The organism is Candidatus Binataceae bacterium, from assembly GCA_035294265.1.
Lineage (GTDB): Bacteria > Desulfobacterota > Binatia > Binatales > Binataceae > DATGLK01.
Genome location: DATGLK010000004.1, coordinates 1 through 57,671, shown reverse-complemented (window position 1 = coordinate 57,671; position 57,671 = coordinate 1). Strand labels below are relative to the sequence as shown.

Here is a 57,671-nt window from a genome sequence, read left to right as displayed (position 1 = left end):
GGCGTAGGTACCCCACTCTTGGCTTCCACCGCCTTCTCCAGCGCATGCATGTCGATCTTATCGGTCAGCCCACGACGGCTGGCTTCGTTCAGCGTGTGCTGCCACAAGCCGGGATACCTGGCGTACAGGTCGTCGTGTACCTCAACGTAGAGCTGATCTCCGCGCCACCCGAATTTGACCGGCTGATAGACAAACTCCCCGGGCGTGCCCACCGGGGTCATCTTGAACAGGGCTTCGATATCCTCGGGGTACAGCCGCACGCAACCGTGACTGACTTCCATCCCCACCCCCCACGGCACGTTAGTGCCGTGCAAAGCATATTCGGGCAGGGTCAGTTCGAGCCGATATAGGCCCAGCGGATTATCCGGGTCGCCGCCTGGAATCACGTGTTCGGCTTCGCCGTCGCGCTCTAGATGCTCCTCGTAAATATCCTCAGGGACCACCCAAGTCGGGTTCTTGGTCTTGCCGCGAACCTTGAAAGTGCCGATTGGGGTACGCCAGTCCATCCGGCCCAGACCCACGGGAAAGGTGTAAACCACGCGCTGGCTGGCGGCAACGCCATGAATCTTCTGAGCGCGGGGAAAGTAGTAGACCCGCATCTCCGGGATATTCATGACAATTCCGTCGGGCTTGGCGTCGGGCAAAATATGTTCAGTGGGAAGAACGATCTGCTTGCCCACCGGTGGCGACCACCAATCCATATGATTGTTGGCGTCGGAGACCTCTTTGCCCGAAAGATCATAGAACCGACCGATATCGAGCAGGGTGTCACCCTTCTTGATGCGGTAGGTCATCAGATCGCCGATGATATTGTCGGGATGTTCGGGCAGCGGATAGGCCACCAAGGCGCGATGGGCGAAGTCGTCCTCGCTCCAGGCCCAGGCCATAGATGCTATCAGCCCAAAAACCACTGCCGCCGCGATCGCACCTCGCCAAAGCCGAAACCGCGAACCGCAACCGCCGCGCTCCGTGCCACGATTGTGCGCGCCCTTCATCGGTTACATCATAATTGATGGCCTAGCGGTCGGCAATTGGCCTGAGTTGCGCGTACTTCAAGACCAGCAGCTTGGTGCCGGCCCGCTCGAACTGAATCCAGGCCTTGGCGCCCTCGCCTCGTCCCTCGCGCTTGCGCACCACGCCGGCACCGAAAGTCGGATGAGCCACTCGCCGGCCGACGTCGAAGTCGCCTTCCTCCCCCGCCGGCGGTAGCTGGCTATCGGAATAATCGACGTGGATCTCGCCACGGGTGGGGACACGCAGTGGCTCATTACGCCCCACTGGCGCGAAGCGACGAATCAGGGTGGGATCGATTTCGCGCAAAAAACGCGAGGGGTGAGCCTCTTGCCGAGTGCCGTAAATTTCGCGCGACAAGGTGTTGGTCAGATAGAGCAGGCGGCGCGCGCGCGTCATCCCCACATACAGCAGGCGACGCTCCTCCTCGACTTCACCGGATCCCTGCGAACGGCTGTGGGGAAACAGTCCCTCCTCCATTCCGGTGATAAACACCACCGGATACTCCAGCCCCTTGCAGGTATGCAGGGTCATCAGGGCCGCGCTGCCGCCAGCCTGCGCGACCTGGTCGCTATCGCTGGCCAGTGCCACTCGCTCCAGGAAATCGGCCAGCCCGCCGGGTCCGTGTTCCTGATCGAAGCCGGCCGCCGCCGAGAGCAATTCTGTAACGCTCTCGCGCCGATCGGCGCCATCGGGCAGGGTATCGAGATAGGCGAAAAAGCCGCTGCGGGCCACGACCTCGTCGAGCAGCTCGCGCACTTTCATCTGCGGCGCGGTTTGGATCAGCGCCGACAGCCATTGATGGAGCGCGCTTACCTGGCGCGCGATGCGTAGCGCGATAGCGGATTCGGCCTCTGCCCGCCCCATCGCGGCAAACAGGCTGATGCCCTCGCGGGCGGCCGCCGCACCCAGCACTTCCAGCGTGCGCGCGCCCACTCCACGCGGCGGCACCGAGGTCAGCCGCTCCAGACTGAGCGCGTCGGCGGGGTTGGCGATCAGGCGCAGGTAGGCGAGCAGATCCTTAACCTCGCGCCGTTCGTAAAAGCGCGCTCCGCCGACCACGTAATAGGGCACCCGCCGCCGCACCAGCGCCTCTTCGATTACCCGTGCCTGAGCGTTGGTGCGGTAGAAAACCACCATTTCGGCGGGGCGAAAGTTCTCTTGTGCCAGGCGACCGATCTCGCGCGCGACGAAGTCCGCTTCGTCGCGCTCGGTGACCCCGGTATAGTGAACCACCTGTTCGCCGGTTTCATTCTCGGTCCACAGCCGCTTTTCCTTGCGCTCCGAATTATTGGCAATAACCGAGTGGGCGGCAGCCAGGATGGTCTTGGTGGAGCGATAATTTTGCTCCAGCTTGAAGACCAAGGCGCTAGGAAAGTCGCGCTCGAACTCCAGGATGTTGCGGATGTCGGCACCACGCCAGCGATAGATCGACTGGTCCTCGTCGCCGACCACGCACAGGTTGCCACTGCCGCGTGCCAACGCCTGCAGCAGCAGGTACTGGACCCGGTTGGTGTCCTGGTATTCATCGACCAGCAGGTAGTTGAAGCGCGCCTGCCAGCGCGCCAGCACCTCCGGGTGGGTAGCAAACAACTGATGGACCAAAAGGAGAAGATCGCCAAAGTCCAAAGCGTTGAGCGACTTCAAGCGGCCCTGGTAAAGACGATAGATCTCGGCGGTCAGGGCGCCTTCGGCGCTGGGATCGCGCGCCGCCAACTCGGCCGGACCGAGCCCCTCGTTCTTGGCCTGATCGATACGCGCGCGCAGCGCACCTACACCCAGCCCACCTCCGCCGCCGGCGCTCTCCAGCGCCCAATGGATAGTGGTCGCGGCATCGCCCTCGTCAAAGACGGTGAAGTTGCGGCCGTAACCCAAGGTCTCGATTTCCTGGCGCAGGATACGCGCGCAGGCGGAATGGAAGGTGCTAATCCACAGCTCGCCGGCCGAGGGACCCAGCAGTGCACGCAAGCGCTCCTTCATCTCGGCCGCGGCCTTGTTGGTAAAAGTCACCGCGAGCAACTGCCGGGGCGCCAGCTTGCGCTTCTCAAGCAGGTAGGCGATACGATACGTGATGACGCGCGTTTTGCCCGAGCCGGCACCCGCCAAGATCAATATGGGGCCGTCCCCGGCCGTCACCGCCGCACGCTGGGCCGGGTTGAGATCGTCAAGCCTGTTGGTCATTTATTTCCTGAAATACCGATCGAAGGTGAAGGTCTAAGAAAATAGCTGCTTTCGCACGTCAGGCAAAGCGGGCGCGCGCAGCATTGAAAAAGTCGATGGCCAGCTATCAGCCGCGAGATAAATTTTACCGCCAAGCGCGGGCCCAAGGCTTGCCCTCGCGCGCGGCGTTCAAGCTGAAAGAGATCCTGGAGCGCTATCCGATCCTAACGCCCAACGCACGGATCGTCGATCTGGGCTGCGCACCGGGCGGATGGCTGCAAATCCTGGCGCAAGCCGCGCCCTCGGGGCGGATCGTCGGAGTCGATCTGGTAGCTTGCCGAGCCCCGGCGCCGTCGATCGAAGTGATCGTGGGCGATGCCTGCGAGCAATCGGTCCAGCAGCGCATCATCGAAGCCCTGGGCGGTGCACCCGATCTGGTCACCAGCGACATGGCACCCAAGCTCAGCGGCATCCGGCTACGCGACGAAGCCCGCTCGCTGCAGTTGCTGGAGGTGGCGGCGCGCTTTGCCGCGGCCATCGTGCGCCCGCAGGGCACGCTTATCGCCAAGGTCTTCATGAGCGCGGACTTGAATAAGACCGTGGCCACGATGCGCCCGGCTTGGCGCAGCCTGGAATTGCTCCATACCCACGCATCCCGCCCCGGCTCGCGCGAACTCTATTTGCTCGCACGCGGCTACCTGGGCGCCCGCGCTCCAGCCTGACGGCCGTGCGCGGCATGCACCGGCACCACTCCGCCCGCTTCCTGCTGCGCCAATCGCTCCAGGATACGGCGCGCGGCGATCGGTCCGGCGTCGGCGCGGATGCTGACCATCGCGCGCGTCGGATCGCGCTCGATCGCGCGCTGCTGTTCCTGCAGGAGATGCCAATCCTGGTCGAAAGTTTTCTTAATCTCCTCGAATACGCGCTCGGTCAGGTCCTCATCCTTGGGCGCGTAGCTTTGCGCCTGCCCCCAGAAATAATGGCTGCTGCGCTCGGTCTCGGGCGTAATCGCGTTGAGGTTGTACATGCTCAGACCGTTGGCGCGATTACCCTGACGCGCACCCTGTCCGGTGGGTGCCGCGCCCACGTCCAGGCGCACGAAGGCAGGCGGCTCGAATTCGATTATCTGCCAGCGATCAACGTTGGAGGTAAAGCCCGCCGTGCGCACAAAAGTGGGCGGCGCCGGCTGATCGATGGTCCAGCGGATAACTCGCACCCGCTCGGCTTCATGTTCCACCGTGGTCTCGGCGTGCAGGGTGTTGGCCTGAGTGCCGATAGTCGCCCCATGAACGTAGGTCAGATGGGTCAGGTCGAGCAGGTTATCGACGATAAGCTGCCAGTTGCATTCCACCGGTAACCGCGCGCTGCGCGCGCCCCACTGGGAATCGTCCAGCCAGTGAAAGTCCGCAATCTTGTTAGGATCGGCCAGCGCCGGGTCGCCCATCCAGATCCACAGCCAACGATAGCGCTCCACCACCGGATAGCTCTTCACCCGTGCGGTCGGCGGAATGTGCTCCTGCGCGGGAATCAGTGCGCATCGCCCGCTGCGATCGAATTCTAGCCCGTGATAGCCGCATTGCAGATGTTCCCCGACCACCCGCCCCAGGTGCAGCGGAGCATGGCGATGGCAGCAACGATCTTCGAGCGCCGCGGCGATTCCCGCGGCAGTCCGAAAAATGACCACCGGTTCATTGAGGATTATGCGGCCCAGGGGAGTCTGGCTGACCTCTTGGCTGGCAGCCGCCACGTACCAGTAATTCCGCAGAAACATGCTATCTCCCATCGCCGCGCATTTTATTCCAGCTCGCCCTCGCCGCCGTCATCCTCGCCACCGAGGTCGCCGCCGCGCTCCAGCTCATCGACCGCCTCGTCAAATTCCGGCCCGCCCAACTCGTCGCCCATTTCGCGCCCCATCTTGCGCATCAGTCGAGCAACGCTCTTGGGATCGTTTTCGTCAACATCACCCAGCGCGGAAGGATCGCTCAGGGCGTCCAGCCGGGCTTCTTCGCTGCGCGGCGTGGCAAACCGCGACATCAAGCGACGCAGCTTGCGACTGCCGCAATGCTGGCAGATTTCGTCAACGGCTTCGCTTATGCGCAGGGTCAGGATGCTGGAACGCTTGCGACATTGAGCGCATTCGTATTCGTAAATTGGCATGGTAAATCGGCCCTCCGCAGAAACGAAAGCTCGCTGTTACCCGTAACGGTCAGTTCTCGGCCTAAAGATTTTCCTGACTGAGCGAACCGATGGCAAGGGTGCGGCTTTCATGGCAAGCGGGCACCGCGCGCGGGCCGCCCCGGCCTGAAGAGCAGACTGGTAGCGCGTGTGACCACGCCCAGCGGGGTTAGCCGAACCAGCATGGTGCCCAGACGATTAAACGGCCCGTTGACGTACAGGCGCCGGCCGCGCGTGGCCGCGCGCAAAGCCTGTTCGGCCACCACGCGCGCATCCATATATAAGAAGGTGGGAAGCCAGCGCCGTTCGGTGCCGGCCACGGCTTGAAACTCGGTGCGGGTCAACCCCGGACAGAGCGCCATCACTTGTACACCGCTGGCCGCCACCTCCTGGGCCACGGCCAGGGAGAAATTAAGCACGAAGGCCTTGGTCGCGGCATAAGTAGCCATATACGGCACGGGTTGAAAGGCGGCGGTGGAAGCAACGTTGATAATCGTCCCGCGCCCGGCCGCGACCATCGCGGGCAGAAACAGCCTGCTGGTTGCCACCAGCGCACACACGTTAAGTTCGATCTGCTCCAGCTCGCGCTCCAGCGGGAGGGCCATCAGCTCGCCTTGCGTGCCAAAACCAGCGTTGTTAACAAGCAGGTCCAGCGTCGCGTTCTCGGTCGATACCTGGGTGTGCAGCCACGCCGGCGCATCGCGATGCGACAGGTCCAAGGCGTGCACGGCCGCGCTCGGGGCTCCCAGGCGCAGCGCTTCCTGGGCGATCGCTTGCAACCGTTGCGCGCGACGCGCCACCAAAATCAGATCATAATGCTGGCGCGCCAGGGCATAGGCGAATTGCTCGCCGATCCCGCTGGAAGCGCCGGTAATTAGCGCTCTCGCCATTGATCCGAAACAATAGCGCCGCCCAAAGTGTGCGTCCTTTAGATTTTGTCGCCCTTGTAACTGGTCAGATCGATCAGCTCCAGCGTGTTGCCGTCGGGATCGAAGAAGTAAAAGCGCGGCCCGTTGACATTTTCTCCACGCCGATCCTCTTCGGAAAGGATCTCCACTCCGGCGGCGCGCAACTCTTCCATCGCGCCGGCGTAGTCGTCATGAGCGATCATGAAGGCGTGATGGACTGCCCGCACGCCGGCGGTGGAAATCGGCTGATCGACCTTGACCAGAATGACGCAATCCCCCGCGGCATCCAGAAAAGCCATGCCACTTTTGGGTGGGGCAGAGAGAAACTTCAAGCCCAGGCGCTGGGTGTAAAATTCCCGGCTGCGCTCCAAATCGGTCACCGGGATGGAAATGTGAGCGAGCCCTCTGGTTCTAATCATCGCCTTAGCCTCGCTTATGCTTGAGTGTTCAGCAGCTTGTACTCTACCACGGGCAGCGCCCCCTTTGGCCAGGGACGCGCACCGGCTGGCAGATGGGCGCCGAATCAGGCCATTCGTGCACTGCCGCTATCGATCTGTGCTTGACAGCGTGTGGCCGATGGATTTAACAAAACCGTATGGAAGCCAAACTGCAAAGCTTTGCCGAAGCCTGCCATCGTATCCTAGCCGAGCAACCCGGTATCGAGGGACGCGAAAAAGTCCGAACCTTGTTGGAGCAGGCGCTCAAGGACGACGCCTTCGTGGCGCCCTATCTTGGGGACGACATGCCCCCGCGCAAGCTGCTCTATGAAGACCCCGAGCTTGGCTTCTGCATCTTGGCCCATCGTTTTAGCGGCGGCGGCAACGGTGCGCCACCGCACGATCACGGCCCGTCGTGGGCAATCTACGGCCAGGCCCGCGGCCAGACCCTGATGAGCGATTGGACTCTGATCGAGCCAGCCTCCGAGGATAAGCCGGGCACGGTGCGACTGGCCAAGAGCTATACACTGACGGCGGGGATGGCGCACGTTTATAACGAGGGTGACCTGCACTCGCCACGCTTCGAGGCGCCCAGTTGGCTCATCCGCATCGAGGGCCGGGACATGAGCAAGGTCCATCGCCTCAGCTACCGCGCTGTCTGATGCCCTGAGCGATAATCCAAGGCCCCTAAGCAAGCGCTCCTGCACCTGCGCACCGGCCATCCGCGTTGTGGGCCGTGGTACCTTGGCGGTAGGCTCGACCTGCGAGCGCCAGCGGGCCTCAGCCGCCGCCAAAGGCGGACTGCACCAGGCGGCCGTTTTGCAACACGATGAACGATTCAACCGACTGTCCAGCCGACGTGATCGTGGTGATGGGCGCCCCCGAGGCCAGCCCGGTGGAGGCCAGCGGATAGACCGTGACATTGACGGTTGCACCGCCGGTTGAGCCGATGATCTGGTACACGAACAGCGCCACCGGGGTGGTTGAATAAACTGGCGGCAAAAAAGGCGCCACCAGTTCCGAAGTGCCGGCGGCTAGCGGAGGACCGCTGAAGGTGCCCGCCAGAGTGAGCGCTCCGGTGCTCGCATTCACTCCGTAGGCGTAAATGTTGCTCGTAGCCTGGTCCACGCCCCAGGAAAACGGGCTTTCCGGCGGCAGCGGCGGCAGCATCTGCGCGCCCGCCGCCACGCTGCCTGAACTGGCGCCAAGCGTGCCGTTGGAGCCAATCGGGTACTCGGTAATCGACCCCGAACTGGTGGACCACAAAATCGGGAGCAAAGTCAGCGAGGGCTGCCCGGTAGAGGTATTAATCGTAATGCTGAAGGGCAGCAGGGGCAACGTGGAGGCCAGGGTGGTAGTCTGCAGCGGTGACCCCACCGAGCCGGTAGCGCCGACTGGATAAACCGCGAACGCCCCGGCGGTGTTGAAAAGATCCAGGGTACTGCCAATCTCCGGCACGAACGCCGCCACTGGTTCCCAGAGGCTGGAGCTGGTCAACGGCGGTAAGGACACGGTGGAAACCGCTGTCAACGTGCCATTGGCGCTAGTGCTGAAGGTGTACAGCGACTGAGTGTTGGAAATTCCGGGGCTCGAGACGCCATACGCGAACGCCGTGGTACTGGCCAATACTAGCGACGGGGCGCTGAGAGTCTGAATCGGGGTGCCGCCGATAAACCCGCTCGAACTGACCGAATAAACATTGCAAGTACCCACCGGCAGCGCCGTGCCAAAGGCCCAGACCGCGCTGGGCACGGTGGCGCCGGCCGGAATGAACGGCTCAAAACTCACGCCGGCGAGCGAAACCGTAGTTGAGCTACCCAGCGTGCCGCCGCTGTTAATCGGAAATTGCGTGACCGTAATCGTAGGGCTCAAAAGACTGCTGATTGCCGCCCACAGCACGCCGCTTCCATAGATCTGCAACCTGGCGTTGGTCTGCCCGCTGGCCACGATGCCCAGCGAGGTGAGCATTCCGGTGCCGCTATTCACCGAGTAACCCCAAATGTCGCCGCCGCTGTCCACTCCGTAGCAAAGCGCTCCGCTTTGAGTACAAGTCAGGCTTTGCAGCCCGCTGCCGGTAACGACCGCGCCGGACTGAGCGGTAGCTCCGGTTGAGCTGTTTGTAGAGTATTCGACGATCTGCGGCGAAGGAGCGGAGGAACCGGTCTGGAAAGCGTACAGCCCCGCTACGCTGGGTGCGAACGGGGTCGCGGGCGTAGGCGTCGCGGTCGGAGTCGGAGTCGGAGTGGCGCTGGGACTTGGGCTCGGCGTCGGCGTGGGCGACGGCGTCGGCGTGGGCGTCGGCGTTGGCGACGGCGTGGGCGTGGGCGCGGTAGTGACCGTCGCGGTTGGGGTCGCGGCGCCCGTGGGAGTCGGGCTGGGCGGCCGTAAGGTGGGTGTGACCGTCGGCACAAACGTGACCGTCGCGGTTGGAGTCGGCGTGGCGATCGCCACGCAGGTCGGGCAGGGATCGCACGCATTCAACAGCATCGCCGCGCCCAAACCGAGCACCGCCGCGGTGACCGCGGCTCGCAATCCGTGCCGGCGGCTACTCGCGGCGTCCCAACCGCGTGCGCGGCGGCGCGCAGGAACCCGGATCGCTCTGACTATCTTCGGTAACCGCTTCAAGGCTTCGCCTACTCGACCCAGTTGAACTGCTTGTAAAGGATGATCTGGCCGTACTGATGAGCCGTGCCGTAGCCGGCCTGCGCGTCGATCCCGGCGTGCCAGGGCCGGTAATAAAGCCCCAGGTCGGGCCCGCCCTGGCCGGCCACCGAACTGACGAAACCACCGCCGTAGATCGCGCCGCCGCCCCCGGCCATCAGCAGGTAATCCTCGGTCGAGGCCAGCACGGTGCGCAAATCGATCGAGCTGCTGGTCACCCCGTTTTGATAGTCGTGGACCGCGCTCACCAGAAGATTGAGTGGATGGCGGCTATGCGCAATCAGCCAGGTTGAAAGGTCGCCCTCGATATCGGCCGCGTTACTGTCACCTGCGTCGCCCCCGCCCAACAGGTAAAGGTGAGTGTTGTTCCACACCGTCAGGTCAACGCCGCCTTGGAAGCGGCCGAAGTTGAAGCGCGCCGAATGGCCGGTGCTGGGCGCGAGCGGATCAGCGAAACCCTGCCCCATGAAGAGCTGATAGCCTGTGGTCCGGACCACCGCCCCGATGTAACGGGTGATGCTCTGCTCGAATTGAAAGCCCTCCTGGGTGACCGCGTATTGGTCACTAACAAAGCCGCCGCCAAAGATAGTCAGGCTGAGGGTACCGGGCTCCTGAAGGTTGAAGAAATTGGGGAAGTATGTGGAAAAGATCGCGGCTGGGGGCACTTGGGCATAGGCAACCGATGCCCCCCATGCAAAGATAACGACCATCATCAGGAGCCGGCCCATCTGACCGCCTATTCTCTGTGGTTGAAAAGCTCTCATGGCGTTGGCTCCCTGAACTAACGGTTCACCGGGACCGTACAGGCGGGACAAACCGGACAGGCTGGCGGCGGGGCGCCACCGATACTCGGTGCCGCGCCGGGATAGCCGCCGGGACCCACCCCGACGCCTCCCATCCCGGCAATGCCTAGCGGTCCGGCCGGCAACGGTGGTCGCGTACCACACACCACCGTCTCGTAGCCCGCTTCGACCTGCACCGTGGCGGCCGGCGCCGCCCGCGCCGCAACCTGCACCAGACCAACGTCAACCGCAACGTCGCTGGACGGGCTGTTGCCGCAAACCGGCGACTGCAGAGCGAAAGCGACGCTGAATTGAGTCCCGCGCACGCCTGCGATCGCGTTGGGGGTTTGTACTTGGAATGTCGGCGCCGCGCTGCGCAGGGCGGCGGTAACCAGCGAATCCACCCGCCCACCAAGCAGGCCAATGGTGGTGCTTTGCCGGCCACCGGGACCTATTACCTGCTCGTCGATGACCAGAACGCTCTGCTCGCTCAGCTCCAACCGACTGTTATCCGCCAACACGATCGCCAAGTGGGCACCAGCATCGGTGGTCAAACGATCGCGCAACGCCACCGGCATTCCAGTAACCACCGCAAGTGTGCTGCTCCCCCGACTCAAATGGGCACTGCCCGAAACATCGGCAATTTGTCCAACCGGAGTTTGAGCGAGGCTAGGACTAACCGGCAAGAAAAGCATCAACGAAACAAGCAGGCAGAGGGCGAATTCAGCTTTGTTTTGCATTCGCTTGCTAACCACTGCCTTACAGTGTTTAGCAAATAACTCACTATATATCCAGATTATTATCCTTCACAATGAATCAAATTTTTTGTTATTGAACCACACAGCCCTTAATAAAAGCTACCTGGGACAGCGCTCGCCAACGGACAGCGGGACGTTGCCTAGCAACCTGCCATCGCGCGCACGCCTAGTTATCGAACCGATCAGTAGGCGCCATTTAAGCGCATCGCGCCGATTTCAGAGGTTGGGCTGGCGTGGGAACTTGAGAAACGGTAACGGGGTGCCGCGATAGGTAATGGTGCTGGCCCATCGGCCAGGCGGCGGCAGGAAGCCCTGGGCTCCGAAGTACGTCACATAATCGTCCTGATCGACTCCGTCGCCGCTGACCCCGAGAGCGCCCACCAAGGCGCCATTTTTGAATAGCGGCACCGAACCGGGAAATACTGTCAGCCCCTCCCCGCTGGGCAGGCAGGCGGTTGGATTCTGCGCATAGAACTGCTGCTGAATCTGGTAGAGCGGGCCCGGGGCGGTGCCGTCGATTCCGGGCGGATAAAAGGGCTGGGCCAAAAAGTCGGTGGTGCGAGTGGTAATCGCCAGCCCCGGGGGCGCGCCGAGGGTTTGCTCCAGTTGCTGCGCCAAGAGTTGGGCAGGGTCGCTGAAGGCCGTCACGGTCAGGTCCTTTTGCACCACGATATCGAGGCTGAACATCGTGGCGTCATTGGTCCGGAACAGGCCCAGGATATTGCCCTGCAGGTCGGTGACGCCTACCTGCATCCGGACCGGCAGATCGATTGGCAGCCGCAGCGCGCTGCGCGTGGTCCTTTCGATCTCGAGGGCCTGTGTGAGGATGGTGGTTACGTCACCGGCGGTAAGTCCACCGGCCATCGGGCTGCTCACGATCGGAAAACGGAGTTCGCCCGGAACTCCTGCCAGCGTAGCCTGCGGGAAGCTGAGCGGTGGCGCGGCCTGCACCGGGTAGGCCGGCGCGATCGTCCCAGGCAACGCGCCAAAAGCAATCGGGCTCAAGGCACTAGGTGTGCGTTCGCCAATCCAGTCTAGGCGGATTCCGTCGAGCAGCACGTTGCTGGCGACGATCGAGGCCGGTGCCGCATAACCGGCGTCCGCCCCAGCCAGCGCCACCACCTCGTCCTCCTCGCCGCCGGTGGCATCCGCGCCGATGCCGCCAGCCAGCGCTCCGCTGACATAGACCGGAATTCCACCCAGCGCCCCTGTCAGGCCATTGCCGTTAGGCTGCACCTTGCTGCAGGGAAGCGAGGAATATTGCAGGCCAAACAACGGCCCAGGGGGCGAGTTGACCACCCCGGGTGGGAAATGGGGCTGGGTTATTTCGAGTGCGGTGCGAGTCGAAAAGGCGTTCTGGTCGCTGGATAGAAAAGCTGCCGTGCGGGCCTTCTCGATCGCGATTTGGATCGTCGAGCTTTGCCCGCCGTTGATCAGCGCGTTGATCGGGTCGCCGTCGGGACTGACCGCGGGCGCGTTGGCCATGGCAAAAACACCCAGCACGCTGCCTTCCCGATCGACCACCGCGATGACCTCGGGCTGGCCGTCGCGGACCGCCTGCGTCACCGCCCCGGCGATTAGGTTGCGCACATCTCCAGCGGTGAGCAAAGCGGTAGGCAGCGGGGTAATCACAGCGGCGCTGGGTGGCGTGCCGTTGCCAGCGGCGCTTCCACCACCGGCGCCGCATCCGCTTGGTCCCAACAGCAGCGCGGCGCAGATCATCAAGTCGACCGGCAGCCGAAGTTTTCTCACCTCAGCCTCCGCCCAGGGGCAACTGGCGACAATAACACCATGATGCCACAGGCTAACCAAAATCGAAGCCTGTAACAAAATACACCATATATAAAGTCATTTGACAGCAGCTCCCGAATCGGGCAGGCTTCACTCCTAACGCTCGTGGCCCAGTCAGACAAACTGCCCCCCGCCGAGGTGTGGCGCAGGCTTGCGGCGATTGAGCCCTACTGCCACTTCACCCCCCCGCAGGCCGACAATTTTCTGAGCGCCTACCAGCAGAGCGACGCGATCAAGATCGTCGCCTTCACTGCTCATCAGCTCATCTGCCGCAAGGGCGAGTACGAACTCGATTTATGTTTCGTGCTGTCGGGCACGGTTGAGCTCCACGACGAGGTCGCGGGTAAAGGCCGCACGCGGGTCGCCACCCTGCGCGCGGGAAGCATGTACGGCGAACTGGGCGCGCTGAGTGGACTGCCGCGTTCCACCGATATCGTAGCCGGCCCCTCGGGCGCCGAGATTCTTTATGTCGCCAGCCACGCGCTGAAGTTCATCGAGGCTAATCCCGAGGCGCGCAAGCTGCTGATGGAGCGCTACCGTGAGCGCGCGGTGCGGGTCCTGGCAGCCGAGGTCGAGTTGTTCGAGGGCGTAAGTGGCGAATTCATCGAGCGCCTGATCCCTCATTGCGAACTCCAGCGCTACGACCTACGCGGTATCACCATCGTTCGCCAGGGCGACGAAGGTGATGCCTTCTATGTCGTGCGCAGCGGCTTCGTCCAGGTGGTCCGCCAGCGCGAGGATGGCAGCACGCGGGTGCTCGCCTATCTGCGGGCCGGCGAATACTTCGGCGAGATGGCGCTGTTGGGCGAGGGGCGGCGCTACGCCAGCGTATTGACCGCCGGCAAGTGCGAATTGCTCAGGATCGGGCGCGCCGACTTCCTCGACCTGTGCCGCCAATTTCCCGACGTGGAGCGCCGCCTGTTCAGCCTAATCGAACGGCGCCGGCGCGAAGAGCAGCAGATTACCCCCGAGCTATCGGCGATGCTGGCCACTAGCGGCCAGCTCGGGATGATCCAGGCCGACGCGCTGCTGGTGATGGATCTGGAGCGCTGCATCAAGTGCGACGCCTGCGTCACGGCCTGCCGAACCCTGCATGGCGAAAGCCGCCTCATCCGCACCGGGATCACCCTGGGCAAGTACTTGGTGCCCGCCGCCTGCCGCCATTGCGACGACCCGCGGTGCATGAGTGCCTGTCCCACCGGCGCGGTCAAACGACGGCCGGGCGGTGAAATCTTCTTCCAATACGACCAGTGTATCGGCTGCGCCAACTGCGCCATCGCCTGCCCTTACGACAATATCGCGATGATCGAGACCCCCAGGTTCGACGCCGCGCAGGCGCGCAAGCAGCGTGCGACCGGTAACCGTCGGATCTTTCGTCCGCTGGCCCGCCACGACGCCGAGTCATGGTGGGCGCGGGTAGCCGCGGCCTGGCGCGAGCGTCGCTACGAGAACCTCGCGCCCGCCTTGTGGCGCCGGATCCTCCACCGCAACCGGAGCGCGGCCGACAAGCCGGCGCAGCCGAGTTCCGCGCGCACGCACGTTCCGCTCTCCTATCCGATCAAGTGCGACCTGTGCGACGGTCTGCCCTTTATGGGCTGCGTTCACAGCTGTCCGACCGGGGCTGCGATGCGCATCGATCCCGCCGCCCTGTTTGCTCAAACCGGCGCGCTTTCCATCGGCTCGCGGGTCAGCAAGGCCCACGGCGACAACGGTTGAGCGCTTCAACTTAAGAGCGTCCGGGGAGCAATGAACGCTACGGTCACGGCCAGGCTGGAGGTAAGTCGCCGTGCCGCGCGCCTGCGCGAGTTACTTTCAATTCGCCTGCTGCCGCTCATCGTGCTCTGCTCGATAGTGGTCGTGGTGGCGCATCACCTGACCGAGCCGTTTGCCCTCCACCTCAGCGCTTACCATTCGGGCTTCATCACCTTAGCCGCGTTCGTCTTTGCCGGATGGTACAGCGTGCGCAAACGTTTTACCTGGCTCGGCCTGCATATGTTGGTTCTCGCCCAGCGTGTCACTCCCGCACCGCTGTTCCGTCTGGTGCGGTTCTGGGACCGGCTGGAAACCCGGCGCGCGATTCACGTCGCGGCCGGCATCCTGGCCTTGTTGCCACTGTGGTGGCACACCCAGACCCACTTGATGGGCCCGCTGGAGACGGTTCTAGCCTTCGCGGTAGTCACGTTGCTGGCAAGCGGCCTGTTTGGCGCGCTGCTGCAGGATTTTCTTCCGACCGCGATGACCCATCGGGCCGCCCGCGAGGTTCGGCTGGGCGATGTGGAGAGCGCGATCAACCTGCTCTTCGCCCAGGCCGAGGAGAAAATTCTGGGCCACAGTGAAGCTCTGATCGGCGCCTATCTCGGCCACGTCAAACCCATCCTGGTCGGCACTTGGCCCCGGCGCGCCTTGTTGGCCGCCTCGCTTCGGGGCCGCGACGCGGGCGTAAGCTGTGCAGCCGAACTTGCGCGCTATCGTGGCCAACTTACGCAGGATGGTGAGTTGTGGGATGAGCTGAGCGCTCTCGCCGCGCACAAGGTCAACCTCGAGCAGAACGCCTTCAACCTTGAGTTTGGCACCCGCTGGCTGGGCTTTCATCTCGCGATCGCGGCACTGACCGGCGTTTTGGTCGTGTTTCACGTCCTGGCAGTGTTCTATTTCGCTGGCCTATGAAACTGCGCGCTAAGCTGGGTGCCGCCGGTGCGCTCGCTGCCCTGAGCCTGTTCGCGCTTCTGGCGGTCCATCGCAGCTATTCTCCCGGCTCTGTGCTCCCGGGCCATCAGTCCTTTGCCGCTCAATGCGCCGCGTGTCATCAGCCCTGGCGCGCGGCGGACAACGGCGGATGTGCGGCTTGCCATGGCGCGATGCCCAACAACCCGCACGCGGGCAGCGCGCTTGACGACAAGGATGGCGGGCTGATCGCCGGCTTTCATCTGGCGGGAATGAATGACCAACTTGCCTGCCTTTCATGCCACGTCGATCACCGCGGAGCCCTCGACCTGCCGCGCGCCGCCGGTTTCGCCTGCACCTGGTGTCATCAGCATCCCTCGCTGGCCGAGGTGCAGCGTCACGCCTTCCGGAGCCGGCGCGATCTGATTCGCCCTTACGGTTCGATTCACGCCTTCAAGATCGGATACTCCCATCGACAGCATCTGCAACTGCTGCTCAAGCGCGGCGCCGCGCCGGCCTGCCAGAGCTGTCACGTCGTGCAACGTGCTTCAGCGCCCGCGGCGCCGGCACGTTTTGTTCTGGCCTGGAGTAGCTGTGCGGGCTCCGGTTGCCATCTGAATCCGCAGGATCGCTATCTCAATCTTCCCGCCAGCGTGGGGAGCGCGCCCCGCTTCCTGGCATACTGGCGGATGATCAGGCTGAAGCACCTCGACGCCCGCTTCGACCACTCCGCCGACCATTTGCGCTCGGCCTGCGAGCGATGCCACATGGCGATTGCCACCAGCACCCGTGTGGGAGACCTTCCGTCGCGCCAGACGCTCAATTGCTTCAGTTGCCATGCGCATCAGCCCTTGCCCGAAAGATCCGCGCCGATGCGCCGCGTCGCGCTGGGGCGCGACGTGGTATTGGCCGCGACCGCCGGCCCCGCGCCCATCCGGGCGCAGGCCAGGACGGTTGAATGCACCCAATGCCATGCGTTTCATCGCTACGGTTCGGCGCCGTCTTACGATTTCAACCGCCCTGCGCCATTGCGCTCGCCCCGGATGCGCGGCACGGGATTGCAATTGGTCCTCTACCTGCCGGTCTTGTCACGTTCCGGGGGCTCGATGAGCGGCTTCCAGTTTCAACCCACCACGCTGAAGCCCTGGTGGCTGGGACTGCTGGGGCTGCTCGCTTCATCGCTGTTGGCGCTGGTTTACTTGCGCGCCATCCCGCATCTGGTCAGCGGGGATTCGGGCGAGGAAGGCGGCATCGCGCCACGCATCCAACAGGTTCCCAAGCTGGACGATACCTACCAGAGTACGGTGCCAGGGCTTTACGTGGTCGGCGAAACGGCCGGCACCGCGTCGATCAATCTGGCGATGCGCTCTGGCCGCCAAGCGGTAGAGTTCATTGCCAACCAGCTCAAATTCAACCCGCGAACGCCGGCGCCCGAGATCTATGACGTGGCGATTATCGGCTGCGGTCCCGCCGGGATCAGCGCCACTTGTACCGCCAAAGCCAGCGGGCTGAGTTATCTGGCGCTGGAGAAGGAAACCGCGGCCGGCACGATTCGCAACTATCCGCGGGGTAAATTCGTCCAAAGCACCGCCATCGAGGTCGCCGAATACGGCTCGTTCTTCATGGAAGGGGACACCTCCAAGGAGGTGCTACTCAAGGAATGGGAGCGGATCCTGGCCGAGACCGGCATCACCATCAACGAACGCGAAGAGGTCAGCGCAATCCGCGCGCGCGAGGGCTATTTCGAGATCCTCACCTCCGCCTCCCGTAGCTACCAGGCGCGCTACGCCGTGTTGGCCATCGGCCTGCGCGGCTCGCCGCGCCGCTTGAAGCTTGCGGGCGAGACCCCCGATCGCGTCTTCTACAGTTTGATTGAGCCTTCCGAATTCCAAAACCGCAGGCTCCTGGTGGTCGGCGGCGGCAATGCCGGCACCGAGGTCGCCCAGGCGCTGGCCGATCCTCAGCTTCACAACATCGTCAGCTACTCGTTCCGCACTCCCGCGCTGGGCCCGCCGGTCACGCCGGAGAATGCCGAGAAGATAAGCCAACTGCAGCGCCAGGGCCTGATAACCATCTATCCTGCCAGCGCGCTTACCGGGCTGGCGCCCGGCAAGGTGGTGCTCGAACCCTTTGGCGCCGCGCGCAGCGGCGAACTCAGCGCCGGCGCCAACGCGATAGTCATCACCGAGCCCACCGAGTTGGACAACGACTGCGTGTTCGCGATGCTGGGCGCCGAACTGCCCACCCGGTTCATGGAATCGATCGGCATCCAAATGGAGCGCAAGGGGCGGTGAACGGCAATCGCCCGTCCCCGAGGAGCGGTCGGCTCACAGCACCGGAATGTTGTCCTGCCAATGCTTGAACTTGCGATCGAGATGGACGCTGAAGGGCTGCTCGCTGGGCCGATAGCAGGGGCGCTTGATCACGTGACAGTTCTCGCAATTGCTCTGGCGCACCGCCATCTTGCGCAGGTCGAGCATGCCGGCCGCCACCGCCGCCGCCATCTTGGCCGGGTCGTTGCCAATCTCGCCGTGCACGTTCTTTTTCACCCAGTCCGAAGCCGCACCATGACAGGCCTCGCAGGAGACCCCCTCGGTCGGATCAGGCGCGCTGTCGCTGCCGGCACCGGTAGTATGGCAGGTTAGACACATCGCACCGTCCGCCTGTCCGTCCGCCAAGCCAACCTTTCTGGCGGCTTGTTTGCCCCAATCGCTTTCCAATGCATCAAAGGCTTTGCGATGGGGATCCTGCTTCCAGATCTCCATCGGATTACTCTTCTGACCGTTAGGGCCGATGATGGTCAGGGCCTCTTTGCGGCCGTGGCAGTCTTCGCATTGAGAGGAGCCGACATATTGATGGTCGGCGGCGTGAGCCGCTGTCGCAAGCGCGACACACCCAACCAGCCCGATTATCGTCAAGCAGAGAAACTTCATGCCCAAAGCCCCTTTTCCTAGCCATCGGCAGATGTTTCTACTAGACTTCGCTACATATTGCAAAATTTATCTGGCAGGGTGCTCATCGCGTTATTCTTGATCTAACATGACCTGAGAAGTAGATCTCGCGCATTCGGTTGTGGCGACAGGATCGGAAAAGCCTCTTTCGCGGCATGCGCGACTCGCGCTGGTGGTTCTTACCGCGCTATTTACCGGGGCTTATGCGAATGCGGCCGCAATGGATGCCACGATCCCTGCCGCCAGCTCCCGCCCCGCACCTTCCGCCGCGCCCTCTCCCAGCGCAGTCGACCCCGAGACGCAAAAGATGCGTCGGCAGGCCGCGGAATGGAACGTCCCGGCGCCGGCGCTCAAGCCCCTGGGTTTCGCGGCCCCTGGCCTGCGGTCGTTTCAGCCTCCGGCGTGGGCGGCAAGCAGCGGCCTAATCCCATTCGAAGATCGGTGGCGGATAGGGTTCCCGGATTGGAACCGCTATGTGAACGGTACGCCGGGCGAATATCCCTACCGGCTGGGCCGTTGGTGGGACCCGTACGATCAGAACGTGATCAAGGGTGACTATCCGATTTGGGGCCAGCACACTTTTTTCGATTTCACCGCGGTCAGCGACACGATCGCGCAGTTCGATCGCACGCCCACCGCCAGCGGGGTCAGCGCGCAGCCGACGCCCGGTTTTCAGAATTTTTTTGGCGGCGGAAATGAGCGCTCGCTGCAACAGAATTTCATCACCTCCTTCGACCTCTTCCATGGTGATGCGGGCTTCAAGCCGCTGGACTGGGAGCTGCGCTTCACTCCGGTGTTCAATGTCAACTATCTCGACGTCTCCGAGCGCGGGGTGGTCAACGTCAACCCGGCCGACGGCACCACCCGCCTGGACGGCCATGTCGGGATCCAGGAGCTGTTCTTTCAGTACAAGCTGTTGGACCTGAGCCCCAACTACGATTTCGTCTCCGCGCGCGCCGGGATTCAGCCCCTGGTCAGTGATTTCCGCGGCTTCATTTACGTTGACCAGGAACCCGGCGTGCGCCTGTTCGGCAATTACGACGACAACAAGATCAACTACAACCTGGCTTTCTTCGAGCAGCTCGACAAGGACACCAACAGCGGCCTCAACACGGTCTTCAGGACCCGCGGCCAACAGGTGGTGGTGGCCAACCTGACCCGTCAGGACTTCTTTTTTTCCGGCTACGACGCGCAATTGGACTTCGACTACAACCACGACGCCGGCGGCTTCCATTATGACAACAACGGTTTCCTGGTGCGTCCGGCTCTGGTCGGCAGCGTCGTCGCGCATACTATCAACGCGGCTTATTTCGGCCTCACCGGCCAGGGCCATATCGGCCCTATCGAGATAAGTCACGCCTTTTATGAAACCGTCGGCAGCGACAGCTTCAACCAGATCGCCGGCCACGCGGTCAACATCAACGCCCAAATGGCGGCGCTCGAACTGGCCTATCCGCGCGATTGGCTGACCTACAAGGTATCGTTCTTCTACGCCTCCGGAGACGGCAACCTCAATAGTCATACCGCCACCGGCTTCGACGCCATCCTCGACAGTCCCGACTTCGCCGGCGCCCCCTTCAGCTATTGGAGCCGCGAGGGGATAGGCTTGCCGCCCACCGGGGTTGCGCTCAAAAGCCCCTTCAGCCTGCTGCCCAACCTGCGCAGCTCCGAACTTCAGGGCCAGGCCAACTTCGTCAATCCGGGCCTGCTGCTCTATAACCTCGGCCTGGAAGCGCGGCTGACCCCCGAGCTGACCGCGGTGGTCAATCTCAACTACGTCCAGTTCGCCGCGGTCGGCGTGCTTGAACAGTTGCTCCACCAGAACAACCTCAGCCGCGACATGGGGTTCGACACCAGCGTGGGCTTGATCTATCGGCCGCTGCTCATCGACAACGTGATTTTCGAGGTCGGCGGCGCGCTCTTCACCCCGGACCGCGGCTTCAGCCAGATCTACACCAGCCAGGAACTGTACTCGGTCTTTACCGCCATGACGGTGACCTACTAGAGCGGGCGGCGATGGCAGGCCCGCGGGCAAAGTTTGCGACGGTGATCCTTGCTTGCGCCCTGGCGATGGCCGTGGGCGTAGGCCGGGCGCTCGCCCGCCGCGCGGCGGCGCCGGACCCGGCGGTTGATCCGGGCGCGATGCTGTGGGAGCGGCCCGCGCCCGACCGCGGAGCTTACCAAAAGCCGCTCATTCCCCCCGACATCTCCCAACAGACTCAGGCCGCCGCCGATCGCAAGAGCAAGGGCTGTATCGCCTCGGGATGCCATCGGGGGATCGAGGACATGCATCCGCAGGGACTGCCGATCGGATGCACCGATTGCCACGGCGGCAACCCCGAGGCCAGCCTCAAGCAGGCAGCCCACGTCCAGCCCCTGTACGCCCGCGACTGGCCCGCCGACGGGCGGATGCCGGTGCGTTCGTACGCGATGCTCAATGACGAATCGCCCCAATTCGTTCGCTTCGTCAATCCCGGCGACCTGCGCGCCGCGCGGATGGCGTGCGGCAGCGCCGGCTGCCACGTCGATGAGGTGGAAGACGTACGCAAGAGCATGATGGCGACCGGAGCGATGCTGTGGGAGGCGGCGCTCTACAACAACGGCGAGTATCCCTCCAAGATCGCGCGCTTTGGCGAAGCTTATACCGAAGATGGACGCCCGGCGCGGGTCCGTACCCTGCCGCCGCCCAGTGCGGCCGATAAGCTGGCGCACGGCGTGCTCGATTTTCTCGATCCGCTGCCGCGTTTCGAAATCTCCCAGCCGGGCAATATTTTGCGCGTCTTTGAGCGCGGCAACGATCGGCTGAGCAGCCGTGGCCTAGGCACCGAGGTGCGCACCGATCCGGTATTTCTAAGCCTGCAGAAGACTCGCCTGCTCGATCCCACGCTGTGGATGCTGGGCACCAACGACCATCCCGGCGACTTCCGCAGCAGCGGATGCAGCGCCTGCCATGTGATTTACGCCAACGATCGCGATCCCAGCCATTCGGCCAAATATGCTCGCTACGGCAACCTCGGCCGGAGCTTTTCCGCTGACCAGGCGATTGACCATCACGTCTCGGGTTTCCCTATCCGCCATCAATTCACTGACGCGATCCCCTCCTCGCAATGCGTGGTCTGCCACGTCCATCCCGGCACCAACGTGGTCAACAGCTATTACGGGACGATCTGGTGGGACAACGAAAGCGACGGCGAATTTTTCTATCCGCCCCACGACGCGCACAAGAGCGCCGACCAGACCGCAATCGATCTGATGGCCAATCCCGAGGCCGCCGCGGTACGCGGGCGCTGGTCGGACCCGGCCTTCCTGGCCGACTCGGCGAAGCTCAATCCCCAGTTGAAGCACGTCCAGATTGCCGATTTCCACGGCCATGGATGGATTTTTCGCTACGTCTGGAAGCTTGATGAAGGCGGGCGGCTGCTCGACGCAAATAATCGCGTGATTCCCTCCAGCGCGCCCGATAAATGGCGCCGCGCGGTCAAGCTCGACGACCTTCACCAGGAAGCCGGCATGCAATGCGCCGATTGTCACTTCGAGCTCGACGCCCACGGCAATGGCAAGCTCTACGGCGAGGTCCGCAACGCCATCGCGATCCGCTGCGAGGATTGCCACGGCAGCTTTAATCGGCGCGCCACGCTGACCGCCAGCGGCAACGCCGGGTGGGAGCACGGGCGGCCGATCAACATGCGCACTTATCCCGCTACCCGGAGAACCGATTTCGGCAACCGCTTTATCGACACTCGCTTCGCCATCCGCCAGCAGTCCTCGATGGGTTACAAGCGATGGGTCGTACCGCAACTCGTGGATCTGGACGACGCCCATTCGCCCCATTACCGGCTCGCCGATGAGCCAGCCCGTTACGCCCATACCATTGAGAAGGACGGCAAAACCTGGGGCGACCTCAAGGTTGCCGATTCCCAGCTCGCCCATCCGCTCTCCCAGATGACCTGTCAGAGCTGCCATTCGGCCTGGGTACCAAGTTGCTTCGGCTGCCATCTGCCGATGAAGGCCAACATGCGCCGGCCGCTGCTCCATTACGACGGCGACATGACCCGCAACTGGACCAGTTACGACTTCCAAACCCTGCGCAGCGACGTTTTCATGCTCGCCCGCGATGGTGTCGTAACCGGCAATCGGATCGCCCCCGCCCGCTCCTCGTGCGCGGTGCTGGTCAGCTCCTATAACGCCCGCCGCGACGTGATCTACACCCAACAGCAACCGGTCTCGGCCGACGGCTACTCGGGCGAGGCCTTCAGCACCGCCGTGCCCCATACCGTGCGCAGCACCGAGACGCGGCGCTGCACCGATTGCCACCTGTCGGCGGAAAACGACAATAATGCCCGGCTGGCGCAGCTCTTGATGCTGGGCACCAACTTCGTCAATTTCATCGGCCGCTTCGCCTGGGTCGCCGAAGGGCGCGACGGTCTGCAGGCCGTGGCGGTCACCCAGCGCGACGAGCCGCAGGCGGTCTTCGGCAGCCACCTGCACCAGCTTGCCTATCCCGACGAATATGCGGCCTTCGTCAAAGCCGGCCGGCGGCTGACCGAGAACTACCGCCACGGCTCGGCCGATTGTCTGAGTATCCAGAACCGCGGCGAATACCTCTATACCGCCGACGGCCCGGGCGGCCTGGAGGTCTATGACATCGCCCATATCGATGACAAGGATTTTGCCGAGCGCATCATCACTGCTCCGGTCTCGCCGCTGGGTCAGCGCACTTACGTCAGGAGCAGATTCGCCACCGCCGTCGCGCTTCCAAGCACCCTGCTGATCGACCCCGCCCGCTCCCGCCAGCCGCAAAACCTGGAAGCGCCGATTCCCGCGATGTACGCCTATGTGTACGTCACCGATCGCGATGAGGGACTGATCACGGTCAACGTCGCGACCTTGGGCGACGGCAATCCGGACAACAATTTTCTCAGCCGCGGCGCGACCTTCAATCCCCAAGGCCGGCTCAACGGGGCGCTCAATCTTGCGATAGTCGGCCATTATGCCTACGTGCTGTGCCGGCGCGGACTGGCGGTAATCGACATCGCCGATCCCCTGCGGCCGCGCCTGGTTTCGGAGCTGGGCGCACCCTGGCTGCGAGCGCCGCGCGCGCTCCAGGTGCAGTTCCGCTACGCCTTCGTGGTCGATGCCGAAGGGATGAAAGTACTCGATGTCACCGACCTCGATCATCCCCAGCCGGTGCCGGGCGCAGTGGTAAAGCTGGCTGACGCGCGGAACATCTATGTCGCCCGCACCTATGCCTACGTCTCCGCGGGACGGCAGGGGCTGGTAATCGTCAACGTGCGCCGGCCCGAACACCCCGAGATCGATCAGGTCTTCAACGCCGGCGGCCAGATCGATGATCTCAACGACACCAAGCTTGGCATGACCGACGCCAGCCTTTTCGCCTACCTGGCCGACGGCAAAAACGGCTTGCGCGTGGTTGAGCTGATGTCACCTGAAACCCCCGGCTACCAAGGCTTTTCACCACGCGTAAGCCCCCGCCTGATAGCCACCTTTCCCACCTCGGGGCGCGCGCTCGCGCTGCCCAAGGGACTCGATCGCGATCGGGCGGTGGATGAGAGCGGCCATCAGATTGCAGTCTTCGATCGCTTGGGTGCGCGACCGTTCACCCAGTCTGAAATGCGCGCGCTATATATCCGCAACGGCAAGCCCTACATCGTCAACGACCAACCCGACCCGGCCGGCGACGTGGCCCAGCGACGCCATTGAGAAGATCCGATTCGGCCAAGCTTCTGCTTTCGATATCAACGGCCGTCTTTTGCGAGTCTTGTATTTAAGCAATTGACGCATCCAAATTTAGCGTAACCTCACCAGAAATCCGGCATTGGCGCTTAAATTCAGTTAGAGCTACTATTCAATAGCGGATGGGCGCATTGACAAAGATTTTGTCCGGCAGGCTGCGCACCTTTCTCATAGGCGCTTCGATCACGGTAGCGCTGTTTGTGCTCAACTCTCACTATCCCACGCTGCTGAACTTCATCGAGCTCAAAGCCGATGACCTGCGCCTGTATGCTCGCGGCGTCAAAGCGCCCACGGGTGTGGTGGCGATCGCCGCGATCGACGACAAGAGCGTGGCCGAACTGGGCCGATGGCCCTGGCCCAGGGCCACGATCGCCAAGCTGGTCTCGGCGCTGCAGGCCTATCACGTCGCGGTCATCGGCTTCGACATGGTCTTCAGCGAAGCCGACAACGCCGATCAGGCGCGCGCCAACATCATCACGGAGCTGCGCCGGGCCGGAGCGCCGCTGGATCCTATCGAGCGGGCACTGGGACCGGCCAACGATCCGGCCTTGGCCGCGGCGATAAAGGCGCAGGGAAAGGTTTTTATCGGCTATCCGCTGGAGCTTCCGGACTCCCACAACCGCGGCCAAGTGAACCCCGGATTTTTAAGCCATGTGGTGCCGCCGGGACCGATGACCTACGGCTTGGTACGGCTTCCCCCCGGCCCACGTCCGTCCCTGCCAATCGCGATCGCCTACATGCCCAACCAGCCGGTGCTCAACCGCGCCGCGCGCGGCACGGCATACATCGACGCGCCCAGCGATCCCGATGGAATCTTTCGCACAGAGATGCTGGTGATCCGCTTGGGCGACCGCTACTGCGAGCCCCTGTTCCTGGCCTTGGCCAGCGCCTACGCGGGCGGTGCGATGACCTCGCTTACGCTGGCGAACTACGGGGTTGCCGCCGTCAAGGTCGGAGCGATCGAGGTGCCGGTGGATGATCAGGGCAAAATGCTGGTTAACTTCCGCGGTCCCGCCTACACCTTCCCCTACTACTCGGTCAGCGACATCGTGGCCCATCGGGTGGCGGCCGACAAACTGGCGGGCAAGATCGTCCTGGTCGGAGCGACCGCGCTGGGGCTGGGCGACAAATGGTCGACCGCGGTGGGCTCGAACTTTCCCGGCGTCGAAATCAACGCCAACGCGATCGACAATCTGCTGGTCGGGGACTTCATCCGCCGTACCGCGGTAACGGCCGGAATGCAGCAGGTGGGCGCGCTAACGATCGGATTTGCGGTGAGCGCGGCTGTAGCCTTGCTCTCGGCCGCCTGGGCGGGCGCCGCCGCCCTGGTGCTGTGCCTACTCTACTACTTGGCGGCACAGCACCTGCTTCTGGCCGACGGCCTGATGGTCGGAGTGGTTACTCCGGTGGTCATCGCCTTCGTCACCTACGGCGGTCTTAGCAGTTACCGTTATCTCACCGAGGAGCAGGATCGGCGCTACCTGCGGCGGGCCTTCGAGTTCTATCTCCATCCCGCGGTCATCGAAACTCTGGTGCGAGACCCGCGAGCGCTCAAGCTGGGCGGCGAACGGCGCCACTTGAGCATCCTGTTCGCCGATATCAAAGGATTCACCAGCCGCGCCGAGCGGACGCCGCCCGAGGAGCTGGTGGCGGTGCTCAATACCTATATGACCGCGATGATCGACGTGATCATGCAAAGCGGAGGCGTGGTGGACAAGTTGATGGGCGACGGGATTATGGCGTTTTGGGGCGCGCCCGCCACCATGCCCAACCCGGCGCGCAGCGCCGTGGACTGCGGGCTGGCGATGCTGGGGGCGCTGGACAAATTGCGCCAAACCGCTCCCGCCTTTGCCGACCTTTCCATCGGCATCGGTATCGCCACTGGCGATGCGATCGTCGGCAATTTCGGCGGCAAGCAGCGCTTTGACTATTCGGTGATTGGCGACACCGTCAACCTGGCCTCGCGGATCGAAGGCCTGACGCGCTTCTTCGATGTGCGGTTTCTGGTCAACGAGCAGACTTACGCCGAAGCCCAGGGCGAATATATCACCCGCACCATGGGTCTGGTGCGGGTCAAGGGCAAGCAGCATCCGGTGGCTATCGTGGAAATCGCCGGCCGCGCGAAAGACTCGCTGGATTTGGGCTTCTATCAGAGTTTCTCCGCCGCGGTGCACCAGCTAGTCAACGGTTCCCAGCCCCAAGGCTGGGAGGCGATGCGCAAGCTGGCTGAACGTTATCCGCGCGACCATGCTATCAGTCTCTACCTGGACAAGATGGAGGTTGCCGCCTCCGCGCCCGTGGCGCCCTCGGGCGGCTGGAATTCGCGCTTAGGGCTGTCGCGTAAAAAGCCGCCCAGCCCTCCGCCTGCCACGCAGCCGGTCGTATTCGAACTGGAGACCAAATAGGGGCATTGATCAGAGGGCTGGCCAATGGTCTTCTCCGGGCCTTTCCCCGCTTGCCAATGCGGCTCGTCATCGGCTCGAGAGGTTGCTTGCGCCCGCCGGGTCTGATTCTCTACCCGCCCGTGATTGACGCCTTCCGACTCGGAGGCGGCCGCGTGGCGGGCCGGGGTCGCCGAATTCCTTTCGGCCGTCTATTATTGGTGTGGCGTCAATCGTGCGGTGCCAAGCGACGTTGTCGCAACCGCGATAAGTTGCGAAGGTTATTCCGTGGGCGGTTAGCTCAGCGGTAGAGCATCGGCCTTACAAGCCGGGGGTCGCAGGTTCGAAACCTGCACCGCCCACCACGACAGCAGACGTACTGCAATCGAGCACGCAAAACACCCTGTCACCGAAGAAACGGTTGAGGGCACGGTGGCGAGAGTTGGCCTGCATGCTTGCGCTATCGTGCTAGTAACCATCTGCGCCACCAGGTGTGCAGCATCCGTTGGCGGCTTGCTCAGCATTTATAACTGCGCGCAGGATAATCCTCATAGGATCTTTACCTCGGGGTTTGCCTTCCTACCTGGGCGTTTCGCCCGGACATGAAGTATGAAAAGATGCCGTCGATGATTTTTGGGGCTGAGATTGGGGAAAAATTACGGATTGCGCGGGCGCTATGTAAGTGGCCGAAGTTCTCACTGACCTCGTTCCGGATGGTGGACGCGCTGCGCCGACAGAATATACACCCACAAACGGTAATCGACGTCGGCGCCAACGCGGGCCAGTTCGCGGTCGCCGCCGTCAAGCTGCTCGCGCCCTCCAAGCTCTACGCCTTCGAGCCAATCCCACAAGTCTGGGAGCAGCTCAAACGCAATACCGCCTCGCTGCCCCAGGTCGAAGCACATTCCCTGGCGCTGGGCGAAGCTGCCGGAGAGCGCCAGTTCCATCTCAATGCGCACAGCCATTCAAGCTCTCTACTGCCGCTGGGCCAGGGCCATCGCGAGGCCTTCCCGAACGCCCGTGAAGTCGGGTCTATCCTGATCAAAGTATCCACCCTCGACCAATTCTTCGGCTCTCTGGAACTCCCGCCGCCAGTCCTGCTCAAGCTCGATGTCCAGGGTTATGAAGCCAAGGTGATCGCGGGTGCCAGCGCGATGCTGGCGCGGGTGCGATGGGTGATCGCCGAAACCTCGTTGCGCCCCCTGTACGACGGCGAGCCCCTCTTCCTCGATCTGGTCGAGATAATGGCGCAGACCGGTTTCAAGTTTTTACGCCCCGTGGGATGGCTGACCGAACCGCGCAGCAGTGAGATTCTTCAACTGGATGCGCTCTTCGAGCGCGCGCGCTGAAGGCGCCACGGCCACCTCAACCAGGTTGGGGCGGGCCTCACCGTGCCCGCTATCGCTGGCGCGGGCAGGGGCCCGCCCGCGCCACTAACGTAGCTGAACTCGCTGGGGGCGAGATCGGCACGCTACTTAAAACAGCACTGGATAAAGGCTTTTTCCTCAATCTTTTTCCCCTCTGACCAAGGAGAGAGAGGAAGCGAGCGCTGCGGAAGCACTTAACTCTGAGCGTTTGACAAAAAGCGAATAAAAAACGAAAATAGCGGGATGGCAGCGCCGCTCGCCCAGTCTTCGAATATCTCAAGTATCGCTGGAGTTTTTCGGGGGCGCGAAATAACTCGCAAACAGCGGCGCCTGAGTGCGGTAATCGGCCCTATCGACCGCTGGCTTCAGGGCGGCATCCCCCGCGGCCGGATCAGCGAATTTACCGGTGGTCCAAGCTCGGGCAAAAGCTCCCTGGGGGCCAGCTTCATTATCGCCGCCAGCCGCGCGGGCGAGACTGTAGCGATAGTCGATCTGCCCAACGCCTTCGATCCTGCCTCGATTATCGCGGGGGGCGGCGATGCACGCCGGATTCTGTGGGTTAATCCTCCAATGTACGCTCAGGAAGGCCCGTGTTTTCCGTCAATCTTAAAGAATTGCTTGAAGGCTACCGAGCTGCTGCTTGCGGCCGGCGGTTTCGGCTTGATCGTACTCGATTTGGAACCCTGCCGGACACCATTGGCACCCAGCGTGGGGCTGCGGTTGGCGCGGCTGGCCGAACGCGCCGGCAGCGCGCTGATTATTCTGGCCCGCCGTCCCCTATGCGGTACTTTCGCCGCCCTCAGCCTGGAATTGCGCTGTACGCAGCCCCTCTTCAATCGCGACCATATAAGGGGACAGCTATTGTGGCCGCGAGCTGGAACTATCAATGCTACCGCTCGCCCCGCCCTGTTTAATGGGATCGAGGTAGCGGGACTAATCAGCCGCAATAAGCTGGGTCCCTGTGCGCGCGTCGCCCGATGGCATTGCTTGACCGCACCGATAGAACCGTCAGCTTGGCGCGGGAATGGTTTAGCGCGCCCGCTGGCCCGTCGAGCCTGAGGGTGTCCGTGCCATGCCCTCGGGCCGACGAATCGCCTGTCTGCTGATCAAAGACCTGCCATTGGCAGCCTATCGCCGGGCCGCCCCGGAGCTGCGAGAGGCAGCCTTCGCGATCAGCTTGGGGGCGGGGATGCGAGCGCCGCTGGGATTTGTTGCGCCGGCGGCAGCGCGCCTAGGAATTGTCACCGGCATGACCGTGGCGCAAGGGCGCGCGGTACTCCCTGATCTGATAGTGGTCCCGCGTGCACCCGCCCTGGAGCAGGCCGCCGCGGCCGCCCTGCTTGATGTCGCCGCCTCTTTTTCACCTCTGATAGAAGTAGCGGAGCCGGGCAAGCTCTTCCTGGATTTGGCCGGCCTCAATGCGCTTTACGGCCCCGATCAGCTCCTGGCGCTCGAATTAGTCCGCCGTGCGCGTGCGGTAGGAATTGCGCCGGCGGTGGGAATCGCGGCCAGCAAAAGCGTGGCCGCGCTGGCCGCCGCATGCGGCCCGATCCGAGTTATCGATCCTGGCCGGGAAGCGGAGTTCCTCAACTGGCTGCCGCTGGAGCTGGTAACCAACCCCGAGCTGGAAGCGCGGCTGGAGCGGCTGGGAATCCGCCGCCTGGGCGATCTGGCGCGGCTGGACGCCGCGGAGCTGGGCGGCAGGATGGGCCCCGAGGCGCTGTCGTTGCTCCATCTGCTGCGCGGCGATCGTAACGGCGCCGTCCTGGTCTGCACGCCGGCGGCCGAAGAATTCATCGAGGGAATGGATCTGGAGTACGGGCTGGAGAGCCTGGGGCCGCTGAGCTTTATTCTGCGCGCGCTCTTGGAGCGGCTGAGTGCACGGCTGAGGATACGCGGCCTGAGCGTGGGTGCCTTGAATTTGTCGCTGGCCCTGACCGACCATCGCCACGACGAGCGCCACATCGCGCTGGCCGCGCCCACCCATGAAGTGCGCCCTTTGCTGGCATTGCTCCTGCTGGAGTTGGAAAAACAGCCGCCCCTCGCCGGAGTCGAGAAAATCACCTTGAGCGCGCAGCCCAGCCTGCCGCGCCCGGCTCAAAGCGATCTTTTTCTACCCCCCACGCCCGCGCCGGAGCGGTTGCAAACCACGCTGGCACGCTTGGTGACGTTGTGCGGTCCGGATCGGGTAGGCACTCTGCTCCCTGCCAACTCCTATCGCCCCGAGGCTTTGGAACGTCATCCTTTCGCACCCCCTCCGCCCAGGCCACAACCCAGCGCGCCGGCGGCCGAGTTCAATTGCATGGTAATTCGCGCGCTGCGACCGGCTCATGCAGTCGAGGTGCTATGCGCACGCGGGCTGCCCGAATTCGTGCGCGGCGAGGGGATAAGCGCGCGCGTGGTCGCGATGGCGGGACCGTGGCGGCGGCAAGGTGAATGGTGGGATCGGCCGGCAACTGGCGGTTTTGCCCGCGATTACTACGAGATGGCTCTGAGTGACGGCGCGATTTATCGCCTCTACCACGATCTCGCCACCAGCCGCTGGTTCATGGATGGAATCTACGACTGAAGATCTTCGATGACGTTCCAATATGTCGAATTGCGTGCGCGCAGCGCCTTCAGCTTCCTGGAGGGCGCCACGCTGCCCGAAGATCTGATTGAGCGCGCGGCGACCCTGGGATACCACACCCTGGCCCTGGGCGATCGCGACGGGCTTTACGGCGCGCCACGCTTTTATCACGCCGCACGCGCCGCCGGGATCAAGCCTTTGGTAGGTGCCGAAATCAGTCTCGATGATCAAAGCCGGCTCTATCTATTGGCCGCCCATCGCGCCGGCTACCAGAACCTGTGCCGGCTCATCACTGCCGCCAAGCTGCGCCCGCTGAACGACGATCCCAGCGCGCCGATCTATCCGGCCAAGGGGAAGGGGCGCGTACGGCTGGAGGATCTGGAACGCTTCGGCGCAGGTTTGGTCTGCCTGGCTGGAGGCGCGCGCAGTCCGATTAGCGGCCTGCTCCTGCAAGGTCAGGATCCGCGCCCGTTGTGCGCGCGCCTGAGCGCCGCCTTCGGCCGTGGCAATCTCTACCTCGACCTGCAACGCCATCTCGACCCCGACCAGGAGCGGCTCAACCGCCGCCTGCTCGCCCTGGCCCAGGCGGTCGCGCTGCCCATCGTCGCAACCAACGACGTCTGCCATGGCGGACGGGAGCGGGCGCTACTCGACGTCCTGAGCTGTATCCGGATGAAGACCACGCTGGACGGCGCCGGGCGCGCGCTATGGGTCAACCACGAGCGCCATCTAAAGGCACCGACCGAGATGGCGGCGCTGTTCGCCGATCTGCCCCAGGCGATAAGCGCGACCCACGAACTGGCCGCGCGGCTGGAGTTCACGTTGGCCGATCTCGGCTATCGCTTTCCCGATTATCCGCTACCACCTGACCAAACCCCCGACAGCTATCTGCGATTGCTGACTTACGCGGGAGCGCGTCAGCGTTGGAGTGAAATCGGTCCGCGCGTGCACCAGCAACTGGAGCATGAACTGGCGCTGATCGCCAAACTCAAGCTGGCCGGCTATTTCCTCATCGTGTGGGATATCGTCCAGTTCTGTCGCGAGCACAATATTCTGGTCCAGGGGCGCGGCTCGGCCGCCAACAGCGCGGTTTGCTATGCCCTGGGAATTACCGCGGTGGACGCGGTTGGGATGGAACTGCTCTTCGAGCGTTTTCTTTCCGAAGAGCGGGGTGAATGGCCCGACATCGATCTCGATCTACCCAGCGGCGAGCAGCGCGAGCGGGTGATTCAATATCTCTACCGCCGCTATGGCGCGCGCGGCGCCGCGATGACCGCCAACGTGATCACCTATCGCACTCGCAGCGCGGTGCGCGAGGTGGGCAAAGTCCTGGGGCTGACACCGGATCAGGTCGATCGGATCGCCAAGTTGGCGCGCGCCTACGAATTTCGCGATGACCGCGACGAGCTGGCGGCGATGCTGGCGGCCGGCGGGGTGGATCTTGCCGCCCCGCGCATCGGGATGCTGGTGGAGTTGGTGGCCGCGATGCAGAATCTGCCGCGCCATCTGGGCCAGCACAGCGGCGGAATGGTTATCGCCGCCAGCTCGCTAGATGAGATCGTGCCGCTGGAGCCGGCTTCGATGGCCGGGCGGGTGGTAATCCAATGGGACAAGGAGGATTGCGCCGACCTGGGAATTATCAAGGTCGATCTGTTGGGACTGGGGATGCTGGCAGTGCTGGAGCAGGCTATTCCGCTAATCCGCCAGCACGAGGGCCTTACGGTCGATCTGGCCCGTCTGCCGCTTGACGATCCCGCCACCTACCAAATGCTGCGGGCAGCCGACACGGTGGGTGTCTTCCAGGTCGAGAGCCGGGCTCAGATGGCGACCTTGCCGCGGATGCAGCCGCGCAGTTTTTACGATCTGGTAGTCGAAGTCGCGATCATTCGCCCCGGCCCGATCGTCGGCAAAATGGTCAACCCCTACTTGCAGCGGCGCGCCGGCCGCGCCCCGGTCAGCTATCCCCATCCCTCGCTGGAGCCGATCTTGCGCCGCACCCTGGGCGTGCCGCTGTTCCAGGAGCAGTTGCTGCGAATGGCGATGACGGCGGCGGGCTTCAGCGGCGGCGCAGCCGAAGAATTGCGCCGCGCGATGGGCTTCAAGCGCTCGCACGCGCGGATGGAATCCTTGCAGGCACGGCTGCGCGAGGGGATGGCGCGCAATGGAATTTACGGCGAGGCGGCGGACCAAATCATCGCCAGCGTCAGCTCCTTCGCGCTCTATGGCTTTCCCGAATCGCACGCCGCCAGCTTCGCGCTTATCGCCTACGCCTCGGCCTATCTCAAGTGCCATCATCCGGTAGCATTTTATGCTGCTTTGTTAAACTGCTATCCAATGGGCTTCTACCATCCGGCCACCATCGTCAAGGACGCTCAGCGCCACGGCCTGGAAGTCCACCCGGCCGACGTCAATCGCTCGCGCTGGGAATGCACGATTGAACCTGCCGGCCGCCATCTGGCCCTGCGCCTGGGCCTCAAATATATCGCCGGTCTGCGCGCCCAGGTCGGCGACCGGATCGTAGCGGGCGCGCCCTTCGCCTCGCTAGCCGATTTGGCCCGCCGCGCCGCCCCCAATTCCCGCGAACTGGACACTTTGGCCTATGCCGGCGCCTTGGCGACGCTGGGACTGGAGCGGCGCCAAGCGCTTTGGCAGGCCGCCGCCCTACCCCGCGATCCCAGCGGCCTGTTCGCCGGTCGCCAACCGCCGCCCGCGCGAAGCCACCTGCCACCGCTGTCGGCGCTGGAGCAGACCCGCGCCGATTATGCTTCAACCGGCCTCACCACCGGCCCGCACTTGATGACCCATCTGCGTTCAAAGCTGGCCGCGCGCGGCGTCCTGCGCGCCAGCGATCTTGCTTCGGCCGCGCCGGGCGCATTGGTCAAGGTCGCAGGGCTGGTGATCGTGCGTCAGCGGCCAGGCACCGCCAAGGGTTTTCTTTTTCTCACCCTGGAGGATGAAAGTGGAATCGCCAACGTGATCGTGACACCCGACCTTTTCCAGGAATATCGCCCACTGCTCCATCGTGCACCGATCCTGCTGATCCAGGGTGTGGTACAGCGCCAGGACGGGGTCAGCGCGCTGCGCGGGCGGCGCTTCGCCGAACTGAAATTGCCGGCCAACCTGCCCGCCACCCACCATTTTCGCTGATCCGCGTACGTGATTCTTCGCTGACGAACGCGCTCGTCGACGCGCTCATTGGACAAGTAGCTGAAAAATCAAAACGGGTAATTGATACCCGAAAAGACCGCAATACCATCCTGCCCGTACCCCATATCAACATAGCCAACGACGTAGGGCAAAACGACGGCACGAAAGCCCAGCCCGCCCGCCGGATGCATCTGCGAGAACGGATTGGACGTTACGTAATGATAGACCCGTCCGATGTCCATAAAGGGGGCGAGCTCGACAATTCCATTGGTGCCGAATAGTTCGGCGCTAAAGGTTCGGATGCGCACCTCCAGATTCATTAGAAACATGTCGTTGTCGATAAAGCGGCCCGGGCCCGAACCGCGCCAGGTCTGTTCATCACTGATCGGAATCCCCAGCAAACTGCTTTCTCCCGGAGCATCGCCACCCATCCAGCTCATCGCCCAAAACGGCGCCGCGTCACCGCTGGGCATGTAGCGGGCATAGATCTGGCCTGCCAGTATCACCCGGTTATTCAAGGCCAGGTAGCGCCTGAGGTCGGCGGTAAAGATGGAGTATGAGGAAGAACTCATAAAGCTGCGATCGACCAACCCGCCGAACAACGCCACCAGGCCGCCCGTGGTGGGCACGTTGAGTGAATTGCGGGTGTCGTAGGTCAGAAGTAGCTGATTGAGCATCTCGCTTCCTCCATTTACGCCCCTGGCCTCGGGAAAAAGGTCATCGATATAGGGCAGCGAGGGCAGCGCACCATGGTAGATCCGAACTCTGCGCGGCCACTCCCGCAGTGCAAGTTGGAGATGGCGAGTGAGGTTCACGCCGAACATGGCGTCGGCATACATCTGCTGCAGACTGTAGTTGCTCTGCTTGCGGTAGGACGAATGGTTGCCCAGCCCGAAGAAACGAAAGGTGGGATCCTGCTGGAAGCGCAAATGGACCTCCAGCGTCCACCATCGATTGCGCTGCAGTCCGGTTGCCCAATCCACTTCAGTCGAGCCCTCCACCTGCTGTGCGCCGCCTGCGAGCGCAAACCACTGAGTATCGGCCGAGGGATAGGCCAGGTAGCGGAGATTGCCACCCACGCCCATGATCGTGTTGTAGCTGAGGTCGGGCGCGATGATGCTGGTAATTTGTTGGTTGGCTCCGATCTTGAGAATTACCGGCATCAAGCCCAGCGTGGTACCGGCAAACGGATCAGTGGCGACCTCGGGCACCGGGATGAACGGCCAGGAATTGGGATTGGTCAGCGAAAACACAGCTGCGCGTCCCGTCCCTTCCATACACACTCCCATCAGTGTTAGAACGCAGACGAGCTGCTTGAGCAGCCTATTCCGCCTAACCGCTCTGCTCGGCGATAGAGCTTGCACAACGGACTCTGCGGCAAATTTGCCAGCGGTGATTTAGCGTTTGTCGCGTCAGCGCCGTGTACGGCTTAGATCCTACCGCGAAACAGATGCAAAAGAGCCCCAGAAAAGGAGGCGCCAAACTTGGGAAATCAGCCCCAACTGCAATAGGTCTTTTATGTGAATTCTACAATTGGACTAATACGCATTTCCGTAAAAGACTAACTGGAATTTAGTCTGATGCTAGGAACTAACCACGATCTGTCCGCCAGAAGGCCATCACTGCTCGGACTACCGATTGAATCGTCGACGAACCGGCGCAACAAGTCAAAAACTGTCCATAGAGGCTCGGCATAGGTCGTGACCGCGCTCCCAGCGCGGACACAAGCGGCCCCGCTCAGCGCTCGCTCCAGAGCTGCAAAAACAATCTCTGCAGCCTGCCCCCCTCTCTTATCGCTCCCCGATCGAAAAAGGATGAAGGAAAGAGGCCATTGTGCTGGTTTTCAGAACAGCCTCAACCGCCATCAAACCAGGGTTTTCCGCACCCTGGCAAGCGAATCATCCGCCCGCAGCGCTGGCGCGGTCAGCCTTCGTTTGCAAGCTTCGGGATAACGATTATTTCTTGGACAACTGACCCGCAGCCTCGAGCGCCCGCAGGTCCTCCTCCCAAGCCCAGGTCTCGAAGCCGCCCAGTTCGTGCTTCTGATTGAACTCGATAGCCGAGATTCCCTGACCGCTCACCCCGCTAGCATCCTGCTCGGCGAAATACAGCGCCAATGGGACCACGGAATCGGGCCGCAATCGGCGCGGCAGCGCTCCGCCAGCGGCGCGGCGAATCTGCACCTGCTCGTCGGAGCCCGTGCTGCGCGTCGCGCTGGGCATCAGCACGTTGACCGCGATGTTATAAGGTCGCAGCTCATTGGCCAGGTACATCGACATCTGGTAAAGCGCCGCCTTCGCCATCGGATAGGGTCCCTCGCGGGTGTTGCCATCGGGATTGATAGGCCGACTGGTGCCGACGTTGATGATGCTGCCCGAGCGCTTTTCCATCATCGGCTGAGCGAAGTTCTTGATTACGCGCAGGCTGCCGAAGACATGAGTGTCGAACATCTTTTGCCACTCACCGACTTCGGTTTCCATGATGGTTATCTGGCCGCCACGGTCGGGATAGAGATCGCGCGCGCGCAAACCAGCGTTGTTGATGATAACGTCGATGGTGCCAAAGCGTGCCATCGCGGCCTTGAACACCCGCTTGATATGCCAATCGATGGTGATGTCCATCGATTCCGCCATCACATCGGGGTGGTCCTTGATTTCCGCAAAAAAATTCACGTCGTCGCCGGTCAAACCGCTGGGCACCCAGGACAAATCAGTGGCGATGACCTTGGCCCCTTGCTTAACAAACGCGCGCACATATTCGCGTCCCATCCCGCGCGCGGCGCCGGTAATTAGTACCACCTTATCCTTGAGCGGCATATGCACTCCTCTTGTGATTGGCGAATGTTCTTTTGTAGCCCCTCAAGCGGTGCGCTGCAACGGCACTAACGTGCTGAGGTCAGCGCCATCTGCAGCAACCGCACACTAGCCGCGCGATCTCCATCTCTTACTTGGCACCAATGGCGCGCTTGCCTCGGCGGTAGAAGCGGGAGCATCGTGTTTGCGAAACCTTTAGTGGAGCGCGAGCATGGAGCGAGCAATCCTGGGCAAAACCGCTCTTGAAGTATCTCGGCTGGGTTTTGGTTGCGGCGCGGTAGGCGGTCTGATGGTACGGGGAGAAGCCCGCGCTCAAATTCGCGCAATTGAACGAGCTTTGGAGCTGGGCGTCACTTACTTCGACACCGCGCCACTCTACGGCAACGGCGAGTCGGAGAAGAATCTGGGCCGCGCGCTGGCCACCCTCAAGGCCGAGGTGCTGGTGGGAACCAAGGTGCGGCTGCGAGGAGTCGACTTAGCGCGCATCCCACAGGCGATTACAGCGTCATTGGAGGCAAGCCTCAAGCGGCTGGGGCGCGAGCAGGTGGATCTGCTGCAGCTGCACAACGCAATCGGGGAGGCGGAACTGAGCGTCGAGCAGGTGCTGGGGGAAGTACTGCCGGCGATGGAACGGCTGCGGACCCAAGGAAAGACCCGTTTTTGCGGAATTACGGCGACGGGCGAGAGCGCGGCGCTGCACCAAGTGATCGACAGCGGCGCTATCGATACCGCTCAGGTCGTCTTCAACCTGCTAAACCCCAGCGCCGGACGCGAGATGAAAGTCGCCGCGCCAGCCCGCAACTACCGCAACCTTCTGGCTCATGCCAGCCGAGCCGGGGTCGGCACGATCAATATCCGAGTACTGGCCGGCGGCGCGCTGGCCGGGACCACCCAGCGCCATCCGCTAGGCTCGCCCTCGGTCGAACCGATTGGCACCGGCGCCGACTACCGCGCTGACGTCGAGCAGGCCGCACGCTTGATGTCATTGGTGGAGGAAGGGCTTACCGACAGCCTCATTGAGGCCTCGCTGCGCCTGGCGGTAGCACAGCGCGAGATCGCCACCATCTTGGTAGGTTACTCCACGCTGGAGCAGCTCGAATACGCTGCCGCCTGCGTGGCCAAGGGCCCGCTACCCCCAGCTGCATTGGAGCGCTTGGCCGCGCTGTCGGGCTGGACGCAAGCCTAGCCGCGCGATTTGCACAACCGCAGCTTGCCGCGCGCCCTTTTCACGGCCAACGTCGGCTGCTAGTTAAGCTTAAGCTTGCGTACCGCGGTCAAGTCCGCCGACGCGCCGGGAAGGACAGGCCTTGAGCTTTTCTCGGTTCGAGGCCCAAGTAATTGCCAATTTTAAAGATGGAACCTATGCGCCGGATAACTCTGCTCGTTGGACTCACGCTTTGCGTTACTTTTTTCGGGGCATTACACGCCTACGGCGCCTTCGTAGCCCATCAGGGCATGGTCGCCGCCGAGCACCCACTGGCTGCACAGGCCGGGCTTAAGATTTTGGAGGCAGGTGGCAATGCGATCGACGCGGCCTGCGCCACCGCGTTGGCGGTTGGGGTAACCAATCCTTCCTCATGCGGAATCGGCGGCGGCGGTTTCATGCTCATCTACTTGGCGCGGACCGGCAAGGTTTACGCGCTGGATTATCGCGAACGGGCACCGTTGGCCGAAAAACAATCGCTGTACATGCGCGACGGCCATCCCGACGAGCAATTGCTGCGACGCGGCCCGCTGGCGGTGGGTACTCCGGGCGAGGTCGCGGGTTTGGCCAGCGCGCTCAGGCGCTTTGGGACAATGAAGTTCCAACAGGTCGCCGCCCCTGCAGTAGCACTGGCGCGCGACGGTTTTCCCTGCGCCCCTCATCTGGCGGCCGAAATCGCCCGCACCGCACCAGCGCTGGCGCAAGAGCCGGGCCTCAAGGCTGTCTTTCTCCATCCCGATGGATCGCCGCGCAAGGTGGGCGACCCCATCGTCGAGCGCGAACTGGCCGCCACCCTCTTGGCGCTGGGCAACGACCCCGAGCGGGAGTTCTATCGCGGCTCAATCGCGCGCCAGATTGTCGCCTACCTGCATAGCAAGGGCGGGCCCACCACGATGACCGACATGCGCGACTACCGGGCGATATGGCGAATCCCGGTGATGCGCCCCTATCATGGCTACGACGTTTATTCGATGCCGCCAGAGAGCTCGGGCGGCGGCGAGCTACTCGAAGCGCTGGAAATCCTGGCCCCGGGCGACGCTGCGGGGTTGGGATTGAACTCACCCGCTTATCTGGCTCGGCTGATTGAAACGATGCGCCAGATTTTCCTGGATCGCGCCTCTTACTATGGCGATCCCGCCTTCGTACACGTCCCGCTCGATTACCTGCTCTCGCCCCAGCATATCGACGCGATTCGAAAGCAAGCCTTCAGTCATCACGGGGTGCAGCTCCCGCCGATCCCGCGCGACCACGGCACCTCCCATCTGTGCGTAGTAGATCGCGAGGGCAACGTGGTCTCGCTCACCACCACCATCAATACCGCGTTCGGCTCTAAGCTGATGGTGCCCAAGATCGGCATCGTGCTGAACAACGAGATGGATGATTTCTCGGTCGCGCCAGGCGTGGCCAATATCTACGGTCTACTGAGCAAGGGGCCCAATTCCATCCAGCCGGGCAAGCGGCCGGTTTCCAGTATGTCGCCAACGATCGTAACTAAGGCGGGTAAACCGGTCCTGACCCTGGGCGGCTCTGGCGGTCCAACTATCGTCACCGCCAACTTGCAAGTGCTGCTCGACATACTGGATTTCCATCTCGATCCCGAGCAGGCGCTGGCCACCCCTCGGATCCACGAGCAGGCCAATCCGCCCACGGTAGTAGTCGAGCAGGCCATCCCGGTCGCGACCCAGAATGCCTTGCGCCAGATGGGCTACAAGCTGCGCGTAGTGCATCAAATCGGCTCGGTGACCGCGATCCAGATCACGCCAGGCGGGCTGATGGGCGCCTCCGATCCGCGCAAGGGCGGCGCGGCGGCCGGCTATTAGAAAAAGCCTCTAGGCTCATCCCCTCTTCTACCTCTTATTGGCTGGGGCGAGAAGGTTGAGGAATGAAGCCAGCTTTTGATTTCAGGATTGGCGCAGGCGCGCCCGCCGGCGCGAGGGCGGTGCGGGAAGCGCCAGGGGCGCGGCAGGCAATTCCGCGCGCGGGCGGGCTCGCCCTTGTCCGAGACTGACGATCGCCTGACGCATGAAGTCAGCGGCCGAACGATAGGCCCCTGCGCCATCGGCTCGCGTGGTCAAAGCGCGCAACTCCTGATGCCCAATCGGCGCCCCGATCCGCACCTGCACCGGATGGTAGCGCGGTAAGAGGCGTCCCTTGCCGAGCACATCGAAGGTGCCCTCCAGGTAGACCGGCAGCACATCGCATCGGCTGCGCAGCGCCAAATAACCCGCGCCGCTTTTGAACTCCTGCAAGCTGCCGTCAGGCGAGCGCGTACCTTCGGGGAACATCAGAACACTGCGGCCAGACGCCAGTTGGGCCAGCGCCTGGTCGAGAGATTCGAGCTGGGCCCGTTCGCGGTCGAAGGGAATCAATGGGGTGAAATTGTGAGCAATGAAACGACGCGCGGGGGTATTAAAAAAATAGTCGCGCGCGGCCAGCACCACCAGCCGTTCACCCATGGTGCCTAAGGCCCAGCGCACGATCGCGAAATCGACATGGCTACAGTGGTTGGCGATAACCAGCAGGTTGCGATTGGCGGGGATATTGCCACGCCCCATCACACGCGGCTTCAGCCACCTGCTTAATAACGCGTTCTCCAAACCGTCGGCCGCTCGCACGCTCCAGGCGCGCAACGGCTGAGGCAAACCGGCCGTATAGGGCTCGGCTAGTTGCGCATAAGAGGGTAGCCGCGGACGGGAGGTGCCACTGGTGATGGCTTTTTGCAAATCCTCCACCGTGCGCAGATTCGCCAGCTCCTCGGGCGTTAGCTCGCGCTCGGTACGCTGCGCCACCTGCTCGCCGAGTTCGGCCAGCGCCAGCGAATCCAGCCCCAGATCCTCAACCAATCGCGTGCTGGCGCTCAGTCGTACCGCGTTCCCCGCAATCTGGGCGATGGCTTCAACCAACCAGGGTTCAACGTCGACCTGAGGGCTGTGAGTATCGGCGCCATGTGCGATCATCCGATCCAGCAGTTGGGCGACCTCGGCGCGCTTGACTTTGCGGGTGCGAGTACGCGGCAGCTCACTGTCGATGAAGCGTAGGATACGGATGCGCTTATGCGCGCTGAGCGTCGCTGCCACTTTGCTGAAATGAGCGTTAAGCTGCTCTTGAACCGTACGCCGGCTCTGACCGCGGGCATAGGCCGGAACCACCAGGGCCGCGACCTGCTCTCCGCCGGGAGTCTTGAGGCCGACCACCGCCATCTCCTTGATATAGGGCGAATGGCTATAAGCCTCTTCGATTTCATCGATATAAATATTGTTGCCGCCGGCATCGACGATGACGTCTTTGGCGCGGCCGACAATGTAAAGCCGGCCGTCCTCATCGAAACGCCCCAAGTCGCCGGTGTGCAGCCAGCCCTCGCGCAAGGCGGCCTGAGTGGCAACCGGATCGCGATAATAGCCCGCCATGATATTGGGCCCGCGCGCGATGATTTCGCCCACGCCGTTCTCGGTTGCCCCAGCCAGCTTAACCTCAACGCCGGCCAAAGGCTGACCCACGGAGCCAGGCCGTGGCGGCTCATCGGGATGGGCCACGCTGAGCACAGGGCTGGCTTCGGTCATCCCGTAACCCTCCAGCAAGCGCAGGCCAAGGTCGTTAAAGAACTCGGCCACCCTCATCGGCAGGGCGGCGCCCCCGCTGACCAGAAGACGCAACCGCCCACCCAGCGCCTGATGGGCAGAGCGAAACAACCAGGCCCCCAAGTTGAGGCCAAAATCAGCGGTCAGCCGACGATTGAAAGCGAGCATCTGCTCGAAGGCGGCCTGAAAAAAGACGCCGCGACCCTCGACCTCCTCGACAATCCGCCGATGGATCGCCTGCCAGAGCGCGGGCACGCCGATGACGGCGGTAGGCCTGACCTGCGCCAACGTACTGGCCAAGCTGGCGGCATCCACCCCCAGCGGGTAAACCACCCGTGCGCCGCTGTTAAGTGGCAGCAACATGCCGCAGGTAAATTCGAAGGTGTGATGGAGCGGCAAAAGAGACAGCACCGTGTCTTCAGGCGAGAGCACGAACACCCGCGCCAGCATCGAGACCTCGGCGCACAGATTACCGTGAGTCAGGACCACCCCCTTGGGCGCGCCGGTGCTACCAGAAGTGAAAAAAATCGCGGCCGGAGTTTTGCGCTCGGGGGCAACCTTCTCCGCAGGCGCGCCGCGCAGCAAAAACGGCCGCCCCAGCTCCTCCAAACCGATGACGGTAGGACTGGGCGACAGCTCACCCAGCGGTACTGCCAGGCGGCCGCGGGAGGCTTCGGACAGCAGCGCAGCGCCGGGCTCCGCGATACGGCAGATGGCGGCAAGTTCCGCCGGAGTAATTTGCGGATCCAACGGCACGGCAATGGCGCCGGCATTGAGAATAGCGAAGAAGCCCATTACCCAGTCGGGGGAATTTTCGCTGATGAGCAGCACGCGATCGCCCGGGCCAACGCCGCGACCAGCCAGCAACATCCCAGCGCGGGCAGCGCGGTCACGCAATTCGCGGTAATTCAGCGTGGTCTGGGTTGCGCCAGCGCGATGGGCCTCCAAAGCGGTGCCCGCGAAACGCTCGGCGGAGCGATCGAGCAGTTCCAGCAGATTGCGATGGCGGCGCGGCGCGCGTTTGCGGCCGCGGGTATGCAGCTCCAGTTGGGGGAAAATATGGCGGCGCAGGCCGGGCAGATGCACCCGGGTCCAGTAGCTCAGCCAATCGATCGCCTCGGGTCGATAGGGATGGCGCGCGGCGTCGGCGGGCTCCAGACGGCCATAGAGCTGGCGCACGTTGCGGGAATGAAAGGTGTAGGTGAGATCCTGGATATAGGGGCGATAAACCTCGACCATCGCGCGCGCGATATCGATTTGCTCGAAGACCCGATCTAGCTTCTGCTCCAACTGGCTGGCGCGCCGCTGCCGGGCTCCCACAGCTCCATGCCACAGGCTCAGCGCACCCTTGAGCAGTTCGGGCGCGGTATGGCTGACCAGATCGTAGGCGCGCTTGGAAACCACCACTGCCTCCAGATGAGGCGCCAAGCGGCCCATCGTGCCGTTGCCGTCGCGTTGATGCTCGCGATTACCCAGCGCGGTCAGCTCGACCAGGCGGCGCATGGTGAGCGGGTTGCAATCGGAGGTGCCCAATTGGTAGATGGGCGCCTGCGTACGCTGCAGCAGCGCGGCCAGAATCGGCACCATTGCATGTGCCACCATGTCCACCGGGATGACGTCGAGCACCAGATCGGGTCGCGCCGGATAGAATCGAAACCCCTCGCCAGAGAGGTAAGTCAGTGGAGCGCTGGTATTGACGCCCTGATTCCAGCCGGGAAAGGGATCGGCCAGGGCGCTTTCGATCACAGCCGGCCGCACCACGCTAACCGCGATTGCCTCACGCGCAGCCAGCACGAGTTGTTCGCCCAAGCTCTTGGTGTAGCTGTAAGTATTGGGCCAGCCCCATTTGAGCGAGCGCGCCAACCCTTCTGCCTTAAGCCGCTCCTCGATCCAGCGCTTGCGCGCCCCCTCCCCTGCGCCGGCACCCTCTTCGCCCAGCTCGGCCGCGACCACAGTGGCCTGCTCGCGCGAGGCTCGCTCGATACGCTCAATAGCGGCGCGGGCATCCTGGATCTCGCGGGCGACATCCAACGCACCGCGCGGCGACCAATTGCTGGGCAGATCGTCTTCGTAACGCTGGCCGTCGGCCTCGCCAGCCGAATAGCAGGTCGAGACGTGGAGCATCGCGGCGCCGTGATGGCGGCAAAACTCGATCACATTGGCCACGCCCAAGGTATTGGCAACCAGGGCCTTTTCCAGGGAAGCTTCGAAATTGACTAATCCTGCGCAATGGACGACTACGTCCAGGTGCTCGGGCGAGGGGCTGTCGGCGTTGAGCAGTCCGGGTTGGGAAATATCGCCGGGCAGTACAGCGATACGCTGGCCGAGGTAGGCTTCAAAGCCCTCGCCCAACTCGCGGCGCAGCGGCTCCATCACGGCAGATTGCAAGATTTCACGCTGATAGCGAGTAGTGGCCGCGCGCCGATCGCCGCGCACCAACAGGTAGACACGCGCGATTTCAGGATGGTGGCGCAACAGGACGTAGAGAAAAGTTTTGCCCAAAAACCCAGTGGCACCCGTGAGCAGCAAGCAGCGGCCGGCAAGAATCTCGGCCAGCGGCAAGCTGAGTTTGGGATGGTTGAGCGGTGGCTTATTCGACATCGGCGATAACCAGTGGCGGCAAATGCAAATATGTAATGGAGGCGGAGCTGCCGGCATCGGCGGTCGCCATCGCGATCGCCATCTCCAAACTCTCCGCCGCTTCCCACCCCATCCGCGTTGCGACCTCGGGCTGCTCACAGCCGGCCGCGATTATCCGACCCACGTGCTGGCGTCCAGGCTCGCCCCAATACCACATGTAGAAGGGATGCACGCCGTGGTAGGCGTTGCCGTAGCGATACATATGAGTATAAGTCGGATTGTGTGCGAATTCGGCCTCGAAACGCCGCTCCAATTCCTGCGAGTCGTTGGTCTCGGCCAGACATCGATGAAAGAATTCGATGTAGCTGGGATGATGCTCGGGATGGAACTCGTCACGCAACGGATGGCAAATGATGAGGGTACCGCCCGGCCGCACCAACGGCTTGTTGCGGTACATATTGAAGAGGTACCCCAACCCCGTGCACTGGACCAAAATCGGATTCATGATCGAGTTGACGTTGTAAGGACAGATGTAGGGCACGCCCACGATTAAAATGTCCGACTGCCCCTTAACCGGCACCGCATACTGCTGAAAGACGCGCGCCAGCGCCTTATGGTGAACCGTCTCCGTCTCGCCCGCCCACACTCCGGTCAGGCCGTACGGCGCGGCATAGCGCCGGAGCGCCTCGCGCCGCAAACTCTGGCCCAGGTTGCGCTGGGTCCATTGCAAAGTCCCCAAGCGGGCGCGGTCCCAATCATTGAAGCGATCTTCGTTCTTATGGAGAAAATCGAGCAGCCCGCCGTACATCCGATTGTTGATCGCGGTCTCGATCGCAAAGACGTTGACATTGCGGTTGACGATGCGCCCCATCCGATCGGCGCTGCGATGTAGTCCGGAGCGGGTCGGATCCATGTAGGAGTGGCTGTCGCGCAGGGTGGCGGGATTGTGATGATGGCGCAGGCTCTGGTAGGGCGCCAAGCCAACCGCGACCGACTTGTGGCCACCGTCCATCGGAACTAGATTGAGGTTGAGATAAATCAACAGATCTGATTCTGCCGCACGCTTGGATAACCACACCTCTTCCTGGTGATCGGTCTTGCCCAGCATCACCAGCTCGGCGCGGTTTTCGGCATCGAAATTGTAAAGCCGATCGGGCCAGTAGGCGCGAAAAATCCGATCGCCGACCATCCGCCGCACCTCGGCCTCCGTCATTCGTCGATGGAGCGAGGTGGCGACTATCAGATGCACGTCGTCTACACCGTAATCGGCCAAAGTCTGCAACACGATGGTGAGCATCCGCTGGCGCAGATCGGGCCGCTGCATCGGGGGCAGCGGCAAACTGATATCGTCCAAGGCGATCGTTACCCGCATATTGGGGTTAAGCTGGGCAAACAGCGGGTCGGCATTTTCGGGATGAAGCAAAGCATAACGGATCGCTAGGTCGGGGTCGGGCAGTTCGTCCAAGGGGGGTGGCGGATAGACTACCCGGGTCCCTGCCGGTAGCTTAGCCAGCAGGAAATCGTCGCCGTAGGCGATCAAGCGGGGTTCGGACCGGCCCGTGAGGGTAACAACCAGATCGCGCCGCGCTTCGACCTCGTGGCGCAGCTCATTGGGGTTAAGTTCACTAATCGGGGAGCGGGGACGCGCCATCAGGCTTCTCTCCAGGCGGTCACAGGATTGGCGGCCATCGGATGGCCAAAGTGCACGATCGGCCATTGGCGGACCCGTGCGGTAGCGGCGAGGCGGCGGTCAGGATTGACCGCCACCGGATGGCCTAAGGCGACTAAGAACGGAAGATCGTAGTAGGAATCGGCATAGCCCCAGCAATCAGCCAATTTCAGCCCCTCGCGGCCAGCCCATTCCTCGCACCAGCGGGCCTTCTCTTCGCCAGCCATGATGGGTTCACACAGCCGTCCGGTGGCAAGGCCGCGGCTATAAGCAGGCTGATTCACCGCGTAGTTCTCGATTCCCAGGCGACGAGCGAGCGGCTCAACCAGAAAATCAGGCGAGCCGGTGACCAGCACCGGCTCCAGTCCCGCCCGGCGGTTGCCCTCAAGCAGGTCCAAGCCCGATTGGAAGAGATGGCGCACCAGGATGCGCTCGCAATATTCTTCGCCCAAAACCGTTAACCGATCGCGCGAGATGCCCTTGAATAAGTCAAACAGCTCGACGTTGAGCAGACGGCGATCATAGCGCTCGGCCGCATACAGCAGCGGAATCCGCGCGGCCAGAACGGCCAAGCGGGTGAGGCGGGCATGCCATTCAGCCAAGTTGCCCAGAATGTAGGCGACCGCGTGCAAAAGGTTGAGGTCGATCAGGGTCCCGTCGAGGTCATAAAAGGCGGCGCGACGGATGGCGCGCGAGCGAGGCGAGCGATGGGCGTGTTGAACTGACATGTCAGTCTAGTGCCGGGTCCAAAAAAAAACTCAATTGGGACGGCCGCCGCCGTCCTCGCGTTCCAAAGTTTGCAATAACGCCGGTTGCGCCACTCCGCTCAACCCGAAGTGAAGGATTTCTTCGACCAAGGCTCCGATATCAGGGGGGGCTTGACGGGAAAGCTGAACGATTACTTCCTTGACTCCGCCCAGGATGCAATAGGCGGCGGTGCGACTGTCACAGGGCCGCACCAGCCCCATCTCGATGCCCAGATCGAGGGAGCGCTGGATCTTTTGCGCGATCTGCTCATAGAAGTTCTGAATGCGACGATCCAGGTCAGGATCAAAGCCCTGCGAATAGGTCAACAGAATGTCGCTAAGATCGCGCTCGGACAACACGAACTCCAGGACGCGCCGCAAGTTGGCCCGCAATTGGTCGGCAGCTGCCGGTTCTTGAGGACCTAAGCGCAAGCGCCAGATTCGGGTGGCGAGTTCGTTCAGCACCTGGTCGAGTAGCTCCTGAAACAGGTCACGTTTGTTCTCGAAATAGAGGTAGAAGGTTCCACGCGCAATCCGGGCCCGGCTGATGATGTCGGAAACGTTGGTCTGATGGTAGCCCTTACGGGCAAAAATGACCTTGGCGTGCCTTAGCACCTGAGCGCGCCGCGCCTGCCGTTCCATGCGTCAACCTCGGAAAAAACCTAGTCGCCTCAGCCCTGCTAGTCAAATCATGAATAGCCCAAAAGGCAATAGTTTGGTCCAAAGAAGCGGCCGGCTGCCGGTTTAAACCGCCCGCCCCTGCGGTTGGGCCGTCGTGGGCTGGGCAGGCTCCAGCTCCGCCGTAGCGAGCGCTGGACGGACGGTGGCGACGGTTACCGCGCCCAACACCATGCAGACCGCCGCCAACTCAAAGGGTAACGCATAGCCGTTGGTGAGATCGAAAAGCACGCCACAAATCCACGGCCCAAACGCCATCGCCAAGGCGGACGCCATATTCTGTACCCCGGTCAGGGTTCCCAACCGGCGCAGCCCGAGCGATTCGGCCATCAGGATTGCAATCAGCATCGGTACGCAACTGGCGCCGCCGCCAAAGAGCGGCGCGAACAAGGCGATCATCGGAGTACCCCAGCGAGTGCTGGAAGCGCCTAGCAGAGCCAGCGTTCCGGCTGCCACTGATATCATCGCAAACATCAGCGTTCTGCGCGCGCTGATTCGGTCGGCGATCAAACCCATCACCACTACCGCGGGCGCGCTGACCAAGGTTTGGGCGCTGAGGATAAGCGCGCCATGTTCAGGGGTGTAGCCGGCCCCAATCGCGTAAGCGATGGTATGGAAGAAGACTGCGGAAAAACCCAGCCCGTAAAGGAATTGGGCGGCGATGATTCGGCGGAAGGCGGCAGTGCGCAGGGCCGGGCGAACCTCCAGACCGGGCAGCGCGGCGCCATCGTTGCGCTCGTGCGCGCTGGGAGGACGGGTGCGCACGTAGAGCAGAATCAAAGGGAGCGATATGACGATCGCCGGGAGGGACAACGCGGCCACCGAGGCACGCCAGCTCCAGCGCGCGATGGCTAGGGTAAACAGCGGCGGGGTAACGGTAAAACCCAGCGAGACGCCGAAGGTGACAATCCCCGCGAAAAGGCCGCGGCGCTCGCGAAACCAATTAACCACTACCACCATGATCGGAAGAAAACTGGTCAAGGACACGCCCAAGCCGATCACGCCGTAGAGCGCGACGAACTGCCAGTGCGAGGAAACCTGGGTGACCGCCAGATAACCGGCTGCCACTAGGACGCAACCAAAAGCCATCAGACGATGGGCTCCGACGTTATCGACCAGCCAACCCATGACGGGCGCCAGCAGGCCGCCCACCAGAGACAGGGCGAGCGCGGTTTGCGCGACTTGGCCGTGGTTCCAGTGAAATTCTTTGATCCAGGGTGTAAAGAGAACGCCCACCGCCACCATGGCCGGGCTGGACACCAAGGCCATAGTGGCAAAGCAGGCGATCACCACACCTACCCTGTGGGGTTGCCGCTCCATATCCAGACCTCCAGCCGTCTGGCGCCAAGACCCCTCTGCGCCGACAAGCGCGTGCGGGGCTCACGCTAATGGAGGACATGCTCCGCCCGCAAGGGTGCTGGCGCGGGGAACAAGCGTGCCTTACCGTCCCTGGCGCGCAAGCTCAGAATTGAAACGTGGGTTTAATCAAGTGCGCGGTGTAAAGCGGGGGTGCGCGATGCCACCAGCGAACAACCACGAAACCTAGTCGCGAGGGGCGGCCTTGGCGCGGCGGAAGCGATGGCTGAAGTCGGGAGCGTAGAGCCTGGAATTGGCAAAGTCCGTGGAAGTCAGCACGCGTCCGACGATAATCATCGATTGGCTGCTGATTTTGGCCTGACGTACCCGCTCGTGGATGTCGCTCAGCGTACCCGTCACCACGCGCTGGTCGGGGCAGGTGGCCTTGTGCACTACGGCAACCGGACAATCGGCGCCATATTCCGGGATCAACTCGCCTACTACCTCCGGCAACAGGGTAATACTCAGAAAGAGAGCCAGCGTCGCATGGTGGCGCGCCAAGTCGCGTAGTTTCTCACCGCCGGGCATCGGCGTGCGCCCCTCGGCGCGGGTCAGAATCACCGTCTGGCTGAGTTCGGGCAAGGTCAGTTCACGCCCAAGCACCGCGGCGGCGGCGCTAAACGAGGAAACTCCCGGCACGACTTCGTACTCGATGCCCAGCTCGATTAGCCGGCGCATCTGCTCGGCGGTCGAGCCGAAGAGCAGCGGATCGCCGGTGTGGACTCGGGCGACATCGTGGCCAGCATCACGGGCTTCGACGATAATCGCGATTATTTCCTCCAGCGTCATGCTGGAAGAATCCAGCACCCTGGCGTCGGCGCGGGCATTGGCAATCGCCGCTTGCGGAACAAGCGAGCCGGTATAAAGCACTACCGGACAGGCGGCAATCAGCTCGGCGGCGCGCAGGGTCAGCAACTTGGGATCGCCGGGACCAGCGCCGATTATATAGACCTTCATTTCACAGACATCGCAACACGGTGTCGCGCACGATGTCCCAGATCGGGCTCGGCATTTCCGCCAGCCAACGCGCCGGCACCATACCGTGCTCGGGTGCTTCGTCCTGCCCGCTGGGGTCCATCAATAGCCGCCAGAGCCGATCGCTGACCGAACCATTGCGTTCGATGAGCAAGCGTCGCGCCAGCATCGCAGCCAACGCTTCACCCTCCAACTCGATCGTCAGGTAGGGGGCGGCCAGCTCGATCGGGCCGCGCGCCCTGAGCTTCACGTAGGGCCGTTTAAGCGCGTCGATTTCGCCAGGCGCATCGAACCCCGCAGCCTCGAAGTCGCACGGCTCCTTGGTGTTACCGACTAGGAAGAACTCGTTTTCGCTCTCGGCCAGGATAGCACCAGCCAAACGCCCTACACGCGCCATTATCGTTCCGCCTGTTCGGCCGGTTGCAGCACCAGCGAAAAGCCCGGGCGTTGTCCAGGGCGCACCTCACCGTCCTCGGTGTACTTATTGGTATAGCCGCGCGGCGTGACCATGTAGCCCTCGAAGACGTAAGTATTGCTGGAACCGACCAGCACCGTGGTAAGCATTCCGATCTCGTAGTCGAGAAAATTGTCCAGGTCGGTCAAAACGGTATGCTGGAGTTTACGGTAGGCGCTTTTGACCAGAGCCACCGGTGTCTTCGGGTCGCGGTATTTCTTGATGATTGCCTGCGCCTCGACAATTTGACGAGTGCGCCGGCCGCTAGCCGGATTGTATAACCCGATGACGAAGTCGGCGGCAGCGGCGGCCTCGATACGGCGCGTGATGATCGGCCAGGGCGTAAGTAAATCGGAGAGCGAAATGGCGCAAAAATCGTGCACCAGCGGCGCGCCTACCAGGGAGGCACATGAGCTGAGCGCAGTCACCCCGGGAATGATGTGCAGTTGGGGCGAGTCGCCCCGTTTCCAACCCATCTCGCGCAAGACCTGGAAGACCAGTCCCGCCATCCCGTAGACGCCGGCGTCGCCAGAGGAAATCAGCGCGACGCGTGCGCCTTCCCGAGCACGAGTGACTGCCGCGCGGGCCCGCCCGATCTCTTCGGTCATGCCGGTGCGCACAATTTCCTTGCCACGAATCAGCTCACTAACCAGTTTGATGTATGTTGTATAGCCGACAATCAGGTCGGCCTCGAGAATCGCGCGGTTGGCCGCGGGGGTGACGTGGTCTGCCGCGCCCGGCCCAATTCCAACCACGGACAAAACGCCCTTTGCTTCAACCACTGCTCGCCTCCGTCCTGTGCTTGAATGGGATTCGCGCGAGCGCCAACGTCATCGAACGACCAGCGCCGGGTTCGGTGTAGGTTTGCTTAGGCACCAGAAGTCGCGCGGCCTCAGCGCACAACAACGCCGCCGGCTCGGCTACGCCGCGCGTGCCGACATAGCGTTTGACAGTCTCCGAGGGATTTTCAATCCCTTCCACCGCGTCCAGTTGCGCCGCCGAATAGGTGATCAGCGGCCAGCCGTAATGCTGAGCCAGTGCGAGGATAGCCGGCTCGTCGCGCTTTTGCTCGATGGTAGCCAGTGCCTTGACTGATTTGAGCGACAAACGCTCACGTTCCATCAGGCCAACCAGCCCGCGCTCGACCAGGTCGGCCGGCGTCGCCTTGTCGCAGCCAATTCCAACCACCAGGCTTTTGGGGCGGTAGATCACCGCGTTGTCCCAATGCGCGGGATGGCTGAGTTGAAACTCACGGTCGCTGGCGATGAGCAGAATCTCCCAGGCCGCCGGATCAACGCCCTCAAGCGAAGTCGCGTAGGCAACACCGGGCGGCAGTGGCTTATCCAGCGGCCACCAGTCGGGTTCACCGGTTTCTTGCACGAACAGAACCGGGGCGGCATTGACCACCGCGGCGCAGCCGCGTGTGACGTTGCGATTGAGGTCGTCCAACCGCCAGCCGAATTCACGTCCGAGAATATCCACGGTCAGCGTGCCGATCGCATCGGAAGCGGTGGTGACCACCGCTTGCGCATCAAGCGCCTCGGCTATCCGATCGGTAAAGAAGTTGCCGCGTCCAACGTGGCCCGAGAGCACGCAAATCGCAAAGCGCGCGGCGTCATCGACGCAGACTACGGCCGGGTCGAGCTTCTTGTCACCCAGCAGCGGGGCTATCATCCTGACCACGGCACCCACGCTGATTATGAAGACGTGACAATCGTAGGCTGTGAAGGTGCGAGTCAGCACTGGTCCCATCGGTAACTTCAGCTCCAGCGCTTGGACAAGCGCGGGCTTGGCGCGGGCATGATCGAGCAGCTTGTGCGATACGTACACCTCGGCGCCTTCCAATGCCTGTACCAACCGGGCAGCAATCTCGATGCCGTGGCGCGTAATGGCATAGATGGCGAAAGGCTTGCGCGCGTCGTTCATGCGCCCAGCTCGAGCAACTCCGCCTCGGGGGCGATCTCACCGGCGAGCACGCCACTGCGCTCCTTGCGCGTGACCAGCACCATCGCGAAGCAGTCACCGCGCTCGGTCCCGACCGTACGTACATCGGTCGCAACCCGCTGTTCGCGCATCGTCGCCTTGGCCACAAAGACCGCCTTGTCGAGCAGCCCCGTACGCTCCAGCGCGGCGACGACCTTGGGCATCTGGGAGCCAATTTTCATCAGGATAGTGGTGTCGAAGCTGTTGAGGACCGCGACCAAATCATCCACTCCATAGTTGGCGGGGATGATTGCGATCCGCTCCAGCCCATCGGCGAGCGATCGGCCCACCACAGCTGGAACGGCGGCGATCGAAGAGACGCCCGGCACGATTTCGACCGTGACGCCGGGCCATCGCCGCGCGGCTTCGCGTTGCAAATACCCGAAGGTGCTATAGAGCGACGGGTCACCCTCGGTAGCGAAGGCTACGCTGCGGCCAGCGTCCAGATGCTCGCCGATTTTGGTGAATGCAATCTCCCAGGCTTTGCGCAGACGCGCCGGCTCCTTGCTCATCGGAAAGGTCAATAACAGACGCTGCTGGCCGACCACCTTGCCGATTACCGGTTCGATGATCTTCCATGCCATCGAGGCGCCGTAGTCCGAACTCCTGGGCAGAGCCAGAACCTCAACCCGCTTGAGCGTCTCCACCGCGCGCAAGGTCAACAGATCGGGCGCGCCGGGACCCACGCCCACGCCATACAAGACAGGGTAACTCATTGGGTCGAACCTCCGGCACTCAGCGGTTTTTGGGCCGCGAAAATCTGGATCGGATTGAGAGCTTCGAAACGCAGGTAGCGCGCCAGTGGCTCGGCGCGCGAAACTTGCAGTAGGGTCACCTCGGGCACGATGCCGCGCCTGCGCATAGCGCTGTAAACCTCGGCAGAGTTCTCCAGCGTAATCGCGTTGACCACCAGGTGCCCGCCCGGGCGCAACCGCTCCAGGGCGATCTCGACGATCTCGTCCATGCTGCCGCGGCTACCACCGACGAATACTGCGTCGGGAGTTTCGAGCTCGGCCAGAGCCTCGGGGGCGCGGCCGGCGATGACGCGCACGTTGTCGATTGCGTGGGTGAGCAGATTCTCGCGGCAGATCTCCACGCCCTCGGGATCGAACTCGATCGCATAGACGCGACCCGCAGAAGCCAGCATCGCGGCCTCGATCGAGATCGAGCCCGAACCTGCGCCGATGTCCCAGACCACGCTATCGGGGCGCACCCGCATCGCGGCCAACGACAGCAAGCGCACTTCGCGTTTGGTAATTAGCCCCTTTTTGGGCATCCGCTTGGCGAATTCATCTTCATGAAGAAACGGGATTGCGGTGGGCGCCCGCCAAGCGGGATTGGTGCGCTCCAGAATAAGCACATTGAGCGGGCCGATATCAGGGCAGGCGGCCAGCTCTTGTAGCGAAAATTGGCGCACCCGCTCATCGGGTCCCGCCAGATTTTCGCACACCCACGCTCTCCATTCGCCCTGGCCGTGTGCGAGCATCGAAGCGGCCAGGCGCACCGGCGTGTTGTCGGGATCGGTGAGAACCGCAGCCTTGGCGCAAGTGCGCAGGCGGGTCAGGAAGCCCTCGGCACTGCGGCCGTGCAGAGAAATCAGCGCGGCATCGTCCCATTTCAGTCCAGCGCGCGCAAAAGCCCACTGGATCGAGCTGGGATGGGGAATCACGCTTACGTGTTCGGCACCAAGCCGCTTGATTACCAGCGCGCCCACGCCAAAGAACATCGGATCGCCCGAGGCCAAAATACAGACGTTATTCTCGTCGGCCGCCTGCGCGATTCGATCCAGCGCCGCCGGCAGTCCATTCTTAAGGACAATTCGGAGCCCGGTGAATTGGGGAAAAAAGGCCAGGTGGCGCTCGCCGCCCGCCAACACCTGGGCATCCGCGACCGCGCTTACCGCACGGCTGGAAAGCCCCGCGCAACCATCGTCGCCAATCCCAATTACAGTTACCGCGCGCGGCCGAGTCATGCTCGCACCTGGGTGGAGATTAACAACAGGGCGTGGATGATCGCCACCGCGATCGTGCTGCCGCCCTTGCGCCCCCGCGCCACGATATACGGCGTCGCCAAGCGCAGCGCGGCTTCCTTGGACTCGGCGGCGGAAACAAAGCCCACTGGTACGCCGATCACCAACGCCGGTCGCGCGCCCTCTTGCTCAACCAGGCGAACGGTCTCCAGAAGCGCGGTGGGCGCGTTGCCGATCGCTACGATCGCGCCGTCAAGAACACCGGCGCGCCGCGCCTTGCGCATCGCCTCGATCGCCCGCGTGCTGTTGGCCGCCTTGGCCGCCGCGATCACATCGGGATCGGAAATAAAGCAGTGGGTGACGCACCCGTAACTGCTCAGGCGTTCCTCATTAAGTCCAGCACTAATCATCTTGACGTCCACGACGATCGCGCAACCGGCGCGCAACGCGGCAATTCCTGCAGCCACGGCCTGGGGATGGAAGCGCATCAGATCCTTGAACTCGAAATCGGCGGTGGCATGGATAACCCGGCGCACGATTTGCCACTGATCGGCAGAAAAATCGTGCGCACCTGCTTCGCGATCTATAATCGCGAAACTGCCGTCTTCGATATTGCGTCCCAGCGCGGTCATTTGGCGCATATCGTTGATACGCCCGGGGTCGTTCATTGGCCTTGCTCCGCTTGGACCGGTGCCTGCGTGGTGTCGGCCGGGTCGCAGCCCAGTAGCTTGCCGTTGAAATCAATCAAACAAACGCGCACCTGGAGCCCAGGACCGGCGTGGCGCGTGCCCTGCTCCACCACGCGGCGGCAGATCTGCGCAGCGATCGGAATATCGCGCGCCGAGCACAGCTCCAGCACATGGCGCGCAGTGTTGGCAGCGCGAATCTCGGCGCACACCTCCGCGCCAGCGCCCAACTCAGCGGCCAGCGTGGCCAACAGCTCCATATTGACCTCCGAACCCGCGGCGTGGGTCTGCATCCGCCCGTCGGCCATCTTGGATAGCTTGCCGATCATACCCACGATAATGGCACGCTGGAGCTTACGGCGGGCACAATGCTTGAGCGCAATCCCGACGAAATCTCCCATCTGGATAAACGCGTCCTCGGGCAACTGGGGGAAAAGCTGCATAGCGTATGCTTCTGACTTGCCGCCGGTGGTCAAGACCAAGCTGCGTAGGCCGCGCTCGACGGCGACGTCAATCGCCTGGACGACGCTGGCCTTGAAGGCCGCGGTGGAATAGGGCCGCACGATGCCCGTCGTACCTAGAATCGAGATCCCGCCGATCAAGCCCAGCCGCGCATTGATGGTTCCCTTGGCCATCTCCTCGCCGCCCGGCACGCTGATTGTGACCACCGCGCCACGATACTCGCTGCCGGCAAGTTCCTCCGCGACCATTTCGATGATGTTGCGCCGGGGCGGCGCAGTGATCGACGGACCACCGACCTCCAGCCCCAGGCCGGGCTTGGTAACCGTCGCCACCCCTTCCCCGCCGCGAATTTCGATTCCCGGCTCGGTGCGCAGTCTGACCTCAGCAACCAGTTCAGCGCCGTGCGTGCAATCGGGATCGTCGCCGGCATCCTTGATAATGCTGCACAAAGCGCTTCCTTGTGAGCGCTCGCAGCGCTTGAGCGCAAAACGTACCTTGGTCCGGTTGGGCAGCGTGGTTTCGATCTCGCTGAGCGCAGTCTTTTTTACCAGGCAGCGAGCCGCCGCCTTGGCCGCCGCCGCCGCGCAGGCCCCAGTAGTGAAACCGGTACGCGTGCCCTTGGGATTTCGCGCCGGCACCTCGCTTGTTGCCATACTTGCGCCGCTCCTCAGGAGACCGCTCTACGCTCCGGATTGTTGAAGAAGGCCTCCAACTGAATCTGCTCCTTGGCCATTCCAAGCTCGATCAGCCTTTCGCGCAAGGGATAGATCACCGCACCATCGCCGGCCAGGTAGGCGCTGGCAGGAAGCGCGGGCCCTAGCGCGCTCTCCAAGGCGAGGAGCGCGGCACCCAGCCGCGAAGCCTCGCCCGCAGGCGGCGCCGCGGCGACGCTGAAACGGCGACAACAGGCGGCGATTGCGTCATGGGCAAACGCAGGCGGGAGAAAATAGTCGGGCGATGGCACGAACCACAACGCCGTCGTGCTCGTCGCCTCGGCACGGCTGCGCATCCCGCGCAACAGCCCAAGGGCAGCGGTGATTCCGGTATCGGTGGCGAATAAGAGTCGCTCGCCCGCGCCGGCACCGTGGCTGACGAACTTACCCCACGGACCGCTGAAGGCCAGTTCGGTACCCTCCGCTATACGATGCATGAAGTTGGAGCCCGGACCCTCGCCCAGACGACGCACCGCAATCTGGAACTGGCTCTGTTCATCATCGGCTGAAAGGATGGAATAGGCCCGCTTGGCGATTTTGCCGCCGCCCAAATCGACGCCCGTGTTGACGATAATGTATTGGCCACCCGCAAAACCCAGCTGCCCCTCGGCCAAGGCGAAGGTCAACAGCCTGGCCTCTGGCCCCAGGTGTTGCGCCCTTACCAGGCGTGCGTTTCGCGACTGCGCCATCCGACTTAATCCGCCGGATAGATTTCGTGCACGAAATCGTGCATCTGCTCGAGGTCGTGAAACAGACGAGTGAGGGCGTCGATCTGATTGGCCAGCTCCATTTCGACCTTCTTGGTTAGGATAACGAGGCTGCGCAGGTAGGGTAGCTTGGCGTCGGCGGCGCCGGTGTTGGCAACCCGCTCCTCAAGCATCGAAACCGCACTTTCGTAAAACTGCCTCAGGCTGTCTAGATCCCGCGCCTGGCACATCGAGCGCACTGGTCCGGGCCGATCGGCGCCATCACCCAGTTCAGCCAACTCATGTTGACGGGCGGCCTCATCCCGCAATCCCAACAGCCCCATCAGGCCCAAGCGCAACCCCGCGATTTCATGACAAGCCATCGCCGCCTCTCTTTAATGCATAATCCCGTCAACCAGCCGCGCCACCAGCCGGTCCCCCAGCAGGTGCTGCTCGACCAGCTCGCTGGCGTCAGCCGGATTGACTCCCCGGTACCAAATCCCATCGGGGTAGACCGCCAGAGTTGGGCCCTCGCCACATCGTCCCATACACGAGGTGCGCGTAACTCTGATTTCGCGCTGCCGGCCCGCTCGCCGCAGCATTCGGCGCAACGCTGCGATAAGCGCAATACTGCCGCGCGCGGCGCAATCGACGTTGCCGCAGACCAGCACGTGCTTGCGGACAACGGGATGGGCATGCTGATGAGGCATCGCCTGGGCGTGAGTCTCCAAGTGGCGTGCACTCCACAACAACGAACGAAATCCTCCTACCTGCTCGGCAATCGCGCCAACCGGCCGCCGATACTGGCAATTGTCGCAGGGCAGCGATGCGCCCTGGCCCAACGCCTCGTCAATTCGCTCTTCGATCACCTTCAGCAAACTGGGATGGATACCCAGATGACCGGCCAAGTTGACGGCGATCCAAGGGTAGCGCTGATTAAAGGCACGCAGTTGCTCACGGAGACGACCTACCAGCCGGCCACCAAACAACAGGTAGGGCACCACCACAATCCGCTCAGGACGGGCCCGCGCCACCAGCTCGATACTCTCTTCGAACAGCGGGGTGGTAATTCCAATAAACGTCGGCACCACCCAACCCAGCCCTCGCCCCTCACCGATCAGCCGTACGAGCTTGCAGAAATCGCCGTTGGCATCGGGGTCACTGGCGCCGCGTCCCACGACCACCAAGGCGGTCCGCCTGGGATCCGACAAGTCGCACGCCGCGCCCGCACGCTCGAAGGTCAACGCTGCGAGATCGGGATGAACGCCCAACACGCGGGCCGCCTGGAAGCTGACCTGGGGGAATTGTGCGCGCGCTCTCGCCAACGAGAGCGGGATATCGTTTTTGGCGTGGCCGGCGGCAAACAAGAAACAGGGCACGACGACCACGCGATCGTGATCGGCGGCCAGCGCCGACAAAGCATCCGCCAGCGCGGGTGCGGCCAACTCGACGTAGGCGTGATGGACGTCGAACTGGGGTCGGCGCTCCCGCAGGCAAGTGACCAGCGCTTCGAACTCCAGGTTAGAGGCTGGCTCGCGGCTTCCGTGGCCGAGCAGCACGATGGCTGTACGACCCATCGTGCTAACTTTGCGAGGCTGCGCCA

The 57,671-nt window shown here is 62.9% G+C and carries 44 protein-coding genes and 1 tRNA gene (1 of these 45 running past the window's edge); 16 read left to right on the top strand and 29 right to left on the bottom strand.

What is annotated here, in order from left to right:
- A protein-coding gene (locus tag VKV28_00475; protein HLH75253.1) for a L,D-transpeptidase family protein crosses the window boundary here: on the bottom strand, nt 1–887 show its 5' portion. The gene continues 226 nt to the left of window position 1, outside the view; the window shows 887 of its 1,113 coding nt (coding positions 1–887); it begins with the start codon at nt 885–887; its stop codon lies off the left edge, out of view.
- A 130-nt stretch (nt 888–1,017) separates the two neighbouring features.
- Nucleotides 1,018–3,192, bottom strand: a complete 2,175-nt coding sequence (locus VKV28_00470; protein HLH75252.1) for a UvrD-helicase domain-containing protein — start codon at nt 3,190–3,192, stop codon at nt 1,018–1,020.
- Nucleotides 3,193–3,287: 95 nt separating this feature from the next.
- Here VKV28_00470 and VKV28_00465 point away from each other — a divergent pair, with 95 nt between their 5' ends.
- The gene (locus tag VKV28_00465) at nt 3,288–3,893 is read left to right on the top strand and encodes an RlmE family RNA methyltransferase (protein ID HLH75251.1); all 606 of its coding nucleotides are present in this window, start codon (nt 3,288–3,290) and stop codon (nt 3,891–3,893) included.
- Here the strand turns inward: VKV28_00465 and VKV28_00460 are convergent.
- The 4 genes from VKV28_00460 to VKV28_00445 all read right to left on the bottom strand — a co-directional run bounded on the left by VKV28_00460 (nt 3,866) and on the right by VKV28_00445 (nt 6,673).
- Nucleotides 3,866–4,942 carry an aromatic ring-hydroxylating dioxygenase subunit alpha gene (locus tag VKV28_00460; GenBank protein HLH75250.1) on the bottom strand — a complete coding sequence of 359 codons (1,077 nt, stop codon included), beginning with the start codon at nt 4,940–4,942 and terminating at the stop codon, nt 3,866–3,868. The two genes, VKV28_00465 and VKV28_00460, sit on opposite strands and share 28 nt — an antisense overlap.
- A 23-nt stretch (nt 4,943–4,965) precedes the next feature.
- Nucleotides 4,966–5,328, bottom strand: a complete 363-nt coding sequence (locus VKV28_00455) for a zinc ribbon domain-containing protein (GenBank protein HLH75249.1) — start codon at nt 5,326–5,328, stop codon at nt 4,966–4,968.
- Between the two features lie 107 nt (nt 5,329–5,435).
- On the bottom strand, nt 5,436–6,236 hold the full coding sequence (locus VKV28_00450) for an SDR family oxidoreductase (GenBank protein HLH75248.1): 801 nt from the start codon (nt 6,234–6,236) through the stop codon (nt 5,436–5,438).
- Nucleotides 6,237–6,274: 38 nt separating this feature from the next.
- Nucleotides 6,275–6,673 (bottom strand): VOC family protein, encoded by a 399-nt coding sequence (locus VKV28_00445; GenBank protein HLH75247.1) that lies wholly within the window; start codon nt 6,671–6,673, stop codon nt 6,275–6,277.
- A 176-nt stretch (nt 6,674–6,849) separates the two neighbouring features.
- On the opposite strand from VKV28_00445, the gene VKV28_00440 reads away from it, so the two are divergent.
- Nucleotides 6,850–7,353: a hypothetical protein gene (locus VKV28_00440; GenBank protein HLH75246.1), complete on the top strand. Its 504-nt coding sequence runs from the start codon at nt 6,850–6,852 to the stop codon at nt 7,351–7,353.
- A gap of 118 nt (nt 7,354–7,471) precedes the next feature.
- Here the strand turns inward: VKV28_00440 and VKV28_00435 are convergent, their stop codons facing one another.
- Nucleotides 7,472–8,677: a hypothetical protein gene (locus tag VKV28_00435; GenBank protein ID HLH75245.1), complete on the bottom strand. Its 1,206-nt coding sequence runs from the start codon at nt 8,675–8,677 to the stop codon at nt 7,472–7,474.
- Between the two features lie 256 nt (nt 8,678–8,933).
- Here VKV28_00435 and VKV28_00430 point away from each other — a divergent pair, with 256 nt between their 5' ends.
- Nucleotides 8,934–9,341, top strand: a complete 408-nt coding sequence (locus VKV28_00430; protein HLH75244.1) for a hypothetical protein — start codon at nt 8,934–8,936, stop codon at nt 9,339–9,341.
- Here the strand turns inward: VKV28_00430 and VKV28_00425 are convergent.
- The 3 genes from VKV28_00425 to VKV28_00415 form a co-directional block, all read right to left on the bottom strand.
- Nucleotides 9,325–10,116, bottom strand: coding sequence for a hypothetical protein (locus tag VKV28_00425; GenBank protein ID HLH75243.1), 792 nt, complete (start codon nt 10,114–10,116; stop codon nt 9,325–9,327). The two genes, VKV28_00430 and VKV28_00425, sit on opposite strands and share 17 nt — an antisense overlap.
- A gap of 17 nt (nt 10,117–10,133) precedes the next feature.
- Nucleotides 10,134–10,724, bottom strand: a complete 591-nt coding sequence (locus tag VKV28_00420; GenBank protein HLH75242.1) for a FecR family protein — start codon at nt 10,722–10,724, stop codon at nt 10,134–10,136.
- A 384-nt stretch (nt 10,725–11,108) separates the two neighbouring features.
- Complete coding sequence (locus VKV28_00415) at nt 11,109–12,644, bottom strand: heme-binding protein (GenBank protein HLH75241.1); 1,536 nt, start codon at nt 12,642–12,644, stop codon at nt 11,109–11,111.
- A gap of 144 nt (nt 12,645–12,788) precedes the next feature.
- Here VKV28_00415 and VKV28_00410 point away from each other — a divergent pair, with 144 nt between their 5' ends.
- Genes VKV28_00410 through VKV28_00400 form a run of 3 tightly spaced genes read left to right on the top strand, consistent with a single transcriptional unit; the run spans nt 12,789 to nt 17,641 of the window.
- The gene (locus tag VKV28_00410; protein ID HLH75240.1) at nt 12,789–14,399 is read left to right on the top strand and encodes a cyclic nucleotide-binding domain-containing protein; all 1,611 of its coding nucleotides are present in this window, start codon (nt 12,789–12,791) and stop codon (nt 14,397–14,399) included.
- A 30-nt stretch (nt 14,400–14,429) separates the two neighbouring features.
- A complete protein-coding gene (locus VKV28_00405; protein ID HLH75239.1) occupies nt 14,430–15,350 on the top strand; it encodes a hypothetical protein in 921 nt (306 codons plus the stop codon).
- Entirely contained in the window at nt 15,347–17,641 is a 2,295-nt protein-coding gene (locus VKV28_00400; GenBank protein HLH75238.1) for an NAD(P)-binding domain-containing protein, read from the top strand. Before VKV28_00405 ends, VKV28_00400 begins: the two co-directional genes overlap by 4 nt.
- A gap of 33 nt (nt 17,642–17,674) precedes the next feature.
- On the opposite strand, the gene VKV28_00395 is transcribed toward VKV28_00400, so the two are convergent.
- Nucleotides 17,675–18,280 carry a multiheme c-type cytochrome gene (locus VKV28_00395; protein ID HLH75237.1) on the bottom strand — a complete coding sequence of 202 codons (606 nt, stop codon included), beginning with the start codon at nt 18,278–18,280 and terminating at the stop codon, nt 17,675–17,677.
- A gap of 238 nt (nt 18,281–18,518) precedes the next feature.
- Between VKV28_00395 and VKV28_00390 the strand changes: the two genes are divergently transcribed.
- From VKV28_00390 to VKV28_00355, 8 genes are all read left to right on the top strand, one after another.
- Nucleotides 18,519–20,303: a hypothetical protein gene (locus tag VKV28_00390; protein HLH75236.1), complete on the top strand. Its 1,785-nt coding sequence runs from the start codon at nt 18,519–18,521 to the stop codon at nt 20,301–20,303.
- 11 nt (nt 20,304–20,314) lie between these two features.
- Nucleotides 20,315–24,019 carry a hypothetical protein gene (locus tag VKV28_00385; GenBank protein ID HLH75235.1) on the top strand — a complete coding sequence of 1,235 codons (3,705 nt, stop codon included), beginning with the start codon at nt 20,315–20,317 and terminating at the stop codon, nt 24,017–24,019.
- 164 nt (nt 24,020–24,183) lie between these two features.
- Nucleotides 24,184–26,457, top strand: coding sequence for an adenylate/guanylate cyclase domain-containing protein (locus VKV28_00380; GenBank protein ID HLH75234.1), 2,274 nt, complete (start codon nt 24,184–24,186; stop codon nt 26,455–26,457).
- 266 nt (nt 26,458–26,723) lie between these two features.
- Nucleotides 26,724–26,798: transfer RNA gene (locus VKV28_00375), tRNA-Val, on the top strand.
- Between the two features lie 261 nt (nt 26,799–27,059).
- Nucleotides 27,060–27,782 (top strand): FkbM family methyltransferase, encoded by a 723-nt coding sequence (locus VKV28_00370; protein ID HLH75233.1) that lies wholly within the window; start codon nt 27,060–27,062, stop codon nt 27,780–27,782.
- 261 nt (nt 27,783–28,043) lie between these two features.
- A complete protein-coding gene (locus VKV28_00365) occupies nt 28,044–28,859 on the top strand; it encodes an ATPase domain-containing protein (protein ID HLH75232.1) in 816 nt (271 codons plus the stop codon).
- A 13-nt stretch (nt 28,860–28,872) separates the two neighbouring features.
- Complete coding sequence (locus tag VKV28_00360; GenBank protein ID HLH75231.1) at nt 28,873–30,369, top strand: DNA polymerase Y family protein; 1,497 nt, start codon at nt 28,873–28,875, stop codon at nt 30,367–30,369.
- Between the two features lie 9 nt (nt 30,370–30,378).
- Complete coding sequence (locus tag VKV28_00355; protein ID HLH75230.1) at nt 30,379–33,516, top strand: error-prone DNA polymerase; 3,138 nt, start codon at nt 30,379–30,381, stop codon at nt 33,514–33,516.
- A 68-nt stretch (nt 33,517–33,584) separates the two neighbouring features.
- On the opposite strand, the gene VKV28_00350 is transcribed toward VKV28_00355, so the two are convergent.
- Nucleotides 33,585–34,793, bottom strand: a complete 1,209-nt coding sequence (locus VKV28_00350) for a BamA/TamA family outer membrane protein (protein ID HLH75229.1) — start codon at nt 34,791–34,793, stop codon at nt 33,585–33,587.
- Nucleotides 34,794–35,471: 678 nt separating this feature from the next.
- Nucleotides 35,472–36,332, bottom strand: coding sequence for an SDR family oxidoreductase (locus VKV28_00345; GenBank protein HLH75228.1), 861 nt, complete (start codon nt 36,330–36,332; stop codon nt 35,472–35,474).
- 208 nt (nt 36,333–36,540) lie between these two features.
- On the opposite strand from VKV28_00345, the gene VKV28_00340 reads away from it, so the two are divergent.
- Together VKV28_00340 and ggt are read left to right on the top strand one after the other, a co-directional pair.
- Nucleotides 36,541–37,515, top strand: coding sequence for an aldo/keto reductase (locus VKV28_00340; protein HLH75227.1), 975 nt, complete (start codon nt 36,541–36,543; stop codon nt 37,513–37,515).
- Between the two features lie 176 nt (nt 37,516–37,691).
- On the top strand, nt 37,692–39,353 hold the full coding sequence (ggt, locus tag VKV28_00335) for a gamma-glutamyltransferase (GenBank protein HLH75226.1): 1,662 nt from the start codon (nt 37,692–37,694) through the stop codon (nt 39,351–39,353).
- Nucleotides 39,354–39,434: 81 nt separating this feature from the next.
- Here ggt and VKV28_00330 read toward each other — a convergent pair whose 3' ends face one another.
- From VKV28_00330 to VKV28_00255, 16 genes are all read right to left on the bottom strand, one after another.
- Nucleotides 39,435–43,712: an AMP-binding protein gene (locus tag VKV28_00330; GenBank protein ID HLH75225.1), complete on the bottom strand. Its 4,278-nt coding sequence runs from the start codon at nt 43,710–43,712 to the stop codon at nt 39,435–39,437.
- Nucleotides 43,702–45,342, bottom strand: coding sequence for a lactate racemase domain-containing protein (locus VKV28_00325; protein ID HLH75224.1), 1,641 nt, complete (start codon nt 45,340–45,342; stop codon nt 43,702–43,704). Before VKV28_00325 ends, VKV28_00330 begins: the two co-directional genes overlap by 11 nt.
- Entirely contained in the window at nt 45,342–46,088 is a 747-nt protein-coding gene (locus VKV28_00320; protein ID HLH75223.1) for an HAD-IB family hydrolase, read from the bottom strand. Before VKV28_00320 ends, VKV28_00325 begins: the two co-directional genes overlap by 1 nt.
- Before the next feature lie 30 nt (nt 46,089–46,118).
- A complete protein-coding gene (locus tag VKV28_00315; GenBank protein HLH75222.1) occupies nt 46,119–46,748 on the bottom strand; it encodes a TetR/AcrR family transcriptional regulator in 630 nt (209 codons plus the stop codon).
- Nucleotides 46,749–46,850: 102 nt separating this feature from the next.
- Nucleotides 46,851–48,104 carry an MFS transporter gene (locus VKV28_00310; protein HLH75221.1) on the bottom strand — a complete coding sequence of 418 codons (1,254 nt, stop codon included), beginning with the start codon at nt 48,102–48,104 and terminating at the stop codon, nt 46,851–46,853.
- 222 nt (nt 48,105–48,326) lie between these two features.
- The gene (gene cobM / locus VKV28_00305; GenBank protein ID HLH75220.1) at nt 48,327–49,097 is read right to left on the bottom strand and encodes a precorrin-4 C(11)-methyltransferase; all 771 of its coding nucleotides are present in this window, start codon (nt 49,095–49,097) and stop codon (nt 48,327–48,329) included.
- Nucleotide 49,098: 1 nt separating this feature from the next.
- Nucleotides 49,099–49,512, bottom strand: a complete 414-nt coding sequence (locus VKV28_00300) for a hypothetical protein (protein ID HLH75219.1) — start codon at nt 49,510–49,512, stop codon at nt 49,099–49,101.
- Nucleotides 49,512–50,351: a precorrin-3B C(17)-methyltransferase gene (cobJ, locus tag VKV28_00295; protein HLH75218.1), complete on the bottom strand. Its 840-nt coding sequence runs from the start codon at nt 50,349–50,351 to the stop codon at nt 49,512–49,514. The genes VKV28_00300 and cobJ overlap by 1 nt, the downstream gene beginning before the upstream one ends.
- Nucleotides 50,344–51,495 (bottom strand): cobalamin biosynthesis protein, encoded by a 1,152-nt coding sequence (locus VKV28_00290; GenBank protein ID HLH75217.1) that lies wholly within the window; start codon nt 51,493–51,495, stop codon nt 50,344–50,346. The genes cobJ and VKV28_00290 overlap by 8 nt, the downstream gene beginning before the upstream one ends.
- Nucleotides 51,492–52,268 carry a precorrin-2 C(20)-methyltransferase gene (gene cobI, locus VKV28_00285; protein HLH75216.1) on the bottom strand — a complete coding sequence of 259 codons (777 nt, stop codon included), beginning with the start codon at nt 52,266–52,268 and terminating at the stop codon, nt 51,492–51,494. The genes VKV28_00290 and cobI overlap by 4 nt, the downstream gene beginning before the upstream one ends.
- Complete coding sequence (cbiE, locus tag VKV28_00280) at nt 52,265–53,524, bottom strand: precorrin-6y C5,15-methyltransferase (decarboxylating) subunit CbiE (protein HLH75215.1); 1,260 nt, start codon at nt 53,522–53,524, stop codon at nt 52,265–52,267. The genes cobI and cbiE overlap by 4 nt, the downstream gene beginning before the upstream one ends.
- Nucleotides 53,521–54,189, bottom strand: a complete 669-nt coding sequence (locus VKV28_00275; GenBank protein ID HLH75214.1) for a precorrin-8X methylmutase — start codon at nt 54,187–54,189, stop codon at nt 53,521–53,523. Before VKV28_00275 ends, cbiE begins: the two co-directional genes overlap by 4 nt.
- A complete protein-coding gene (locus tag VKV28_00270; protein HLH75213.1) occupies nt 54,186–55,322 on the bottom strand; it encodes a cobalt-precorrin-5B (C(1))-methyltransferase in 1,137 nt (378 codons plus the stop codon). Before VKV28_00270 ends, VKV28_00275 begins: the two co-directional genes overlap by 4 nt.
- 14 nt (nt 55,323–55,336) lie before the next feature.
- On the bottom strand, nt 55,337–56,071 hold the full coding sequence (locus tag VKV28_00265; protein HLH75212.1) for an FAD-dependent oxidoreductase: 735 nt from the start codon (nt 56,069–56,071) through the stop codon (nt 55,337–55,339).
- Nucleotides 56,072–56,076: 5 nt separating this feature from the next.
- Nucleotides 56,077–56,451: a DUF3209 family protein gene (locus tag VKV28_00260; GenBank protein HLH75211.1), complete on the bottom strand. Its 375-nt coding sequence runs from the start codon at nt 56,449–56,451 to the stop codon at nt 56,077–56,079.
- A 12-nt stretch (nt 56,452–56,463) separates the two neighbouring features.
- The coding region (locus tag VKV28_00255) for a CbiX/SirB N-terminal domain-containing protein (protein HLH75210.1) at nt 56,464–57,671 on the bottom strand (1,208 nt) is incomplete at its 5' end.

Bases quoted from the DNA above. Each gene is read 5' to 3' on its own strand.
- VKV28_00470 (HLH75252.1), bottom strand. From the start codon at position 3,192: ATGACCAACAGGCTTGACGATCTCAACCCGGCCCAGCGTGCGGCGGTG.
- VKV28_00465 (HLH75251.1), top strand. From the start codon at position 3,288: ATGGCCAGCTATCAGCCGCGAGATAAATTTTACCGCCAAGCGCGGGCC.
- VKV28_00460 (HLH75250.1), bottom strand. From the start codon at position 4,942: ATGTTTCTGCGGAATTACTGGTACGTGGCGGCTGCCAGCCAAGAGGTC.
- VKV28_00455 (HLH75249.1), bottom strand. From the start codon at position 5,328: ATGCCAATTTACGAATACGAATGCGCTCAATGTCGCAAGCGTTCCAGC.
- VKV28_00450 (HLH75248.1), bottom strand. From the start codon at position 6,236: ATGGCGAGAGCGCTAATTACCGGCGCTTCCAGCGGGATCGGCGAGCAA.
- VKV28_00445 (HLH75247.1), bottom strand. From the start codon at position 6,673: ATGATTAGAACCAGAGGGCTCGCTCACATTTCCATCCCGGTGACCGAT.
- VKV28_00440 (HLH75246.1), top strand. From the start codon at position 6,850: ATGGAAGCCAAACTGCAAAGCTTTGCCGAAGCCTGCCATCGTATCCTA.
- VKV28_00425 (HLH75243.1), bottom strand. From the start codon at position 10,116: ATGAGAGCTTTTCAACCACAGAGAATAGGCGGTCAGATGGGCCGGCTC.
- VKV28_00405 (HLH75239.1), top strand. From the start codon at position 14,430: ATGAACGCTACGGTCACGGCCAGGCTGGAGGTAAGTCGCCGTGCCGCG.
- VKV28_00400 (HLH75238.1), top strand. From the start codon at position 15,347: ATGAAACTGCGCGCTAAGCTGGGTGCCGCCGGTGCGCTCGCTGCCCTG.
- VKV28_00395 (HLH75237.1), bottom strand. From the start codon at position 18,280: ATGAAGTTTCTCTGCTTGACGATAATCGGGCTGGTTGGGTGTGTCGCG.
- VKV28_00390 (HLH75236.1), top strand. From the start codon at position 18,519: ATGGATGCCACGATCCCTGCCGCCAGCTCCCGCCCCGCACCTTCCGCC.
- VKV28_00385 (HLH75235.1), top strand. From the start codon at position 20,315: ATGGCAGGCCCGCGGGCAAAGTTTGCGACGGTGATCCTTGCTTGCGCC.
- VKV28_00370 (HLH75233.1), top strand. From the start codon at position 27,060: ATGATTTTTGGGGCTGAGATTGGGGAAAAATTACGGATTGCGCGGGCG.
- VKV28_00365 (HLH75232.1), top strand. From the start codon at position 28,044: ATGGCAGCGCCGCTCGCCCAGTCTTCGAATATCTCAAGTATCGCTGGA.
- VKV28_00360 (HLH75231.1), top strand. From the start codon at position 28,873: ATGCCCTCGGGCCGACGAATCGCCTGTCTGCTGATCAAAGACCTGCCA.
- VKV28_00355 (HLH75230.1), top strand. From the start codon at position 30,379: ATGACGTTCCAATATGTCGAATTGCGTGCGCGCAGCGCCTTCAGCTTC.
- VKV28_00350 (HLH75229.1), bottom strand. From the start codon at position 34,793: ATGGAAGGGACGGGACGCGCAGCTGTGTTTTCGCTGACCAATCCCAAT.
- VKV28_00345 (HLH75228.1), bottom strand. From the start codon at position 36,332: ATGCCGCTCAAGGATAAGGTGGTACTAATTACCGGCGCCGCGCGCGGG.
- VKV28_00340 (HLH75227.1), top strand. From the start codon at position 36,541: ATGGAGCGAGCAATCCTGGGCAAAACCGCTCTTGAAGTATCTCGGCTG.
- ggt (HLH75226.1), top strand. From the start codon at position 37,692: ATGCGCCGGATAACTCTGCTCGTTGGACTCACGCTTTGCGTTACTTTT.
- VKV28_00330 (HLH75225.1), bottom strand. From the start codon at position 43,712: ATGTCGAATAAGCCACCGCTCAACCATCCCAAACTCAGCTTGCCGCTG.
- VKV28_00325 (HLH75224.1), bottom strand. From the start codon at position 45,342: ATGGCGCGTCCCCGCTCCCCGATTAGTGAACTTAACCCCAATGAGCTG.
- VKV28_00320 (HLH75223.1), bottom strand. From the start codon at position 46,088: ATGTCAGTTCAACACGCCCATCGCTCGCCTCGCTCGCGCGCCATCCGT.
- VKV28_00315 (HLH75222.1), bottom strand. From the start codon at position 46,748: ATGGAACGGCAGGCGCGGCGCGCTCAGGTGCTAAGGCACGCCAAGGTC.
- VKV28_00310 (HLH75221.1), bottom strand. From the start codon at position 48,104: ATGGAGCGGCAACCCCACAGGGTAGGTGTGGTGATCGCCTGCTTTGCC.
- cobM (HLH75220.1), bottom strand. From the start codon at position 49,097: ATGAAGGTCTATATAATCGGCGCTGGTCCCGGCGATCCCAAGTTGCTG.
- VKV28_00300 (HLH75219.1), bottom strand. From the start codon at position 49,512: ATGGCGCGTGTAGGGCGTTTGGCTGGTGCTATCCTGGCCGAGAGCGAA.
- VKV28_00290 (HLH75217.1), bottom strand. From the start codon at position 51,495: ATGAACGACGCGCGCAAGCCTTTCGCCATCTATGCCATTACGCGCCAC.
- cobI (HLH75216.1), bottom strand. From the start codon at position 52,268: ATGAGTTACCCTGTCTTGTATGGCGTGGGCGTGGGTCCCGGCGCGCCC.
- cbiE (HLH75215.1), bottom strand. From the start codon at position 53,524: ATGACTCGGCCGCGCGCGGTAACTGTAATTGGGATTGGCGACGATGGT.
- VKV28_00275 (HLH75214.1), bottom strand. From the start codon at position 54,189: ATGAACGACCCCGGGCGTATCAACGATATGCGCCAAATGACCGCGCTG.
- VKV28_00270 (HLH75213.1), bottom strand. From the start codon at position 55,322: ATGGCAACAAGCGAGGTGCCGGCGCGAAATCCCAAGGGCACGCGTACC.
- VKV28_00265 (HLH75212.1), bottom strand. From the start codon at position 56,071: ATGGCGCAGTCGCGAAACGCACGCCTGGTAAGGGCGCAACACCTGGGG.
- VKV28_00260 (HLH75211.1), bottom strand. From the start codon at position 56,451: ATGGCTTGTCATGAAATCGCGGGGTTGCGCTTGGGCCTGATGGGGCTG.